A 56,847-nucleotide genomic window follows, 5' to 3' on the forward strand; every position below is an offset into this window, starting at 1 on the left:
CAGGCGGCGGCAACCTGCGGGCGGCGCTGGTGGTGCTCGTCTTTGCCGTGGTGGCCCATGCAACGCTGAAGGGCGTGTTGGCACCGCTGCGCGTGGCGCTCGGCTCTGTCACCGTGAATATGGGAGAGAACGTGAGCCTCGCCGCCCTGCCCGGCGGTGCGCTGCTCTGGGCTGGTGTGATCGCCGTGGCCGCGCTGGCCTATGCGCTGCGCTCGGGCAACCGTCCGGGGCAACTGGCGATGGCAGCGCTGATCGGTCTTTTGGTCCCCGCCGCATGGGTGGGCACCGGGTTCATCCTGCTCGATGAATTCGACCCGATCGCGATGGAAAGCCTCAGCTTCACCTCCCCCTCCGCCGATACGCTGTTCTGGACCATCGCCAGCAGTTCGATCCCCGCAGGCTTTGGCACTGGGCTATTGGGCGGCGTTTTTGTCGGTGCGCTGATCGCCAGCCTCTTCGCGCGGGAGTTCCGGTGGCAGAGCTTTGACGCCCCCCGCCAGACCGGGCGCTACCTGACCGGGGCTGCCATGATGGGCGTGGGCGGCGTGTTGGCCGGGGGCTGCACATTGGGCGCAGGGCTTTCCGGCGTGCCGACCCTTTCGGTCGCGGCCATCGAAGCCATTGTGATGATCGCTTTGGGCGGCCTGGCCATGCAGGCTCTGCTCAGCCGATCTTCCGCCGCAGACGGCGCAGCGTCCACCACACGCCAAGCACAACCGGCAGAGTGACGGCGGCGGTCAGCAGCCCCTTGCTGACCCCCAATGGCGCGGCAAGAGGGTAGATCAGATAGCCCGCCAGCGACACCGCGTAATAGCTGATCGCCACGACCGACAGCCCCTCTACGGTGTGTTGCAGGCGCAGTTGCAGATCGGCGCGGCGGTCCATACTGGCAAGGATCGCTTGGTTCTGGGCCGAGCGTTCCACATCCACCCGCGTCCGCAAAAGATCCGCTGCCCGCAGTGCCCGCGCGGCGAGGGTCTGCAAGCGCGTCTCGGTCGATTTCACCGTGCGCATCGCGGGCGCATAGCGGCGCATCATGAACTCGCCAAAGCCCTGCCGCCCCAGAAAACGCGCCTCACGCAGGGCCGAGATACGTTCATAGACGATGGCCTCATAGGCCCCCGTGGCGGCGAAACGATAGGCGGTTTCCGCGGTCAGGGCCTCCAGTGCAACCGACACGTCCAAGAGCGCGTGCAGCGTTTCCTCAGCCGCCGTGCCCGCCCCGCTGCGCATCGCCCCCATGAGCGTCGATAGCTGCCCGTCCAGATCGTTCAACGCCCCGGCCATGTCGCGCGCCTGCATGAACCCCAGCATCGACATCGCCTTATAGGTCTCGATCTCGCAGAGCCGCTGCACGATGCGCCCGATCCGCCGCTGGCCGGTCGTCGCATCGGTGAAGAGCGCGAGGCGCAGATGGCCTGCGGGATCAATGCGAAAGTCGCTGGCCACCACCGCCGCTCCGTCCAGCACCTCCGCCACGGCGAGGCTTTCGGGCACGAACCAGTCCTGCAAATGCGCCGCGATCTCATCGTCGGCTTCCGGCTTCGGCAGCACCGCAAGCAGGGCTGAGGTGATCCGCTCCCCCTGCACCTCGGCCAGCCAATCCTCTGGAAAAGCGTCGAAATCCGTGGCGGCGAAGGGCAGGCTCCGGCCCGTGGGGGCGATAACCGTATAGGTGACGAACTCGGTATGCTGCTCCCATTTCAGGGTGAAGCGGCCCATCTCTCCGTAATAATGCGTGGCCGCCGCATCGGCGCGCGGGGCGCCGTAATGGGCCAGCAGCGCGTTCAACTCGGCCTGCGGCACGGCATCGGGCGCGGGTTTCACCGCGAGAAAGGCAACCCGAGAGGGCGCGGCAAGCTGCGGAAACGGGCGCGCGTGCATTTCGCCGGTAAGGGCAAGCCGCTGCGGGTGGTCTTTGATCGGGGCCATGACGGGGTCCGCTGTTGGGTGTATTCCACCAAGAATAGCGTCATTGCCGCCGATGAACAGTGAAAAATCACGCTTTTTCAAAGGGTTAATGCATACCGAGGTATACAGAAAGGCCATAACGGAAAACGCCCCACCGTTTCCGGCGGGGCGCTCATGGGGTGGGCTGGGAATTTTTCAAAAATTCCCAGCCGTTTTCTTTAAAAGAAAACGTTAGTCGATCAGCGGCAGCAGCTTGTCGAGGCTGGCCTTCGCGTCACCGTAGAACATGCGCGTATTCTCCTTAAAGAACAGCGGGTTCTCAATGCCCGAATAGCCCGTGCCCTGCCCGCGCTTGGAGACGATCACCGTCTTGGCCTTCCAGCATTCCAGCACCGGCATGCCGGCGATGGGGCTGTTGGGATCGTCCTGTGCGGCGGGGTTCACGATGTCGTTGGAGCCGATGACGATGGCGACGTCGGTCTCGGGGAAGTCGTCGTTAATCTCCTCCATCTCCATCACGATGTCATAGGGCACCTTGGCCTCGGCCAGAAGCACGTTCATATGCCCAGGCAGACGGCCCGCCACCGGGTGGATAGCGAAACGCACGTTTTTGCCCTTGGCGCGCAGCTTCTTGACCAGATCGCTGACAGCACCCTGCGCCTGCGCCACCGCCATGCCGTAGCCGGGGATGATGATGACGCTGTCGGCCTCGTTAAGCGCCTGTGCCACACCGTCGGCCTCAATCGCCACCTGCTCACCCTCGACCTCCATCGCGGGGCCCGAGGTACCGCCGAAGCCGCCGAGGATCACGGAGATGAACGAGCGGTTCATCGCCTTGCACATGATGTAGCTGAGGATCGCACCCGAGGAGCCGACCAGTGCGCCGACCACGATCAGAAGATCGTTGCCGAGCGAGAAGCCAATCGCCGCTGCGGCCCAGCCGGAGTAGCTGTTCAGCATGGAGACAACCACCGGCATATCCGCGCCGCCGATGCCCATGATCAGGTGATAGCCAATAAAGAGCGCCGCCAGCGTCATGATGAACAGCGGCAGGAAGCCCCCGGTGTTGAAGTACCAGACCAGGCAGAGCAGCGAGATCACCGCCGCGCCCGCGTTGAGCAGGTGACCACCCGGCAGCTTGGTGGCCGCAGAGCTGACGCGGCCCGCGAGCTTGCCATAGGCGATGACAGAGCCGGTGAAGGTCACCGCACCGATGAAGACGCCGAGAAACAGCTCAACCCGCAGGATCGCGATCTCGACGCTGTCCTTCTTGGCCAGAAGTGCTGCGAAACCCTCGGTCGCCTTGCGCGCCACCTCGTCCATCGCCAGCACGTTGCCCAGTTCGATATGGGCGTTGTAGCCAACGAAAACCGCCGCGAGGCCCACAAGGCTGTGCATCGCCGCGACCAGTTCGGGCATCTGCGTCATCTGCACGCGGGTGGCCAATTGGTAGCCGATCGCGCCACCGGCGGCGATCAGAATCAGCGAGAGGAGCCAGAACCCCGCCCCCGGCCCGATCAGCGTGGCGACAACCGCCAGCGCCATGCCTGCAATGCCGTACCATACCGCGCGTTTCGCGCTTTCCTGCCCCGACAGACCGCCGAGCGACAGGATGAAGAGAACCGCTGCGACCACATAGGCCGCTGTCGTAAATCCGTATTCCATGATGCTCGCTCCTTCAGGATTTCTGGAACATGGCGAGCATGCGCCGTGTTACGAGGAAGCCGCCGAAAATGTTGATCCCACACATAAAGACCGACAGGGCAGCAAGAAGGATCACCAGCCACGAGCCAGAGCCGATCTGCATCAGCGCGCCCAGAATGATGATCGAGGAGATCGCATTGGTCACCGCCATCAGCGGGGTGTGCAGGCTGTGCGCCACGCCCCAGATGACTTGGAAACCAACAAAGACCGCCAGAACGAAGACGATGAAGTGCTGCATGAAGCTGGCAGGGGCGACGAGGCCGACACCGAGCAGCAGCGCGGCGCCTACGGCCAAGAGCGTGACTTGGTTCTTGGTCTGCGCTTTGAAAGCAGCCAATTCGTCAGCACGCTTCTCTTCGGGGGTCTTTTCCTTGACCTTTTCCTTTTTCGGCGCAGCCGCGATGGCTGCGACCTTGGGCGGTGGCGGCGGGAAGGTCACTTCTTTTTCGTGGGTGATGGTCGCGCCCCGGATCACGTCATCTTCCATGTCGTGGTTGATGACACCGTCCTTCTCGGGCGTCAGATCCGTCATCAGGTGGCGGATGTTGGTGGCATAAAGCGTCGAAGCCTGCGTCGCCATGCGAGAGGGGAAATCGGTGTAACCGATGATCGTGACACCGTTGTCGGTGACGATCTTCTCGTCCATTTTGGTGAGCTTGCAGTTGCCGCCCTTCTCTGCCGCGAGATCGACGATCACGGAGCCGGGCTTCATCGCCTGCACCATATCCTCGGTCCAAAGCTCCGGCGCCTCGCGATTGGGGATCAGCGCCGTGGTGATCACGATGTCCACATCGGGCGCCAACTCGCGGAACTTGGCCAGCTGCGCTTCGCGGAATTCGGGAGAGGAAACAGAGGCATAGCCGCCGGAGGCGGAGCCATCCTGCTGCTCTTCCTCGAAGTCGAGATAGACGAATTCAGCGCCCATCGATTCGACCTGTTCGGCCACTTCGGGGCGCACGTCAAAGGCCAGCGTGATCGCGCCGAGCGAGGTCGAGGTGCCGATGGCGGCAAGCCCCGCGACACCCGCGCCGACGACCAGCACCTTGGCCGGGGGCACCTTGCCCGCCGCGGTGATCTGACCGGTGAAGAAACGTCCGAAGTTGTTGCCCGCTTCGATCACCGCGCGGTAGCCCGCGATGTTGGCCATGGACGAAAGCGCGTCCATCTTCTGTGCACGGCTGATGCGCGGGACCATGTCCATCGCCATGACGGTCGCGCCCTTCGCGGCCGCGGCCTCCATCAACTCGGTGTTGCCGGCGGGGTTGAACATGGAGATCAGCGTCTGGCCTGCGCGCAGGTGCTTGACCTCATCCTCAGATGGCGGGCGCACCTTGGCGACCACATCGGCGGCCTCGTAAAGCGCGGCGGCGGATTGCACCACCTCGACATCCGCGGCTTCATAGGCGGCATCGTCAAAGCCCGCAGCCGCCCCGGCGCCCGTCTCGATGACGCAGCTATGCCCGAGCTTTTGCAGTTGCAGCGCGCTTTCCGGGGTCATCGCGACCCGGTTCTCGCCCTCAAATATTTCTTTTGGTGTCCCGATCTTCAAACCAAGAGTCCCCCTTTGCTGGCCCGTCGCGCCGCTCTGGCGCAACTTTGTTAGTCAGAGCGATAGCGCGCGCGCAGCAATAGTACAAGCAAACCGCGGGGTGAAACGGTGCAAAATTGCTGCACCGCGACATCGGAAGAACGGTTTGCTGTTTTCGGCGCAGAGATAGAACAGCCGTTCCACCCCGCGCCAGTAGCATGGCCCGAGGGCCATGCCGAAGTGTCAAACGACGGCTAAGTCGCGATCAAAGACCGGGGATCAGACGCGCCAAGCCGCGCTGGTCGAAGGTGGTGCCACGATCCGCGCCGAAGTTGATCTCACCGCCCAGACCGACGAAGGGCTCGGACTCGCTGATGCTGCCCACGTCCACCTTGGCAGACCCGACTTCCAAGAACAGATTGGTGGTCGGGGAAACCTCACGATCGAGCCGCATGGCAAAACGCGACAGGTCGTCTCCATCGCTGCCTAGCCGATCATAGGAGCCGCTGATGCCAAAGCCTTCCGCCAGCGCATAACGCGCCTTGATACCGCCAAGCGTGCCGTCGCCTGCATCGGTATCGACATGGGCCAGATAGCCTTCGAAGTCCCAATCCAGCATTTCATAGCCTGCTTCGAAACCCAAGATATCCGCATCTCCGCCCAAGGCTTCCTCCCGGGTGTAGAAGGCCCCGAAAGAGGTTGCTTCATCCCAGTGGTAAATGCCATGCAGGCCCAGCAAATGGCTGTCTTCGTCGACAAAGTCGAAGTCGCTGTAACCGGCGTCGAACTGCAAGCTAAGGTTGCGGTTAAAGCCAAGCTCTACCGACCCATCAACGCCAAGCCGGCTGAAATCGGTGTCGTCCGCGAATGCGGAATAGGAAAGGCCGACCGATCCACCCGTCACTTCGACCGCCTGCGCTGTGGTTGCCCCAAAAGCGAGGGCTGCGGAAAGGGCGAGAACTGAAAATTCTATGTGTTTCATTTTACTGCTCCAATGGTTCTGGCAAGGCCCTGTCATCAGGTTACCCATCCGACCAGTGCGCTAAGGCGGCGAGCGCTGCAATAGTCAGGCGTAAGGCTTCCGCAAATGTGATCGGCGGGCGGCAAGATTTGGCCTATCGCCGTGCCAGCCGCCCCGCACATAACGCCCCGTCATCACAAGCTGCCTATTGTACTGCCGCCCCCTCCGCGCCACCCTGCCCGCAAAGGGGAGGCTTTATGACACTGAAAGACAAACACGCATTCATCACCGGCGGCGGCACAGGCATCGGCCTTGCCATCGCGCAGGACTTGGCCGCCAAGGGCGCGAAGGTCACCATTACCGGGCGGCGTCAGGAGGTGCTCGACGCCGTGTCAGGCAATGGCATCAGCGGCATGACGATGGACGTGCGCGACGAGGCCCAGGTCACCGAGACCATCGCCCGCGCGGTTGAGGCCAATGGCCCGGTGCAAATCTGCGTGGCCAATGCGGGCGTGGCAGAAGGCCGGTCCCTGCATAAAACCGACCTCGATTTCTGGCGTGACATGATGGCGACCAATCTCGACGGGGCCTTTCTCACCATCCGCGAGAGCCTGAAATCCATGCGCCAGACCGATTGGGGCCGGGTCATCGCCGTCTCCTCCATGGCCGGGCTGCGCGGCCTGCCGGGGGCGGCCTGCTACTCGGCCTCCAAACACGGGATGATCGGGCTGATCCGCTCGCTCAGCGAAGATTACATGGGCCAGCCGTTTACCTTCAATGCGCTCTGCCCCGGTTACGTCGATACCGAGATCATCGCGCGCAACACGCAGGCGATCTCCAAACGCGCCGGGCTGTCCGAGGAAAAGGCCCGCGATGTCATGGTTAATGCCAACCGCCACAAACGCCTGATCGCGCCCTCGGAAGTGGCCGCCGCGGCGGCATGGCTGGTCGGCGAAGGCTCCGAAAGCGTCAACGGCCAGTCGATCGAAATCGCTGGCGGGCAAATGTAGCGGCGTTAAGGTTGCTTTAACCAAGCTGCGCCAAGCTCAGGGCCATGAGAGACAGCCCTTCATCCCATGGCCCGAACAGCTATTTCTTTACCCTGCGCCTCGCGCGGCGCGATGATGATGCGCTGCTACGGCATATCACGGCCCTGCGCCAAGCGATGCGTGAGACTTTGGCGCGCAAACCCTTCCGGATTGATGCCATCGCCATCTTGCCGGATGTGCTCCATACGGTCTGGACCCTGCCGCCGAACGATACCGATTACGGCAATCGGATCGGCATGTGGAAGGGGCGGTTTTCCCGCCATCTCCCTCCGGCCCCGCATCGCAGTCTGCGGCAGATCAAACGGGGTGAGAAAGGGATTTGGCAGCGTCGATTCTGGGAGCATCGGATCCGTGACCCCGCGGATTTCGAACGGCATTGCAGTTTGGTGCACCTCAGCCCCGTGCATGCAGGCTATTGTGACCGTCCTGAGGCTTGGCCCTACAGCTCCTATCGCCACGCCTGCTCAGGTCCGGCAGCACCTCAGGACGCGAAAGCGGGGCCACTAGAGGAAGACGCGGTCTTGGATGAAGATGTGACGCCGCTGAATCACGCGGCCCAAGCTGTTGCGCCATTGAGCGGGCAGCACAGTTGAGAGGCGTTGAGGCTAGGCATCCGTTGGCGGCGCGATTGGGGTCGCGGGGGATTGACAGAACGACTGCGTCGCGATGCAGGCTGCCGCGGCTTGAGCAGCGCGGCGCGCGGTCATAGAGAGTGCAACGTGCGCGCCCCGGCGCCGCGTCCTACTGCGCGGCGGTCATCACCGGCATGGCCGATCCATCCGCCGCCCAAGCCCGCACCGCCGCGCCGAAATGTTCGAACAACGGGCGCGATACGGGGTCATTGGCCGCGTTCCACTCGGGATGCCACTGCACGGCGAGGGTAAAGCCCGGCGCGTCTTTGATATAGATCGCCTCGGGCGTGCCATCATCCGCGCGGCCGTCGATCACCACGCGCGGGCCGGGTTCCTTGATCCCCTGCCCGTGCAGCGTGTTGGTCAGCACTTTGGACGCGCCCATCACACGGTGGAACACGCCGCCTTCGGTAAAGCTCACGTCATGGCGCAGTTCAAATTTCTCTTCGATGGTGCCATCGGGGGGCATCCGGTGGTTCATTCGCCCCGGCAGATCGCGAATCTCAGGATAGAGCGACCCACCCATGGCGACGTTCACCTCCTGAAATCCGCGGCAAAGGCCGAGGAAGGGTTGGCCCCGCGCAACACAGGCCCGTACCAGCGCCAGCGCCACCGCGTCGCGCGCGCGGTCAAAGGCACCATGGGCCTCCGTCTCAGGCTCACCATATTCTTCGGGATGCACATTGGGGCGCCCGCCGGTCAGCAGGAAACCGTCGCAGACCTCCAGCAATTCCTCGACCGAGACAAAGCGCGGATCGCTCGGCACGATAAGCGGCAGACAGCCCGAAACCTCGGCAATCGCTTCGGTGTTCATCTGCCCGCCCGCGTGGACAGGGTATTGATCGTTCAGCAGGTAGGAATTGCCAATGATACCAACGACGGGTCGGGCCATGAGTTACCTCTTATTCACCATGGCCCGAACATAGGCGCTTCGCGCCGCGGTCTCAACCTCAGCTCTGCGCCTTCAGCTCCAACCGTCGCGCGTGCAGCACCGGTTCGGTATAGCCCGATGGCTGTTCGCGCCCCTTCAGCACCAGATCGCAGGCCGCCTGAAAGGCCACCCCGTCAAAGCCCGGTGCCATGGGGCGATAGCTGGGATCGTCGGCGTTTTGACGGTCCACCACGGCTGCCATTTTTTTAAGCGCGGCCTCGACTTCCTCTCGGCTGATGACGCCGTGATGCAGCCAATTCGCCAGCGCTTGGGCCGAGATGCGGCAGGTCGCGCGGTCTTCCATCAGGCCCACATCGTTGATGTCCGGCACTTTGGAACAGCCGACGCCCTGATCGATCCAGCGGACGACATAGCCCAGAATGCCCTGTGCGTTGTTCTCGATCTCGCGGGTGATTTCCTCACTGCTGAGGTTGCGGCCTTCCATCACCGGGATGGTCAGCAGCGCGTCGAGCGTGGCGCGTGCGCCGCCCTCTTTGATCTCTTCCTGCCGCGCCAAGACGTTAACCTTGTGGTAATGTGTAGCGTGCAGGGTAGCCGCGGTGGGCGATGGCACCCAGGCGCAATTGGCCCCGGATTGGGGGTGGCCGATCTTGGCCTCCAGCATCTCGGCCATACGGTCGGGCATGGCCCACATGCCCTTGCCGATCTGCGCCCGGCCCTGCAAGCCGCAGGCGAGGCCGATATCGACGTTGCGGTCCTCATAGGCGGCGATCCAAGCGCTGTTCTTCATCTCGCCCTTGGGCACCATCGGCCCGGCTTCCATACTGGTATGGATCTCGTCCCCCGTGCGGTCGAGGAAACCGGTATTGATAAAGGCCACGCGGTGTTTCGCGGCGCGGATACATTCCATGAGGTTGGCGCTGGTGCGGCGCTCTTCATCCATGATGCCGAGCTTCACGGTATACTGCGGCAGGCCGAGCGTCTTTTCCACATGGGTGAAAATCTCATCGGCAAAGGCCACTTCCTCGGGCCCGTGCATCTTGGGTTTCACCACATAGACGCTGCCGGTGACCGAGTTGCCGCCCGCGCGTTTGAGGTCATGAATGGCGATCAGCGTGGTCACCATGGCATCCATCAGCCCTTCGCCAATCTCGCGCCCCTCACGGTCGAGCACGGCGGGATTGGTCATCAGATGGCCGACATTGCGCACCAGCATCAGAGAGCGGCCCTTCAGCGTGACCTCCCCCTCCCCATGGGGCGCGGTATAGCGACGGTCCTCGGCCATGCGGCGGGTGACGGTCTGGCCGCCTTTTTCAAAGGTCTCGGCAAGGTCCCCTTTCATCAGGCCCAGCCAATTGCCATAGGCCAGCACCTTGTCTTCGGCATCCACCGCCGCCACACTGTCTTCGCAATCCATGATGGTCGAAAGCGCGGATTCGATGATCACATCCGCAACGCTGGCGGGGTCGTCCTTGCCAATGGCATGCTCGGGGTCGATCTTGATCTCGATATGCAACCCGTTGTTGCGCAAGAGGACCGCGTCGGGCGCCTCCGCCGCGCCTTGGTAGCCCGCGAACTGCGCCGGGTCGGCTAAGCCGCAGGGCGCGGCATCCTGCGCCATTACAGCTTCAAGCTGCCCGTCCACAACGCGGTAACCTGCCAAATCCGCATGGCTACCCGCCGAAAGCGGCACGGCGTCATCCAAAAAGGCTTTTGCCCGCGCCACCACCCGTGCACCGCGCTCCGCGTCATAGCCCTTGCCCACCGGCAGATCGCCCAGCGCATCGGTGCCATAGAATGCATCATAAAGGCTGCCCCAGCGCGCATTTGCGGCGTTGAGCGCGAAGCGTGCGTTGGTGATCGGGACGACAAGCTGCGGCCCGGGCACCTGCGCGATTTCGGGGTCTACATTCTGCGTTTCGATCTGGAACGCCGGCCCTTCGGGCAGAAGATAGCCAATCTCGCGCAGGAAGGCGGTGTAGCTTTCCGCGTCATGGGGCTGGCCTGCGCGCGCGCGGTGCCAGTCGTCGATCTTGGCCTGAATTTCGGCCCGTTTTTCAAGCAGCGCACGGTTCTTCGGCCCGAGGTCATGCACTAGGTCCGACAGCCCCGCCCAGAAGACATCCGCGTCCACACCGGTGCCCGGCAGCGCCGATCCTTCGATGAAGTCGACCAGCGCGGGCTCTACCTGCAAACCGTTCTTGTCAATTCTACCCGTCATTCTCCGCCCTCTCCCGCGCTGGATACCTTTGTGAAAGGTCTAGCAGAAAGGCAAAGCGGCGCAAGCGCGGGCAGGCAGGCGGTAGTGGCGCTAGTCGGCCACCGGCTCCGGGGTGGCGATCACCGGCTCGGCGTCCGCCGGGCCATCGACGGGCAGCACCTCACCTTCCGGCGAGGGGTCGGTGGTCTGCAACACCGCGTAGACGATACCGGCAATCATCAAGAGCGCCCCTGCGATGATCGCGGTTTTGATACCGATCAAAGCGGGGCGATGACGTTTCTTCTGCGTTTCGGTATCGGTGTCGGGGGCGGACATGGATACACCTCATTGCTCGAAGTTGGGGCAGCTCGGCTTGCAGGCCGCCTTCTGGAGACATAACATTTCCCAGACCAATTACGTTCCCGCGACTGGAGGCCCAATGCGCGACGCCACCCCCCAAACGATCTATCTCAGTGACTACCAGCCCTTCGGCTTTCTGGTGGATGAGGTGGCCCTGACCTTTGACCTCGATCCCCATAAGACGCGGGTCAAAAGCCGCATCGCCTTTCGCCCCAACCCGGCAGCGCAGGAGGCAGAGTTTTTCCTGCATGGCGAGCAACTCAAGCTTATCTCCGCGCAGATTGACGGCAAGCCGGTCACTCCGAAGGTGACAGAACGCGGTCTGACCTGCGATGTGCCCGACGGCCCCTTCATCTGGGAGGCCGAGGTTGAGATTGACCCCAAAGGCAACACCGCCCTCGAAGGGCTTTATATGTCGGGCGGCATGTATTGCACCCAATGCGAGGCAGAAGGCTTTCGCAAAATCACCTATTACCCCGACCGCCCCGATGTGATGAGCGTCTTCACCGTGACCATCAACGGTCCGCATCCCGTTCTGTTGTCCAACGGCAATCCCGTGGCGCAGGGGCAGAACCATGCCGAGTGGCATGACCCATGGCCCAAGCCTGCCTATCTTTTCGCGCTGGTGGCGGGCGATCTGGTCGCCCATTCCGACCGTTTCACCACCATGTCGGGCCGCGAGGTCGATCTGAACCTCTATGTGCGCCCCGGCGACGAAGGCAAATGCGCCTTTGGGATGGAGGCGCTCAAAGCCTCGATGAAATGGGACGAAGAGGTTTACGGTCGTGAATACGACCTCGACATCTTCAACATCGTCGCGGTGGATGATTTCAACATGGGGGCGATGGAGAACAAGGGGCTGAACATCTTCAACTCCGCCGCCGTTCTCGCCTCGCCCGAAACCTCGACGGATGATAATTTCGAGCGGATCGAAGCGATTATCGCCCATGAGTATTTCCACAATTGGACCGGCAACCGCATCACCTGTCGCGATTGGTTTCAACTCTGTCTCAAGGAAGGGCTGACCGTCTACCGCGACAGCCAGTTCACCTCCGACATGCGCTCTCCGGCAGTGAAACGCATCGGCGATGTGATCGACCTGCGCGCACGCCAATTCGCCGAGGATCAAGGCCCGTTGGCCCATCCGGTGCGGCCCGAAAGCTTTCAGGAGATCAACAACTTCTACACCGCCACCGTCTATGAGAAGGGCGCCGAGGTGATCGGCATGCTCAAGACCTTGGTGGGCGATGACGCCTATGCCAAGGCGCTGAACCTTTATTTCGAGCGTCACGACGGCGATGCGGCGACGATCGAAGATTGGCTGAAGGTGTTTGAAGACACCACGGGCCGGGATCTGACCCAGTTCAAACGCTGGTATTCGCAGGCGGGCACGCCGCGCCTTTCGGTGGTGGAGGCTTGGGATGCGGGCAAAGGCATCTTCACGCTGACCTTCACCCAGCACACCCCGCCCAGCACTGCCACGCCTGAGCCGAAACCGCAGGTTCTGCCCATCACCGTGGGGCTGATCGGCACAGATGGGGCCGAAGTGGCCCCCTCTCGCGTGTTGGAGATGACCGAATCCGAACAGAGCTTTACCTTCGACGGGCTGGATGCACGCCCCGTGGCCTCGGTGCTGCGCGGCTTCTCCGCCCCCGTGGTGCTTGCACATGACCTCTCAAAAGAAGAGCGGCTGCTTCTGCTGGCCCATGACAGCGATCCCTTCAACCGCTGGGAGGCCGGGCGCACTTTGGCGCGGCAGTCTTTGCTGGCGACGATCACCGAAGGCAGCGCACCGGATGCTGAATGGCTTGCCGCACTTCAAGCTGTACTCGGGGATGAGACGCTTGAGCCCGCCTACCGTGCCTTGATGCTGGGCCTGCCCAGCCATGCGGATTTGGCCAACACCCTCTATGACACGGGCACAACCCCGGACCCGGCCGCGATCCATCAGGCGGTGGAGGCCACGCGTGACGCCATGGCGCAGGCTTTTGCCTCAACCCTGAGTGAGCTTTACGACCAGCACATCGTCGACGCCCCCTACCAGCCGAATGCCGAGCAATCCGGAAAACGCGCATTGACCAATGCGGCCCTCGCCCTGCTCACCCGCGTGCAGGGCCCTGAGCGTGCGCAGGCGCAATACGATCAGGCGGACAATATGACCCAACAACTCAGCGCCCTCGCTGCTCTGCTGCGCGCGGGCCAAGGCGACAAGGCGCTGGCCGCCTTTGAGGCGCAGTGGCGGGATGACCGTCTGGTGATGGACAAATGGTTCGGGCTGCAAGTCAGCCAAGCCGCGCCGGAAGAGACGGCCGAAGTGGCGCGCAGGCTTACCGAGCATGCCGATTTCAATTGGAAGAACCCCAACCGTTTCCGCGCAGTCTTTGGCAGTCTTGCCATGCATCACGCCGGGTTCCACCATGAAAGCGGCAAGGGCTACGCCCTGCTGGCCGATTGGCTGATTAAGCTCGACCCCGTAAACCCGCAGACCACGGCGCGGATGTGCTCGGCCTTCCAGACATGGCGGCGCTACGACATGGCGCGGCAAGAGATGATCGAGACCCAACTCGACCGCATCCTCGCCAGCCCCGATCTCAGCCGGGACACCTCCGAGATGCTCAGCCGCATTCGCGGTGCCTGACACGCCTATTCAGACAGAGGGCATGGCGGCCTATACCTACCGCCGCCATGCCCGCAGCCGATCGGCCCTGTTGCTGTTGCCCGTGATCTGGCTGGCCCTCGCGGCGGCGTGGATCTGGCTTGACGCCTCGGGCTGGATCATCGGGCTGCTGGGGCTTTTTACCCTGCCCGCGCTATGGGAGGTCTTCAGCAACCCCGCGAGCGGCCTGACGCTCGACCAGAACAGCCTGTCGTGGTTCACCGGCAAACGGGATGCGAAAATCGCGCTGGCGCAGGTCGACCGGGTTCGGCTCGATACGCGCCTGGATATGTCCGTGCGCGCCACGGTCATTCTCCGCACCGGGCGCAAGATCAAACTGCCCTTTGAGGCCACCCCGCCGCACCGCGCATTGGAAGCCGCGCTTCAGGCGCGCGGCATCACGACGGAACGGCATCACTTCACGCTGATCCAGTAATCTAGGGACGGCTGCGGGGTCGAGTCGCGTTCAACGGTTTGCAATAGGACTGCCGCCGGAGCCAGCGAGACATATCCGCCCGTTTGGACGCGCTGCGCATCGGCCCCCAATCGGCCCCGACGCCGCGCCGCCCGTTTCCGGCGATCACCCCGTCGCGCGGCACGGTCGTGGCCATGATCCGTACCGCGCAACTCAGGTTCGCGGCCCCGTTCTTAAGCGCATCCCCACTGCCGACGTTACATTTATAGCCCCGCGCGGTGCCCGGCAGGATTTGCAACAACCCATACCAGCGGCCCCCGCCACCCACGGCCCAAGACCGATAGGTGCTTTCATGTTTGGCCAGCGCCGACATGAAGCCGACCCAAAAGGCCCTGCGCTGGCTGTCGGATGCCGTGGGATAGGCCGGGCACCACTCCGCCACATCACCGGGCACCATATCCACCAAGGGCTTGCCGTGGGACTTCAGCGCCGAGATCGCCGCGCGGGTCCAAAGCGAATGCCCCCGCATATGCTGCCAGCGCGTGCGCGGCAGGTTGCCCGGACGCGCGGGCGGGCGCAGCGTTGTGGTGAAGGGTGCGGTTTCAAGCGCGGGCGGTTCGTCCTCGGCCTCGACCTCGTCGGGGAAGGACAATGACGTGGCGGCGGTCTGCACCACGTTATCCACCTCCACCACCGGGGCGGGCTGTTTGGGCAATTCGGCCCAAATCATGGTGGGGCCGGCGCAGAGCAATAGGGCAATCATAGCAGGTTTCATGGCGCGCATAAGACCGCCCCAAAACGCGCTTGGCAAGCGCGGCAGGGGCGCGGGATCGGCAGATTTCCTCTGATCGGGAAACAGCGCCCGCCGCGCCGCCGGATTGTCGCGAAGGATTGCCCCCGCCTGCCCGACTGCGCTGCAGAATTTTCCCGAAAGCTCCGCACGCCGGACACGGTTCCGCCCCATTGCCCGGTCAAACCTAAATCATCGACAAACAGCAGGCAGGACCGGCCCCAGATGAAGAAACTCTCGCATATGATCCCGTCCGCCTTGCAAGGGTTCTTTGCCAAGCCCGCACCGCAAGCGCCCGAGTTCGAGCCCCTGGAAATGCCGCTCCTGCGCCGCCGTGCACCGCGCGACGCACTGCTGCGCATTTCCTGCCCCGACCCCACTGCCGAAGAGATGCAGCGCGACCGTCACCAGTACCGCGCGCAATGGCTGGTCCGCCAAGAACGCTGGGAGGAGATGGCAGAGCTTTTGCAGGAAGCCGACGATCACCGCGAGATGACACCGGGTGCGATGCCGGTGGCCGAGCTGATGGCCTTTGGCGCACGGGCGGATGTGATTCTCGCCGCGGAACACGCGCTTTACGACGGCAAACCGGCCAGTGACGCGCCCCTGATGGCTGGGATCGAAGCGCTGGAACATGTGCTGGAAGATCACGCCGGGAGCGCCATGATCGCCGCCATCGTGGCGCAGGCGCATATGGACATCGGCTGGGCGTGGCGCGGCACGGGCTGGGACAGCGACGTGCCCGCCCGCAACCATGCGGCCTTCGCCGCGCATTTTGAACGCGCGGAGCAAATCCTCGCACCATTCGACAAGGACATGGCTGCCTCGCCCCTGCTCGCGGCGACGCACTGTGCCCTGCTTGGGGGAACCGGCGGTGACGCCCGCGCCGTGGCGGACCGCTACGCGCGGCTCATCGACCTGAACCCCGCAAACCCGCGCCCCATGCGGGCCATGGGCAACCACCTTCTGCCAAGGTGGCATGGCTCATATGACCAACTCGAACTCGAAGCCCGTCGCACTGCCGCGCGGACCGAAGAGACATGGGGCGCGGGCGGCTATACTTGGGTGCAATTCGACGCGATCAGCTGCGATGCGCGGGCCTGTGCCAATCTTGACGTGCCGTTTTTCATCGAAGGGCTGCACGACATCCTCGCCCGCCGCCCCGATCCGCATACCGCCAACCTGCTGGCCGCCTATTGCGCCAGCGCCATCGGTCAGGCGGCAGAGACAGCGGATGCCGCCGGGGCCGTCCGGGCCGAGATCGCCGATTGCGCGCGTTGGATCGTGCGCGACCACATGACGGAACTGCACCCGATGCTCTGGGCCCATGCCGCGCGCGGCTTTGACAACAACCTGCGCGTCCGCTCTGCCCGGCGTTTCGCCGCCTCGGGCCGGGACGAGGCCATGCGCATCATCACCGGCCTGTTCCAACGTGAGATCGAAGCGGGCAAACGGGTCATTTTCACCGAAGGCCGCCGCCAGATTGCCGTGCCGGGCTAAGCCTGCCTCTTGAAGCGCGTGGTGCGCTCCAGTATGACCGGCCAAGTTCCAATTGACCGAAGGCGGCCGCGATGCTTGATCTGAGTTACGACACCCCGAAACCGCGCGTGATTGCCGGTGCCAAACATGACTGGGAACTGGTCATCGGGATGGAGGTGCACGCGCAGGTCGCGTCGAACGCGAAACTCTTCTCTGGCGCCTCCACCAAATTCGGCGCCGAGCCCAACAGCAACGTGGCCTTCGTCGATGCCGCGATGCCCGGCATGTTGCCGGTGATCAACGAATATTGCGTCGAACAGGCGGTGCGCACGGGGCTGGGCCTCAAGGCCGAGATCAACCTGAAGTCCGCCTTCGACCGCAAAAACTACTTCTACCCCGACCTGCCGCAGGGCTACCAGATCAGCCAGCTTTACGAGCCCATCGTGGGCGAAGGCGAAGTGCTGGTGGAACTGGGCGACGGCACCGCGCGCTTGGTCCGGATCGAGCGCATCCACATGGAACAGGACGCGGGCAAGTCGATCCACGACATGGACCCCAACATGTCCTTCGTCGACCTCAACCGCACCGGCGTCTGCCTGATGGAGATCGTCTCCCGCCCCGACATCCGCGGACCCGAGGAGGCCGCTGCTTATCTCGCCAAGCTGCGCCAGATCATGCGCTATCTTGGCACCTGCAACGGCGACATGCAGTCGGGCGCGATGCGCGCCGACGTCAACGTCTCGGTCTGTCGTGTTGGGCAATACGAGAAGTATCAGGAAACGCAGGACTTCTCGCATCTCGGCACCCGCTGCGAGATCAAGAACATGAACTCCATGCGCTTCATCCAGCAGGCCATCGAAGTCGAAGCCAAACGCCAGATCGCGATTGTCGAAGCCGGTGGCGAGGTGGTGCAGGAAACCCGCCTTTTCGACCCCGACAAGCAGGAAACACGCTCCATGCGCTCTAAGGAAGAGGCGCATGACTACCGCTATTTCCCCGATCCCGACCTGCTGCCGCTGGAAATCGAACAGGCATGGGTGGACGATATCAAAGCCAACCTGCCGGAACTGCCGGACGAGAAGAAATCCCGCTTCATCAAAGACTTCGGCCTGTCGGATTATGACGCCTCCGTGCTGACCGCCGATCTCGACAGCGCGGATTTCTTTGAGAAAGCTGTTTTAGCCGGAGTTCCTGAAGACGCAAAAAGTTCAATTCCATCGAATGCCATAGGTGTAGCGACCACCCTTAGTTCAAAACCATCAATTTCGGCATCAGAACTCGTTAAGAGAGGGAAAGCTGCGGCGAACTGGGTCATCAACGAACTCTTCGGGCGTCTGAAGAAAGACGACAAGGGCATCACCGAAAGCCCCGTCACCCCGGCGCAATTGGGCAGCATTGTTGACCTCATCGCCTCGGATGCGATCTCTGGCAAGATCGCAAAGGAAGTCTTTGAAATCACGTATACAACAGGACGCGAGCCGGAAGAGATCGTAGAGACTGAGGGCCTCAAGCAGGTGACCGACACGGGCGCCATTGAGACGGCAGTGGACGAGATCATCGCCGCCAACCCCGCGCAGGTCGAAAAGGCCCAGCAGAACCCGAAGCTGGCGGGCTGGTTCGTCGGTCAGGTGATGAAGGCCACGGGCGGCAAGGCCAACCCCAAGGCCGTCAACGAAATCGTGTCGCGCAAGCTCGCCCAGCAATGAGCGACACCCCGGCCCCCTTCCGTTCGGGCGAGATGACGGTTCTCCCCGAATGGATCGATTTTAACGGCCATTTGAACATGGCCTATTACAACGTCCTGTTCGATCAGGGCGTTGACCAAGCCTATGGCGAAATCGGTCTGGGGCCGGAGTATCAACGCACGGGTTGCACCACCTATGTGGCTGAATTCCACGTCCGCTACCTGCGCGAACTGCATGAGGGTGACCGCGTCTATACCACCTTCCAATTGCTCAACCATGACGAGAAGCGGTTTCACAGCTTTCAGGAACTGTGGCACGTCGACGGCTGGCTTGCCGCCACCGCCGAGGGGCTGACGCTGCATGTGGACCAGTCCGGCCCGCGTGTGGCCCCCATGCCGGACCATATCCTGACCCGTCTTGACGCGATGCGCCGCAGCCATGCCAAACTGCCCAAACCGGCGCAGGCCGGTCGCAGCATCGGCATCCGCCGCAAATCCGCCTGAAACTCACCTGACGCGGCTTATGTCGCCAACCCAGCCGAGGCCCCTATGCGCTACGAATACAAGATCCTTCCCGCCCCCAGCAAAGGGCAGAAAGCCAAAGGTCTGAAAGCCCCCGAAGCGCGTTTCGCCAAAACCTTGGAAGAATGCCTGAACGAACAGGCCGCCGAGGGCTGGGAATACCAGCGGGCCGAGACCTTGCCTTCGCAAGAGCGGTCGGGTCTGACCTCGACCACCACGGAATGGCGGAATGTGCTGGTGTTCCGCCGCTTGGCGACCGCCGCGGGCCAGCAAGAGGATGGCGATCTGCTGCCGCCCGCCACTGCTACCGCAACGCCTGCCTTGGCCGCCACGATCGAAGGCGAAGACACCGCGCTTCAGGCCGATGCGCCCGCCTCCATCACGCCCGAGGATGACGCGCCCGCGAAAGAGGAACCCGCCAAAGCGGCGACGCCGCCTGCGTTTCTGTCCGGCCCCTCGGCGGATGAAGCTTCGCCGCAGGGCAGCGACGAAGACGACGATAAAACAAAGCCCTGAACGCGGCGCTTATTCGTCCAGATCAAGCGCCAGCGCATGAATGCGCCCCATCAGGTCCGGCCCCAAGGCGCTGTGCACCGCCCGGTGCCGCGCCAGCCGGTTCTGGCCCTTGAAACGCTCTGACCGGATGCGCACGTTAAAGTGGCTTTCGCCCCCCTCCTGAAATCCGGCATGACCGCGATGGCTTTCGCTGTCATCCACCACCTCCAGTTCACGCGGCGCAAAAGCGGCTTCCAGCCGATCCGAAATCTCTTGTGTTGTGGACATGTTTTTACCCCCGGCCCCCTTCAATCCTGCGACGCAGGGTATATGGTGACCGGCCTGAGTCGGAAAGGTCTATCCACATGCCAAAACCTGATCCCTTCGGATTCGACATGTCCGTGTCGTCCTCCAAAAAGAAAAACCCCCGCGGCCGCCGCGGCATGTCCGGTGCGTCGGAAACCTCGACCCGGATTTGCGACCACGAAGGCTGCGACGAGCCGGGCAAGTTCCGCGCGCCCAAAGCGCCTGATGTGCTGGATGACTACTTCTGGTTCTGCCAAAAACATGTGCGCGAATATAACGCGAAGTGGAGTTTCTTCGACGGCACCACCGAGGCCGAGATGAACGCGCAGATGTCCAAGGACAAGGTCTGGGAGCGCACCACCAAACCACTGGGCGACCCCGAGCAGCGCGCATGGGCCCGTCTTGGCATCGAAGACCCGCATCAGGTCTTGGGCAAGAACGCGACCCAGAACCCCGGCAAAGGTCAGCAAGCGGGCCGCCGCCTGCCGCCCACCGAACGCCGCGCGATCGAGATTCTCGAGGCCAAGGACACTTGGACAAAGCCCGAGGTCCGCAAAGCCTACAAAGCGCTGATCAAGGTGCTGCACCCCGATATGAACGGCGGTGACCGCAGTCAGGAAGAGCAGTTGCAACTGGTCGTCTGGGCATGGGACCAGATCAAAGGCAGCCGCAACTTCAAGGACTGATCCCGCGACCGGACCAGCGGCCGGTTGCGGATAATGCCAGTTGCCCCCTTCCCCTTGCGGATATGCACGATATGTTGCACCAGATACGCGCGCGGCCCCGACCGCGCGCCTAAGGAAAAGGATGACGAGCGATGGCCGACGGTGCACTGGAACATGACATGAAACCCACCGAAGAGGTCTCGGTGCGCGATGTCTTTGGCATCGACACCGATATGGTCGTCAAGGGTTTCCCGCAGCGCACCTCTCGCGTGCCGGACATCGACAGCACCTATAAGTTCGATCCCGACACCACGCTGGCGATCCTCGCAGGCTTTAGCCACAACCGCCGCGTCATGATCCAAGGCTATCACGGCACGGGCAAATCGACCCATATCGAACAGGTCGCCGCCCTGCTGAACTGGCCCACCGTGCGCGTCAACCTCGACAGCCACATCAGCCGGATCGACCTGATCGGCAAAGACGCGATCAAACTGCGCGACGGCAAACAGGTCACCGAATTCCGCGAGGGTATCCTGCCTTGGGCCCTGCGCAACCCGACCGCGATTGTCTTTGATGAATACGACGCAGGCCGCGCCGATGTGATGTTCGTAATCCAGCGCGTGCTGGAGCATGACGGCAAGCTCACGCTGATGGATCAGAACGAGATCATCACCCCGCACCCCTATTTCCGCCTCTTCGCCACGGCCAACACCGTGGGCTTGGGCGACACCACCGGCCTTTACCACGGCACCCAACAGATTAACCAAGCGCAGATGGACCGTTGGAGCCTTGTCGCCACGTTGAACTACCTCAGCATCGACGCCGAGACCGCGATCGTGCTGGCGAAAAACCCGCATTACAACACCGAGAAGGGCCGCAAGACCCTCAAGCAGATGGTGACCGTGGCCGACCTCACCCGCACCGCCTTCATGAATGGCGAGCTTTCGACCGTGATGAGCCCGCGCACCGTGATCGCATGGGCGCAGAACGCCGAGATTTTCCGCAACGTAGGCTATGCCTTCCGGCTGTCCTTCCTCAACAAATGCGATGAGCTTGAGCGCCAGACCGTGGCCGAGTTCTATCAGCGTTTGTTCGATGAGGAACTGCCCGAAAGCGCGGCCAGCCTGAGCTTGGGCTAAGCCGCCCCGGCGGGTTCGCCCGCCGCCCTGCAGGACGCGTTTCGGCACGCAAAGGCGCCCTGCCCTTCCCAGACGCGCGCCTGCCTGACAGACAAGGGGACCGGCATGAGTAAACAAAGCGACAACCCCGCTGACGCGTTCAAAAAGGCGCTGGCCGAGGCGACCAAGGTCATGGCCGACGACGCCGAGCTGACGGTCAGCTACTCGGTCGACCCCTCAGGGCTTTCGGGCGACGCGATGCGCCTGCCGCAAGTGAGCCGCCGGATGACCCGCGAAGAGGTGCTGCTGGCGCGCGGCACAGCCGATGCGCTGGCGCTGAACCGCCGCTACCATGATGCCGCTACCCACGCCCGCTATGCGCCGCAAGGCGACATGGCGCGCGAGCTTTATGAGGCGATGGAGACCGCGCGTTGCGAGGCCATGGGCGCGCGCGACATGCCCGGCACCGCCGGCAACATCGACGTCAAGATCAAGCACGAGGCCCTGCGCCGTGGCTACGATCAGGCCAAACAGGCCAGCGACGTGCCACTCTCGGTCGCGGCGGGTTATATGGTGCGCCATATGGCCACCGGTCGCCCCCTGCCCGCAGGGGCCGAGAACGCCATGGAACTCTGGCGCGGCTTTATCGAAGATCAGGCCGGCGGCACCCTTGAGGGGATCGACGGCAGCCTTGCCGATCAGGCGGATTTCGCGCGGCTGGCGCGCAAGATGATCTCGGACCTCGGCTATGGCGATCAGTTGGGCGACGATCCCGACAGCCAAGACGAGGATCAAGAGGATCAGGCCGAAGAGGGCACCGAAGAAGAGCAGGATCCCGACAGCACCGGCCAAGACGATCAGGACGAGGAAGAGGCCGAAGGCACGCCCGAAAACAGCCAAGAGCAGCAGCAGGACGAAAGTCAGGCGCAGGTCTCGATGGACGACGAGGCCGATCAGGAGCTGGGCGACGAAGCGGATATGCCCGAGGGCGACGCCCCCATGGACCCGCCGCCGCCGCCGCCCGTCTCAGACGCCGACCCGGAATACCGTGTCTATCAGGGCGAGCATGACGAGGTGATCGGGGCCGAGGAATTGGCCGAACCCATCGAATTGGAACGCCTGCGCGCCTATCTGGACCAGCAGCTCGAGCCGCTGAAAGGCGCTGTGGGCCGTCTGGCGAATAAGTTGCAACGCCGCTTGCAAGCGCAGCAAAACCGCTCGTGGGAATTCGACCTTGAAGAGGGCACGTTGGACGCGGGCCGTCTGGCGCGGGTGGTGGCCAACCCCACGACGCCGCTCAGCTTCAAGATCGAAAAGGACACCGAGTTCCGCGACACTGTTGTGACGCTGCTCTTGGACAACTCCGGCTCGATGCGAGGCCGCCCGATTTCCATCGCCGCGATCTGCGCCGACGTGCTCGCCCGCACGCTGGAGCGCTGCAACGTCAAGGTCGAGATCCTCGGCTTTACCACCCGCGCCTGGAAGGGCGGGCAGGCCCGCGAGGCTTGGCTGAACGATGGCCGCCCCGCCCAGCCCGGACGGCTGAACGACCTGCGCCACATCATCTACAAAAGCGCCGACGCCCCGTGGCGCCGGACGCGCGACCACTTGGGTCTGATGATGAAAGAGGGTCTGCTGAAAGAGAACATTGACGGTGAGGCGCTGGAATGGGCCCACCGGCGGATGCTGGCCCGGCATGAGGCGCGCAAGATCCTTATGGTGATTTCCGACGGCGCGCCGGTGGATGACAGCACCCTGTCGGTGAACCCGGCCAACTATCTGGAAAAACACCTGCGCGACGTGATCGCCATGGTCGAGAAACGCCGCGCGGTGGAGTTGTTGGCGATTGGCATCGGCCATGATGTGACGCGCTACTACGACCGCGCCGTCACGATCACGGATGTGGATCAGCTTGCCGGGGCGATGACGGAACAGCTTGCAGCGCTGTTTGACAGCGATCCGCGGAAACGGGCGCGTGTCATGGGCATGCGCCGCGTGGGCTGAACCGTCGGATCGGTATTTGAAAAAGGATGAAGGAGGGGCCGCGTGTTCCAGAGTTTCGAGGTCACCGCGCGTCCGGAACAGGGTCCCCCGCGTTTGGCGGCGCTGCGGGCGGAGTTGCAGGCGGCGGGCTTGGACGGGTTTCTCGTGCCGCGCGCCGATGCGCATCAGGGTGAGTATGTCGCTCCGCGGGATGATCGGCTGGCTTGGCTGACGGGGTTCACCGGCTCTGCCGGGTTCTGTGCGACGCTGCGCGATGTGGCGGGGGTTTTCATCGACGGGCGCTATCGGACGCAGGTCAAAGCGCAGGTTGCGGATGTCTTTACCCCGGTGCCTTGGCCCGAGGTGTCTTTGGCCGATTGGCTGAAGGATCAATTGTCCGAGGGCGGTGTGGTTGGTTTCGATCCGATGTTGCATACGCCCGCGCAGATGGATCTTTTGTTCGAGGCCTTGGCGGGGTCCGGGATCGAGATGCGGCGCGTCTCGAATATGGTGGACCGTATTTGGGAAGACCAACCCGATGCCTCAATGGGCAAGGTGGCGGCGCATCCTGAGCGTTTTGCCGGGGAAAGCCATGAGGCCAAGCGCCGGCGTTTGGCCGCGGATTTGCGCGCGGCGGGGCAGAAGGCGGCGTTGATCACCCTGCCCGACAGCCACAACTGGTTGCTGAACATTCGCGGACAAGACATTCCGCGCAACCCGGTGGCGCATGGGTTTGCCGTGTTGCATGACGATGCGCGGGTCGATCTGTTCATGGCGGCTGAGAAACTGGTGGATGTGGAGGACCATCTGGGGCCAGAGGTGGTGCAGCGGGATCCTGAGGGGCTGCCCGATTACCTGCGCGCAATCGACGGGCCGGTGCGGCTTGATCGGCAGTCGGCCCCGCTGTTGTTCGCGGATTTGCTGGGGGATCGGGCGCAGGCTGGTGAAGACCCCTGCGCCTTGCCCAAAGCCTGTAAGAATGACGCCGAGATTGCCGGGGCGGCTGAGGCGCATTTGCGCGATGGTGCCGCGATGGTCGAGCTGCTCGCTTGGCTGGATGCGCAGACGCCCGGCACGGTTACCGAGACGCAGGTTGTACAGCAGTTGGAAGCGCTGCGCCGCCGGGATCCTGCCCTGCGTGACATCAGTTTCGAGACGATTTCGGGCACCGGGCCAAACGGGGCGATCATCCATTACCGGGTGAATGAAGAGACCGACAGCGTGTTGCAGGACGGGCATCTTCTGGTGCTCGACAGTGGTGGTCAGTATCTGGACGGCACTACCGATATCACCCGCACCATCGCCATCGGCTGTCCCGATCAGGAGGCGCGCGCGGCTTTCACGCGGGTGCTTTCAGGGATGATCGCCATGAGCCGCCTGCGCTGGCCGCGCGGGCTCGCAGGGCGGGATATCGAGATGCTGGGCCGTTTGCCGCTTTGGATGGCGGGGCAGGATTTCGATCACGGTTTGGGCCATGGGGTGGGCGCCTATCTGTCGGTTCATGAGGGGCCGCAGCGGTTGAGCCGGATGAGCCATGTGCCGCTGGAACCGGGTATGATCCTCAGCAATGAGCCGGGTTATTACCGCGAGGGGGCTTTTGGCATTCGGATCGAGAACCTGTTGGTGGTGCAAGAAGCCCCCGCCCTGCCCGGCGGGGACGCGCATCGCAAGATGCTTGATTGGCGCACGCTGACGCTGGTGCCGATTGATCGGCGTCTGATTGCTGTGGCGGCGCTCAGCCCCGAGGCGCGGGACTGGCTCAACGCCTATCACCGCGACGTGGCGGAAAAGATCGGGCCGCGGGTATCACCTGTTACAAAACTGTGGTTGGATGTGGCAACGGCGCCCCTGTGAGCGTCCGATTTAAGTAAAGGGGGGTACGGCATGGCCGACCATATCAAGATTACTCCGGCTGAGGGCACATGGGTTGTTCGCGCTGGCGGGGCCGTATTGGGCGAGTCCACGGGCGCGCTGGAACTGCGCGAGGGGGACTATCCGCCGGTGATCTATTTCCCGCGTGGCGACATCGCCATGGCTTTCCTCGATGGCACTGAGAAGACCAGCCATTGCCCGCATAAGGGCGATGCGACCTATTTCTCGGTGGTGACCAAGAGCCGGACCTTGCAAGACGCCGTCTGGTCTTATGAAGACCCGAAGGCGGATGTGGCCGAGATCAAGGGCTATCTGGCCTTCACCCCGATGGAGGAAATCGCCATCGAACGGATCTGAGCGCGGCTCAGGAATGCTCCTCAGCTGCCGTGGCGGCGAGGGCGCGGTTATAGGCTTTCAGCGCATCGACATGGAACAGCGCGCCCAGCAATTCGGGCGGCGCATCCGCGCTGAGGGTGACCACCGGGATAAAGTTGGAATGGGTCTGATCGAACAGCGGCAAGGCGGCCTCTAGCGTGGCGCTGCCGTCGATATAGGTGCCCTTGTCGATCAAGTCCCAACAGGCGTCTTCCGAAGCCGCGTCTTCATCATCGGGGCGGCGCATGATGCGGCCCACCATGAACATCGAGAGCAGATAGGCCTGCGGACCGGCGGCCAGATGAATGCCGCGCCGCTCCATCTGGGTGAGGAAGAAGGACCGGTCGACCAGCCGGGAAGCCAGCGCGGTCGACATGCTGACGGCGACCATCACGGCCAGACCGGTCTGCCAGTCGCCCGTCATCTCAAATACGATGAGTGTGGTCGAAATCGGCGCGCCCAGCACGGCGGCGGCCACCGCGCCCATCCCCGCCAGAGCATAGAGCGAGGACGAGCCCGAAATCTCAGGGAAGACACCGGTGGCGATGATCCCGAAGCCAAGCCCGGTCAAGGCGCCAAGCATCAGCGAGGGCGAGAACACCCCGCCGCCCATGCGCCCGCCGAGCGTGATCGCCACGGCGGCGACCTTGAGCACGGCAAAGATGATCGCCTCGTGCAGCACCAGCTCGCCGACCAGCGCGCGGGAGGTCGTCTCATAGCCCACGCCGATGATATGCGGGAACCAGAGCGCGATGACCCCAAGGATCGCCCCCGCCACCGCTGGGCGCAGCCAGCGGGCAAGGCCGGTGCGGGCTTGCAGATAGTTGCCGAAATCCTCGGCCCAGAAGATCGCGCGCATCAGCACGACCGACACCAGACCGCAGGTCAGCCCCAAAAGCAGGAAGGCGGGCAGTTCGACGTAGAATTGCACGTCGCCAAGGCCGGGCAGGACGAATTCCGTGAGCCCGCCGAACTCCAGCCGGTTGATGACCGTGCCCGCGGCGGAGGCGATGACGATGGGGGCGAAGGCGTGGACTGCAAAGTGGCGCAGCACGACTTCGAGCGCGAAGAGCGCGCCAGCGATGGGGGCGTTGAAGCTGGCAGAGACCGCCGCCGCCACGGCGCAGCCCAGCAGGTCCCTCCCGGTGATCCCATCGGCCTTGATGAAGCGGCTGACCTTGGTCGAGATCACGGCGGCGAGATGCACCACCGGCCCTTCGCGCCCCGATGAGCCGCCTGTCGACAGGGTGATGAGCGAGGCCAGGGCCGAGGCCACCCCGGCACGGGTCTCGACCCGGCCGTCGTGCATGGCGGCGCCGAGGATCACATCGCCCACGCTGCGCGCGCGCCCGTCGCGGGTGAAACGGTGCAAGATCAACCCCACAAGCAACCCGCCCAAGGTCGGGATCAGCACCACCCAATACCACGGCAGCCCGGCAAGGAAACTGTGCAGGAATTGCACATCGTCCGTACCGTAAAGCGTGGCCTGCAACCAGTTGATCCCCTTGCGAAAGAACAGGGCGGCAAAGCCCGCGGCGATGCCCACCAGCAGCGCGATAAACCAGAATGTGACCTTCCCCGGCCCGCGGGTGCGCAGCACCGTCCAGCCCTGTTTGCAGCCGCCGAGCGCCTGCTGAAGTTGTTGGGAAAAGAAAGCGTTATCTTGCGAAGGCATGGGACTAAGACCAGTTGAACCCTTTCTGTCTAGGGCAAGCTGACCTTGGGTAAAACCGCCATTTAAGAAGTCGTCGCGCCCTGTTGCCCGTTGAGCAATGCCTCCGCCGCCGCACGGGCCGCATCTGTAATCGTATCGCCCGCGAGCATTCGGGCGACTTCATCAACGCGCTCTTCGGCGGCAAGGGGGGTGACGGTGGAGGTGGTCATGCCCTTGGTCACCGATTTCGCCACACGCCAGTGATGCGCGCCAAGGGCTGCGACCTGCGGCGAATGGGTGACGACCAAGACCTGCCCCTCGGCGGCCAATGCCTTCAGGCGGCGGCCCACGGCATCGGCGGTGGCGCCCCCTACCCCACGGTCGATCTCGTCAAAGATTAGGGTGAGGCCGGATTGGGTCTGGGTCAGACAAACCTTCAGCGCCAAGAGGAACCGGCTGAGTTCCCCGCCCGAGGCGATCTTGCCCAAGGGCCCGGCAGGCGCGCCGGGGTTCGTGGCGACGGTAAAGGAGACCGCATCGCGCCCTTCGGGGCCTGCGGGTTCTTCGGTCAACTGCGTCTGGAAAACCGCGCGCTCCATCTTGAGCGGGGCAAGCTCTGCCGCCACGGATTTGTCGAGCTTGGCTGCGGCCTTGCGGCGCTTCTCGGTCAGCGCGGTGGCCCGTTCGTCGTAAAGCACCTGCGCATCGCGAACGGCTTTCTCCAGCCCCTGCTGCGCCGCTTCGCCTGCATCGAGCGCGTCGAGCTTGGCGCGCAGCGTGTCGGCGAAACCGGCCAGTTCATCGGGCTGCACGTCATGTTTGCGCGCCAAGCCGCGGATTGCAAAAAGCCGCTCTTCGCAGGCTTCCAACTCATAGGGGTCAAACGACATGCCGTCGATCGCATCGGCCACGCCGGACATCGCCTCGTCCAATTCCACCATGGCGCGGTTGAGCGCGGCGAGCGGGCCCTCCAGCGCGCCTTCGGCCTTGTCGGCCACCCCGTCGAGCCAGCGCAGCGCGTCGCCCATGGCCGTCTCTGCCCCGCCTTGGCCCAACAACTCATAAGCGTTGACCACATCACGGCGGATTTTCTCGGCCCCCTGCATCTGGCGGCGGCGGGTGTCGAGGGTGGCCTCCTCTCCCGCTTCGGGGTCAAGCTTGTCCAACTCAGCCACGGCGTGGCGCAGGAACTCTTCCTCAGCGGCGATGGCCTCGCGTTCGGCGGCAGCGGCGGCGGCGGCTTTGCGGGCGGCGCCGAGGGCGTTCCACGCCTCGCGCAGCTTGGCAATCGCCCGGGCATTCCCGGCGTAGTCGTCGAGGATTGCACGGTGGCCGCGTGGGTTCAGCAGGCCGCGGTCATCATGTTGGCCGTGCAGTTCCACCAATGTCTCCGACAGGCGGCGCAGCACCTCACCCGAACAGCGACGGTCATTGACCCAAGCGGTCTTGCGCCCGTCGGAGGTGTTGATGCGGCGCAGGATCAATTCGTCTCCGGCAGGCAGTCCCGCCTCTTCCAGCACCGCATGGGCCGGGTGGCCGGGCGGCAGATCGAACCAAGCGGTCACCTCACCCTGTTCTGCCCCTTGGCGCACCAGATCGGCACGCCCGCGCCAGCCCAGAACGAAGCCGAGCGAATCCAATAGGATCGACTTGCCCGCGCCCGTCTCACCGGTCAGCACGTTCAGCCCCGGCTGGAAGCCAAGCTCCAGCCGGTCGATGATCAGCATGTCTGAAATATCAAGTCCGCGCAGCATCTAGAACCGTCGGGTGGGCGATCCCACCCCCCTTAAAGCCACTCGCCCTTGATGGTCTGGCGATAGGCTGCACCCAGCCAATTGTCTTTGTAGAAGGCAGGCTCAAGGCCGCGCCCGGTCAGCAGTTTGTAGCTGTCCTCATACCATTCAGAGCCACGGTAGTTGTGGCCGAGGATGGCCCCCGCCGTCTGCGCCTCATGGTTCAGACCCAGCGAGAGATAGGATTCCACGAGACGGTGCAGCGCTTCGGCAGTGTGTGTCGTTGTCTGGAAATCCTCGACCACCACGCGGAAGCGGTTGATCGCGGCGGTGTAGTGATCGCGGCGCAGATAGTAACGGCCGATCTCCATCTCCTTGCCCGCCAGATGGTCGAAGGCGAGATCAAATTTCAGGATCGCGGAACGGGCATATTCGCTGTCCGGGTAGCCTTCGATCACGGCGCGCAGGGATTGCAACGCTTGGAAGGTCAGCCCCTGATCGCGGCCCACTTCGTCGATCTGATCGTAATAGCTCAGCGCCAAGAGGTACTGCGCATAGGCGGCATCGTCATCGGCGGGGTAGAAATCAATGAACCGCTGCGCGGCGGAGCGGCTGTTGGGATAGTCCTGATCCTTGTGATAGGCGAAAGCCTGCATGATCAGGGCGCGTTTGGCCCATTCGGAATAGGGATAGAGACGCTCGATCTCGGCGAAATAGAATGCCGCTTCGCCGGGGTTGTTGTTGGTCAGCTCATATTCGCCGCGCTCGAAAATCTGCTCGGCCGAATAGGTTTCAAGCGGGATTTCCTGCGGGTTGAAGAAGTTCCCGTCAGAGCGTCCGTCACCACCGCCGCAGGCTGCCAATGTCGCGACCAGAAGCACCGCACTGATCGTCCGCTTGCGCGATCCCGCTACCGTCATGCCCGCACCCCTTGCATCGTCCAACCCATGGTCTTTGACCCTCTTGCGCATGTGACTAGCACAATAAACTGCGTTGCAAAACGCCCATTCCGCCCCCGTCCGCAGGCGGCTGCGCGGTGGCGCATCGCTGGGTCAGGCTTGTCACTTCGGCTTAGTGAATACAAGGCATTGGCAGGGCGTTCAATGGCACTTCGCCGCCTAAGCGCCCTGCGCTTTGCGGTACTGCTCCCCTGCCCCGGGATCAGGCAACCTGCGGGATTTCGTCCCAAATCAGACCGGAGCCGGGCAGCCGCGCCGTTTGCGCCGCATCGCAGGCCACCAGACGCACGGCGTCCGGCGTGGCAAAGAGCGCGCGCAGCAGCGTGTTGGTCAGCGAATGGCCCGCGCGTTTGCCTTCGTAATGGCCCAAGAGCGGTGCCCCGGCCAACGCCAGATCGCCGAGCGCATCGAGCATCTTGTGGCGCACAGGCTCATCCGCGTGGCGCAGGCCGCCGGGGCTGACCACGGCATCGCCGTCGAAAACCACCGCGTTCTCACCCGCTTCGCCACCAAGCGCCAGACCATTGGCCTGCATCGCCTCGACATCTGCCTGACGGCAGAAGGTGCGGCTGTCGCAGAGTTCGCGCGCGAAAGAGCCGTTGTTCATCACCAGCGACTTGCGCTGCTGGCCGATGGCGGCATCGGCAAAGTCGATCTCAAAGTCGATGCGCAGCGTATCGGCGGGCGAGATCGTCGCGACCGCGTCGCCATCCTGCACGGTGATGGTTTTCAGCACTTCGAAGGCCATCACGGGGGCTGCAAGCTGGCGCAGACCGCGCTGCATGATGCCGCGCACGAAAGGCACGGAGGAACCATCGAGGATCGGCACTTCGGGGCCGTCGATCTCAATCAAAAGGTTGTGGATGCCGCAGCCCGCCACGGCGGCCATCAGATGCTCGACGGTCGAGATCGACAGGCCGGTGGGGTTTTCCAGCTTGGTGCAGAGCGGCGAGCGGTTCACCGCGTCCCAGCGGGCGGGGATCAGACGGTCACCGACCGCCACATCGCTGCGCGAGAACCAGATGCCGTGATGGGCCGACGCCGGGCGCAGTGTCACCGTCGCAGGCAGACCGGAGTGCAGGCCTGTGCCAGTAAAACTTACCGCTGATTTGATCGTTGTCTGCACCGGGTCATCCTCAAGCTTCGAACATCTTCTTGTGTGTTGAACTCTGGATTAAGGGGCGGGTTCGTTTTGCTCAACTCAATCTTTGCAACGGTCTGAAACATCACTGCAACATTTGAGCGCGGCTGCGCTTACCCGGAGGCAAGGCGTTGTTCTAAAAAGAAAAAGGGCCGCCCTAAGGCAGCCCTTTCGTCATCTATCGTGATCAGTTCAGTTGGCCTGACGGCGCAAGAACGCGGGGATTTCGATGCGTTCTTGATCGGGATCGTTGTTTTCCTGCGGCTGCGGCGCGGCGGCAGAGGCGCGGGTTTGCACCGGCGGCTGCTGACGCGCGGGGCGGGCTTGCGCCTCGCCTTCGGCGTGGCCGGTCATCCGGTTGATCAGGGAGTTGATGCCGAAACGGCCCTTGTCGCCCTGCTCACCCTGCTGCTGCTGGGCCTGACGGTGCTGCTCGGGCGCGGCCTTCTGTGCGGCGGCGCGCAGGCGGGCCAGCGCTTCGGGGGACGGTGTACCGGGGGTCGGCGCGCGCGGGGCGACGAAGGCTTCGGGCTCGGCTTCGATGTTCTCTTCCTGACGTGGCTCGAATGCGGCGACCTCAGGCTGGTAGGCCGGTGCGGGCAGACCGTCGTCGTCTTCGACAACGTTCTCGTCCTCATACTGGTCCTGCTCACGCTGTGTCGGCTGAAGGTCTTGGAACAGGGCAGCCTGCTCAACTTCCTGCGGCGCTTCGGCAGCCACGGAGGCAGCGACCGGCGCCTGCGCGGCGGACACCTGCGCCACATCGTCAACCGATACGTTCTGACGCAAAGGCTGGCTCATGGAGCGGCGCGGGACCGGGATTTCGGTGTTCACATCGGTGGCGTCGATGCCGGTGGCGACAACGCTGACGCGCATCAGGCCACCAAGGCTTTCGTCCAGCGTGGAGCCGACGATGATGTTCGCTTCGGGGTCCACTTCCTCGCGAATGCGGTTGGCCGCTTCGTCGAGTTCGAACAGGGTAAGGTCCTGACCGCCGGTGATGTTGATGAGCACGCCCTTGGCACCGCGCAGGCTGATTTCGTCCAGCAGCGGGTTGGCGATGGCTTTCTCGGCGGCTTGGATGGCGCGATCTTCGCCCTCGGCCTCGCCTGTTCCCATCATCGCCTTGCCCATCTCGTCCATCACGGCGCGGACATCGGCGAAGTCGAGGTTGATGAGACCCGGACGGACCATCAGGTCGGTCACGCCCTTCACACCTTGGTACAGCACGTCATCGGCAAGCGAGAAGGCTTCGGTGAAGGTGGTCTTTTCGTTCGCCAGACGGAAGAGGTTCTGGTTTGGAATGATGATCAGCGTGTCGACGACCTTTTGCAGCGTCTCAACGCCGTCTTCGGCCTGACGCATGCGCTTGGCGCCTTCGAATTGGAAGGGCTTGGTCACGACGCCGACGGTCAGCACGCCCAGTTCACGCGCGGCCTGCGCGATGATCGGGGCCGCACCGGTGCCGGTGCCGCCGCCCATGCCGGCGGTGATGAAGCACATATGCGCGCCGGCAAGGTGGTCGACGATCTGCTCGATGCTCTCTTCGGCAGCGGCAGCGCCGACAGAGGCACGCGCGCCCGCGCCCAGACCTTCGGTCACTTTGATGCCCAGCTGCACGCGGTTTTCGGCCTGTGCCTGCTGCAGCGCCTGTGCGTCGGTGTTGGCCACGACGAAATCAACACCGTCAAGTTGCTTTTCGATCATGTTGTTGACCGCGTTGCCGCCTGCCCCGCCAACACCGAAGACGGTGATACGGGGTTTCAGATCATCATGTCCTGGCATTGAAAGGTTGAGTGTCATGTGCTGTCCGCCTGTCCAGTTATCCGCGTTCTGCGGGAGTTTTTCGACCAAATTTACCCGACCCTACCGGGCTAGGGCCGCATCGTCACCTAAAAAACATCGTTTTGACGCTAAATATGGGCAGAAACTTGCCAGTTTCCGCCTTATCTCGGGCTTCTCACCCGATATTGGGGTCACCAGTTGTCTCTAAACCATTTCACCGCGCGTTTGAGCGAGCGGGACGGGTAGCGATCGGCGGGAATGTCGAAATCCCACCATTCGTCCTGCGGATGCGCCGCGAAAAGCGCAAGCCCCACGGCAGAGGCGAAGCCCGGCCCCGTCGCGGCCTGCGGCAGCCCATGCACGCGCAGCGGGCGTCCCAGACGAACCTGCTGGCCAAGGATCTTGCTGGCCAGCCCATCCAGACCCGGTATCTGACTGCCCGCCCCGGTAAGCACAATCTGTTGGCTTGGCAAGTGGTCGAAACCGGCGGCATCCAGCCGAACGCGGACCTCTTCGAGGATCTCTTCGACACGCGGGCGCATGATGCCGATCAACTCCGCCCGGCTGGCGGTGCGGCGGTCGTGTTCGTAATCACCAGTCTCGCCGCCGATCTCGATCATGTCGCGGTCGTCCATGCCGGTGGCATGCACCCCGCCGTAGAAGGTCTTGATCCGCTCGGCATTGGCCATCGGCACTTGCAGACCCATCGAGATGTCGGAGGTGACGTGATCCCCGCCCATCCGCACCGTATCGGCATAGATCATATGTTTCTTGATAAAGATCGACAGGCCGGTGGTGCCACCGCCAAAGTCGATACAGGCGGCACCGAGCTCCTGCTCATCCTCGACCAGCGCCGAGATTCCCGAAGCGTAGGAGGAGGAGGCGATCCCGGCCAGTTCCAGATCACAGCGTTTGATGCAATGGGCCAGATGCTGCACGGTATCGGCGTCGACGGTCAGCATATGCATGTCCACCGACAGGCTGTTGCCCAACTGGCCGCGCGGGTCGGCCAGACCGCTGCGGTGATCCAGCGCGAAGTTCACCGGCTGGGCGTGCAGCACCTCACGGCCCTCGCCATACTCCGGCACGTCGCAGCCGGCCAGCACCCGCGCCACGTCTTGCTCCGAGACCGATTGCCCCTCCAACTCGACCGAGGCGTCGAGCCCATAGCTGCGCGGCTCCCCGCCCGAGAAACAGGCGATGACGTGATCGACGCGGATACCAGCCATCTTCTGCGCGGCCTGAAGGGCGGTGCGGATCGCGCGCTCGGTCTCGCCCATGGCGCAAATCTCACCAAAGCGGACCCCGCGCGAGCGGGTGGTCGCCGCCCCGATGACCCGGAACCCCGACTGTCCGGCCAAAGACCCGATATCGCCGCCATCACCATCAAGCCCCGCCCCATCAAAGCGCAGCACCAGACAGGCGATCTTGGAACTGCCCACGTCCAAAATGGCGACCACTCCGCGTTGGATCGCCAATTTGCGCATGTGCCGCATCGAACGCTGACTGTCGTATAGGTCCATCATTTCGTTACTGTCCCGATTCCAATGGCCATCTTACTGGCCGGAAAGCTGCCTGATGTGCCACCATTCGCGGGTGGCATCTTCGTTCATTCTAAGGGTCGGTCTTGCCGCCAACCGCATGTCCACACGCGCCACATCCCGCGTAAGAACCTCTTGCGCGCCTTCCAGCGCGATCACCCGTTCCAGCGCTTGCAGCGCGTTTTCTTCGGGCAACATGATCGTTTGATCGCGGTCCAGCACCACGTCCCAGCGGCGCTGGCCGACGCGGACCAAACCGCGCAGCCGGTCGCCCAAGACATTCGCGGCTCCGATCAGCTTGAGCGCTTCGGGCACCGCTTTGTCGGCCCCTGCCCCGGCGATCAGCGGCAGATTGGCATGATCGCGCCGCGCCTCGATCCGTGCCACATGGGCACCGGTATTGTCCACCAGTGCCAGTCCCGTTTCGCTGCGCCAAACGGCCACGGGAACGCGGGGGGTCACGTCGATCTGCAGCACGCCGCCGGGGCGGATGCGCACATTGGCCTGTTTCACCCCGTCGATATCGGTGATCTTCTCGCGGATCTGCGGCAGGTCGAGATCGAAGGAGGACAGCGGAAATTCCAGCGGCAGCGCGGTGCGGATTTCGGTCGAGAGCATGTCGCTCGCCCCGTCGATGGCCATGAGTTTGACCATGAACTCGGGCCGCTCTTCGATGCTGGCGCGCACGTCGGCGATGGCCTGCACCACGGTGCCGCGCCGCTCTTCGTCCGCCATATAGATCGTGCCCGCCAGCAGGCTCAGCGTGAAGGGCAGCCCCACGCGCAGGGCAAAACGGAACCCCGGTGTCAGCATCAACCGCTGCATCCGCCATGACCACCGCGACGGGGCGGGATCGGCCTTGACCGTTTCCGGGCGGCGGCGGATCAGCGATCGCATGTAGCGTCCTCCACCATCCAAGCGCAAAGCTCAGGGAATGAAATGCCGCAGGCCGCGGCCTGCTCGGGCGAGAGCGAAGTGGCGGTCATGCCGGGCTGGGTGTTGGTCTCCAACAGGATCAGCCCCTCGGGGCCGCGCGCCTCGTCCCAGCGAAAATCGGTGCGGCTAATGCCCTTGCAGCCAAGCGCCGCATGGGCGCGGCGGGCATAGTCGAAACACAGATCGGTGATCTCTTGCGGCAGATCGGCGGGCACCACGTGGCGCGAGCCGCCGGGCTTGTATTTCGCGTCATAGTCATACCAGCCGGTGGTGATGATATCCGTCACCGCCAACGCCCGGTCGCCCATCACGGTAGTGGTCAGCTCACGCCCCGGTGCGAAAGTCTCGACCATTACCTCGGCGGGCATGTCTTCGGACAATTGCGGCGGGCCGTTGTTTTCCTCGGCCACGAGATACACCCCGACCGAAGAGCCTTCGTTATTGGGCTTGACCACATAGGGCGGCGCCATGACATGGGCGGCCATCACATCGGCCTTGGGCGCGATCACGCTTTCCAACACCGGCAGCCCCGCGTGGCGGAACACGTCTTTGGAGCGCTGTTTGTCCATCGCCAGCGCCGAGGCCAGCACGCCGGAATGAGTGTAGGGCAGCTTGAGCCACTCTAGCAGCCCCTGCACACAGCCATCTTCGCCCCAACGGCCATGCAGACAATTCAGAACGGCATAGGGTTTGAGATCTGTCAGAACGGCTGCAAGATCGCGATCGGCTTCGACCTCGATCACGTTATATCCGCCATGTTCCCGCAAGGCAGCGGCGCATGCACGCCCACTGGACAGGGACACCTCACGCTCGGCCGAGGGGCCACCCATCAATACCGCCACTGTCGGGGTCTGTCCGCTCGACTTACCCACCAAAGTGCCTCTTCGCCTCGGACCGTTTGCGGCCCCTATCGTTGTTTTCTTTGCTTCTGCCGTGGCTTAGCTGCTGCGCCGCGGCTTAGCTTTGCGACGCCGGATCGCCCAATTTCTCACCGACGCGCTTAATTTCCCATTCTAGCCTTATACCGCTTGAAGCGTAAACCTTTTTTCGCACCTCTTCGCCCAATGTCTCAAGATCATGGGCCGTGGCGCCGCCGGTGTTGATCAGGAAGTTTGAGTGTTTCGGGCTTATCTGCGCGCCGCCTACGGTGGCCCCGCGCATCCCGGCGTCGTCGATCACTTTCCACGCCTTCAGATCATGCACATCATCCGCCTTCCCGGTCGAAGAGAAGCCCGCCGGGTTGCGGAAAGTGGAGCCGGCACTGCGGTCTTTCGTGGGCTGGCTCTCATCCCGTTTGGCAAGCTGCTGCTCCATCCGGGCGTGCAGCTCCTCCGGCACGCCTTTGGGCGGCGCAAAGGTCGCCCCGATCAGCACCGCGCCCGGGGACAGATCGCTCTGCCGGTAGCGGAAGTTGAGGTCATCCGCCGTCAGGGTCACCACCTCGCCCGCGCGGGTCACAGCCTGAGCCGAGACGAAGTGATCCGCCGTGTAGCTGCCGTAACAGCCCGCATTCATGCGCAACGCGCCGCCGATGCTGCCGGGAATGGTGCGCAGAAAGGTCAGATCCAGCCCCGCATCCGCCGCCTTGCGTGCCACATGGGCATCGAGCGCTGCGGCCCCCGCCGTCACCTGATCGCCGTCGACCTCGATCCCGTTGAAACCGCGGCCCAGCCGGATCACCACCGCCCGCAGCCCGCCATCGCGCACGATGAGATTGCTGCCCACCCCCATGGGGAAAACCGTCACCCCTTGCGGCAAACGCCGCATGAAAAGGCACAGGTCCTCCACATCGGCGGGTTGGAACAGGTAATCCGCAGGGCCGCCGACGCGGAGCCATGTCAGGTCGCTCAGGGCGCGATTTGGGGTCAGCCTGCCGCGCAGGTCAGGGATATTGAGCTTAATCATGGCGCCCGACTTAGCGCATTTATAAGGCGGGGCAAACCATCAAGAAGACGGCGGATCGACGCGGCTCTCGCGCCAGCGTTTGGCCACCCGCCCCGCAAGCCAGCCCAGCCCGAAACCGCCCACCGCATAGAATAGGACGGAAAGCTGCGCCAAAAGCGCATGCGGCTCGAACACCCGCGCATCCAGCCCGAAAACCATCCATGTGGCATTGAGGGCAAAGCCTGTCGCCAGCACGAGAAAGAACCACAGCACGCGGGCGCGAAAACCGGTCCAGATACAGGCGATCATCCAGACCGCAAAGACCGACAGCAGCGCCACAAGGGTCGGCGTCAGGGTCATTCCGCCGGGCCTTTGACCCGGCCCGCGCCGCGGCGCAGCCAGCGCGCGAAATAGACCACGGGCCAGCGCAGCACCGAACAGCCCCCCGCCAGCACCAGCAGGCCCAGCCACGGCCCATGCTGCGCGGTGACGAAACCAACGATTGGGATGCCCACGGCGATCAGCAGATAGGCGCTGCGCCAGTGGGAATCCTTGCTCGGCGTCATGGCAAGGATGTTCGCGATCACGAACCAGAAGCAGGCGAGGATGAGAGAGAGGCTCATTTCGGCAGCTCCGGCTTTTGGCCCCGCAGCCGCGCCAAGAGATAGCGCAGCGGGTTGCGGGACATCGACAGGAACGCCAGCAGCGCCAAAAGCGCATAGGCCCAAGACTGGGTCACACCGATGGCGATGATCAGCAAGGGCGCGGCAATCAGCAGAACCACCCCCGGCAGGTATTGAGAGCGCAGCGGCAGCATGGCCACGGTCACGGCGGCGAAGACCCAGAGGATCGACAGCCAGACGAGGGTCACGCAGCTGCCCCCTTGGCCGCGCGTAGCGCCTCGGGCAGGTCATTGGCCCAGCCGCTGATCGTACCCGCCCCGAGGCAGACCACCATATCGCCCGGGCGCGCCTCGCGCAGGACCAGTTGCGTCAGCGCCTCGGCATCCTCGACCGCATAGGCATGGCGATGGCCATGCTGGATCAACCCCGCGACCAGCCCGTCGCGGTCGGCACCGGGGATCGGCTCTTCGCCCGCGGCATAGACATCGGCGATGCCCACGACATCGGCATCGTTGAAACAGGCGCAGAACTCGTCAAAGTGATGCGACAGGCGGGAATAGCGGTGCGGCTGGTGCACGGCGATCACGCGGCCTGCGCTGGCCTGCCGCGCGGCTTTCAGCACGGCGGCAATCTCGACCGGGTGGTGGCCGTAGTCGTCGATGATGGTCACGCCGTCCACCTCGCCCACGCGGGTAAAGCGGCGGTTCACCCCGCCAAAGCTGCCCAAAGCGTCGCGGATTTGCTCAAGCTTCATCCCAAGGTGCCGCGCCACGGTCACCGCCGCCAGCGCGTTCGAGACGTTGTGATCCCCGGGCATCGGCAGGGCGCAGTTTTCGATGACCATGTCTTCGGACTGAAGATGCACGTCAAAATGCGCGACGCCGTCTTTGTAGTGCAGCCCCACGGCGCGTACATCGGCCTGCGCGTTGAACCCATAGGTCATCACGCGGCGGTCAGTGAGCTTGCCCACAAGCGACTGCACCTCCGGGTGATCGGTGCAACAGACCGCCAGCCCGTAGAAAGGGATGTTTGAGACGAAGTTCAAAAACCCCTGCCGCAGCGTGTCGAAGTCGCCCCAATGCTCCATATGCTCGGGGTCGATATTGGTGACGATGGCGATGGTGGCGGGCAAGCGGTTAAAGCTGCCATCGCTTTCATCCGCCTCGACCACCATCCAGTCGCCCTGCCCCATCCGCGCGTTGGAGCCGTAAGCGTGGATGATGCCGCCGTTGACAACGGTGGGGTCAATGCCGCCCGCAACCAGCAGTTCTGCGACCAGCGTGGTGGTCGTCGTCTTGCCATGCGTTCCCGCCACGGCGATGTTGGACTTAAGCCGCATAAGCTCGGCCAGCATCTCGGCCCGGCGGACGACGGGCAAGCCACGGCGACGGGCCTCGTCTAACTCAGCATTGCCCGGCTTGATCGCCGAAGAGATCACGACCACCGCCGCGCCTTCGATATTCTCAGCCGCCTGCCCCTCGAAGATGCGCCCGCCCAATTCGGCCAGCCGCACGGTGATTTTGGTGGTTTTGAGGTCCGAGCCCTGCACCTTGTAGCCGTGGTTCAAAAGCACTTCGGCGATGCCGGACATGCCGATGCCGCCGATGCCGACGAAATGGATCGGGCCGACATCGGTCGGCAGTTTGGTGGCGGCGGCGTTCATTGCGGGTGTTCCTCTTCTGCGGGGGTGAGCGTGCCTTGGGCGGCAAGCTGCTCAACCATATCGGCCAAGGTCTCGGCCGCATCGGGTTTGCCGACCGAAAGCGCGGCGCGCGCCATCTGCATTGCCCCTTCGGGCATCTCAAGCACGGCGAGGATCTGGTCGGTCATGATATCTGGATTGGCTTTGCGTTCGGGCACCATGATCGCGGCCCCGGCCTCAACCAAGCCGCGGGCATTGGCGCTTTGGTGATCCCCCGCCGCGGCGGCAAAGGGGATCAGGATCGACGGACGCCCGATGACCGACAGGTCGGCCACGCTGGAGGCACCGGAGCGGCTGATCACCAGCTGCGCCTCGGACATGCGGCGGGGCACATCGTCAAAGAAGGGGCGCACATCGGCGCTGATGCCGGATTCGGCGTAGTAGTCCGCCACCCGCTGGCCGTCTTCGTCGCGGGCCTGATGGCTGACGCGGATGTTGCGGATCATGTTCATCGGCATGGCCGCAAGCGCCGGGGGCACCACGTCCGAAAGGATGCGCGCGCCTTGGCTGCCGCCCATGACCAATACCTCCATCGGGTAGTCACCCGGCGGGATATAGGCGGCACCGGCGCGGTCCAGAACGGCGGCGCGGACCGGATTGCCCACATGCCAGCCCTGCACGCCCTCGGGTAGCTTGGTGGGCCAGATGCCGCAGGCCACGGCGTGAACCCGTTTGGCAAAAATCTCATTCACGCGGCCCAAAATGCCATTCTGCTCGTGGATCATCCGGGGCATGCGCAGCGCCCAAGCAGCACCGAGCGCCGGGATCGACGGATAGCCCCCAAAGCCCACCACGACCGATGGCCGGTCGCGCAGCATGTTGAGGCCCGAGCGGACCACACCGGCGGCGATGCGGAAGGGCACCAGCGCCTTGGCCACCACCCCGCCGCGGGCAAATGTGGCGCTGCTGATCTGGGTGATCTCGACCGCTTCGGGAAAGCCGCCGGTATAGCGCGCGCCGCGCGCATCGGTGCTGAGCTTCACCCGCCAGCCGCGCTTCAACATCACCTCGGCCAAAGCCTGCGCAGGAAACATATGCCCACCGGTCCCCCCGGCGGCGATGATCAACAGTGGGGCGGCCATCAGCGGCGGCCCCGGCCCAGAATATCGCTGATCTCACCCTGCGGGCGGGTCCGGGTAAAGGCCAACAGCATGCCCACTGCGATGCCGCTTGCGATCACCGAAGAGCCGCCGTAGCTCACGAAAGGCAGGGTCATGCCCTTGGCAGGCAAAAGCCGCACTGCCACACCCATGTTGATCATTGCCTGTACTCCAAATGTGCAGGCCAGCCCGGTTCCGGCCAGCCGGATGAAGGGGTCACGCTCGCGCACCAGACGCAGCAGCGACCGGACGACCACCACAGTATATAGGGCGATAATGCAGACGACCATGATCAGGCCATATTCCTCGGCGGCGACGGCGATGATGAAGTCGGTATGCGCATCGGGCAGCGACCATTTCACCTCGCCCTCGCCCACGCCTACGCCGAAAAGCCCGCCCTCGCGGATGGCGTTTGTGGCATAGCCAAGCTGGGTGGTCGGATCGACATCGACGCTGAGAAAGCCATCGATCCGCCGCGCGAAGTGCTCGGAATTGGAATAGGCGAAGGTCCCCGCCAGAACCACCAGCCCCGCCATGCCGACCAGCAGCACCATCGGCGCGCCGGCGACGAAATACATCACGCCCCAGCCGAACAGGACGAGACAAGCCTGCCCGAAGTCGGGCTGCATCGCCAGCATCAGCACGATGGAGATACAAAGCGCGAAGGACCACGATTTGCCCGGAGGTCCGTTGATCTCGGTCGCGGCGGCCATCATCCATGCGGCGGCGACCATGAAACCGGGTTTCAGAAATTCAGAGGGCTGGAACGAGGCGAAGCCCAGCGAATACCAGCGCGTCGCCCCCTTGCCGAAATCGGTGCCGAAGAAAGGCAACAGCGCCAGTGCCACAAAGGCCACCACAAAGCCCAACACCGCCAGACGCCGCACCAGCACCGGGGACATCATCGAGGTCAGCAACATCGCGATCAGCGCCAATCCGCCGAAGAACGCCTGCCGCTGCACATAGTGGAAAGCATCAAAGCCGTTCTTCGCGGCCAAGGGCGGGGATGCGGCCAGCCCCAAAAGCATGCCGACGGCAAAAAGGATCAACACGCAGGACAAAGCCCAACGGTCGACCGTGCGCCACCATTTTGGAAGGATCGGTTCACCATCCCGCACCGGGACCGCGCCATAGACCATCTCTGTCATGGGTATCTGCCTTAACTGCCTCAACGGCCCCTTTGCGGGGTCTCTTCCAGGCAGAATAGCCCGAATTGTCATATGAAGCTAGTGCATTTCACCCCGCTAAAGCGGGCGGGGTCAGCGGGGCTTTGCCAAGCCCCGCCGCCGGGCGATCAGCTCGCCCCTTCAACGCGCGCGATCAGGCGGCCTTATGGGTGCCGCGCACCGGGTAGCCCTTGTCGCGGACGAATTTGAGGCCGTTCAGCAGACCCTCCAACTCGGGCCGCGCGAAGGGCGCGTTGGAAATGTCGATGATCTGCACCTTGCCTTCGTCGTTGATGACGAAGGTCGCAGGTTCGGCGAAGGGCCGATCGGTCTCCTGCGGGCTGCGCGGGTCAGAAATGTAGAGCCCCAGTTCCGCCATCTGGTCGAGGCTGAGGTCATAGCCGATGGGCAGGGTCAGGCTGTCTTCCTCGGCCATGGCCTTGGCCTTCTCTTCGGGGTCGCCGGAGACGGCGATCACATCGACGCCAATCTCATGGAACTGGCTTTGCAGCTTTTCCAATTGCGCGAGATACTTTTTGCAAATCGGGCAGTGCAGGCCGCGGTAGACCACCACCAACTGCCAATCGCGCCCCTCTTGTGGCTGGCCCAAGGTCAGCGTGCCGCCGCCGAGCTTGCTCACGTCCATCTTCGGAAAATTCTGTTCTGCGGTCAGTTTGGTCATTTTCTGCTCCTTTCGTCAGTTGCGTTGCACCCCAGCTATGGCGCCTTGGCAAAGCGGCAACCGGTCTCACGTCTTCTTGACCGGGGCGGCACATTGAGGCAGAGCGCGCCTATGCAAGTCGATACAGCCATTATCGGAGCCGGTGCCGCAGGCATGATGTGCGCTGCCCATGCGGGCGGGCGGGTGCTGGTGGTGGACCATGCCAAAGCCCCGGGCGAGAAGATCCGCATCTCGGGCGGCGGGCGCTGCAACTTCACCAATATGTATTGCGAACCGCAGGCCTTTCTCAGCCAGAACCCGCATTTCGCCAAATCCGCTTTGGCCCGCTACACACAGTGGGATTTCATTGAGTTGGTCGACCGTCATGGCATCGCGTGGCATGAGAAAACCCTCGGCCAGCTTTTCTGCGACACCAGCGCGAAAGAGATCATCGCCATGCTGCGCGGTTTGATGCAGCAGGCCGGGGTCGAACTGCAGTTGAAAAGCAGCGCGAGCAATTTCGCAAAGGTCGATGGTCAGTTCAGCTTTGATCTGCAAACCCCTGATAAGACGGTGAAAGTCACCGCCCGCAACCTCGTGATCGCCACTGGGGGCAAGTCGATCCCCAAGATGGGCGCAACCGGGGTGGCCTATGACATCGCGCGGCGGTTTGGCCTAAATGTCACCGAAACGCGGGCCGGGCTGGTGCCCTTCACCTTTGCCGAAGGGCGCTTTGCCCCGCTGGCCGGTGTCGCCACCCCTGCCCGTGTCACCGCTGGCGATACGGGCTTTGACGAGGCGCTGCTCTTCACCCACCGCGGCCTTTCTGGGCCCGCCGTTTTGCAGGCGTCGTCCTACTGGTGCGAGGGGGAGCCGATCACCGTGAACCTCGCCCCCGAAGGCACCCTTTTGGACGCGCTGCGCGACCAGCGGCAACGCGCGGGGCGGCGGAACTTTACCACCGTTCTCGCGCAGCACCTGCCCGGGCGGCTGGTGGAACATCTGGGGCAAGAGTTCGATGTTTCGGGCAATCTGGCGGATTGGTCGGATGCGCGGCTCTCCGCATTCATCGCAGGCATCGAGAACTGGCAGCTACACCCCGGCAGCACCGAAGGGTATCGCACGGCAGAGGTCACTCTGGGCGGCGTCGACACCGACGGGCTATCGTCCAAGACCATGGCCGCGAGAGAGGTGCCGGGGCTCTATTTCATCGGCGAAGCCGTGGATGTGACCGGTTGGCTCGGCGGCTATAACTTTCAGTGGGCGTGGTCTTCGGGCATGGCGGCGGCACGGGCGATTGCGGGCTAGGCACCGCCCTACTCCGCCAGCACCTTCTGCACCTGCGCCACGAAATCCTCACCGCGGCGCTCGAAACTGTCGTATTGATCGAAACTCGCCGCCGCCGGGGCCAGCAGGACAACATCGCCCTCTTCGGCCTCTGCCGCCGCCCGTGCCACGGCCTGCTCCATCGTGCCGCAGACTTCGGTCTCAGCCGTGAGTTGCATGGCGAAATGCGCGGCTTCGCGCCCGATCACATAGGCTTTGCGGACCGATCCTTGCGCCTCTGCCAACCCTTTCAGGCCGCCCTCTTTCTCAAGCCCGCCGCAGATCCAGCGGATGTTCTTGAACGCCGCCAGCGCCTTGGCCGCGCTGTCGACATTGGTGGCCTTGCTGTCATTGACGTAGCGGACGCCATGCGCCTCGGCCACGGTCTGGCTGCGGTGCGGCAGGCCACCGAAACTGTGAAACGCCGCCTCGATCACCCGTGGGGCAAGGCCGAGCGCCCGGCAGGCGGCATAGGCGGCGCAGGCGTTCTGGTGGTTATGCGCGCCCGGCAGCCCTTGGATGCCGCGCAGGTCGATCGCGCCGACCTGCTTGCCGCGCCGATATTCGCTCAAGAACCCTTTGCGGGCAAAGACATGCCAGCCGGGGCCGGAAAGCTTGGTCTCGGCGCTGATGCGGATCACACGGTCGTCGCTCGGCCCCTCGCTGAGTTGCCCGGCAAGGAAGCGGCCCTCGGCCTCATCCACGCCGATCACCGCGCGGTCGGGGCCACCTTCGGCAAAGAGGCGACGCTTCGCGGCATAGTAGCCCCCCATCCCCGCATGGCGGTCCAGATGGTCGGGGCTGAGATTGGTGAAGACCGCCACATCCGGCGTCAGCGCGCGCGCCAGTTCGGTCTGGTAGCTGCTAAGCTCCAGCACCACGACCTCCCCATCCACGGCGGGATCGAGGTCCAGCACACCGCGCCCAATGTTGCCCGCCAATTGGCAAGGCCGCCCGACATGCTCAAGGATGTGGTGAATAAGCGCCGAAGTCGTCGATTTCCCGTTCGAGCCGGTCACCGCCACCACCCGCGGGGCCACGTCGTAGTGATCCCATGCCAGCGTGGCGAAGCTTTGGAAGAAGAGGCCAATGTCATTGTCCACCGGCACCCCTGCGGCAAGCGCTGCCGCCACCACCGGGTTCGGCGCGGGGTAGAGATGCGGGATGCCGGGGCTGACGATCAGCCGGGCGATCTTGTCCAAGGCACCGGGGGCGTTGAGATCGACACAGGCGAAGCCTTCCCGCTCGGCCCGCGCCCGTGCGGCGGGGTTGTCGTCCCAGCAGCTGACCTTGGCCCCGCCCGCTTGCAACGCGCGCGCCGCACTCAGGCCCGAGCGGCCCAATCCCAGCACCGCCACGCGTGCGCCTTCCAAGCCCTGTACTGGAATCATCTGCAATCCCCTGCTACCCGTTGACCCCAGAATGGGGGCATGATGCGCCCATCACAAGCCAGAGGCCGCCGAAGATGTCCAGCCCCGCCAAACCTGACCTTGACGATGTGTTGCCGCGCCTCAATGCCATGATGCGCGAGGATGACCACTGGGGTGACGTGGCGGCCTATATCCCGCAACTGGCCAAGGTGGACCCGGCGCAGTTCGGCATCGCTGTGGTGACGGCGGATGGCAAATGTCATGTGGCGGGCGATACGCAGGTGCCCTTTTCGGTCCAGTCCATCACCAAGGTCTTTACGCTGGCCATCGCGCTTGGCCGATCGGGCGACCAACTATGGCACCGCGTGGGGCGGGAGCCTTCGGGCCGGGCCTTCAACTCCATCGTGCAGTTGGAGCAGGAACAGGGCCGCCCGCGCAATCCCTTCATCAACGCGGGTGCGATCGTGACGACGGATGAGGTCTTGGGCAACCGCGAGCCGCGCGAGGCGCTGGCCGAGATCCTGCGTTTCGTGCGCGAAGCGGCGGGGACGGACGACATCCACATCAATGACACCGTCGCCGCCTCGGAGACCGATTTTGGCCACCGCAACTTTGCGCTGGCGCATTTTCTGGCGAGCTACGGCAACCTCATCAACGCGCCGGAACGCACGCTCGGCACCTATTTCCACCATTGCGCGATGGAGATGACGGTGGAACAGCTTGCCATGGCGGGCCGCTTCCTGATCGAAGCCCCCGATGTGCCGCGGCTGGTGGCCCCCAGCCGCATCCGACGGCTCAACGCGCTGATGCTGACCTGCGGGCATTACGACGGCTCAGGCGATTTCGCCTATCGCGTGGGCCTGCCGGGCAAGTCGGGTGTGGGCGGCGGCATCCTGGCCATCGTGCCGGGGCGGGCCAGCATCGCGGTCTGGTCGCCGGGGCTCAACCGCTATGGCAACAGCCAAAAGGGCACCGAAGCACTGGCCCTTTTGGCACGTCACATGGATTGGTCGATCTTCTAAGGGCTTAGCGCACCTTCAGCGTCGCCAGACCCAGCAGGGCGAGGATAAGTGAAATGATCCAGAAACGGATCACGATCTGCGGCTCGGCCCAGCCCTTTTTCTCGTAATGGTGGTGGATCGGCGCCATCAGAAAGACGCGCTTGCCGGTGCGCTTGAAGTAGAGCACCTGCACGATCACCGATAGCGCCTCGACCACGAAGAGCCCGCCGACGACCGCCAGCACCAACTCGTGTTTCGTCGCCACAGCAATGGCACCCAAGGCCCCACCAAGCGCCAGCGACCCGGTGTCGCCCATGAAGACGGCGGCGGGCGGCGCGTTGTACCACAGGAACCCGAGGCCGCCACCGAAGAGACCGGCGGTAAAGATCAGGATTTCGCCCGTACCCGGAACATAATGCACGTCAAGATAGTCGGTGAAGTCGACCCGGCCCACGGCATAGGCAATGACGCCAAGCGCTCCGGCGGCGATCATCACCGGCATGATGGCCAGACCATCAAGCCCGTCAGTCAGGTTCACCGCATTGGCCGAGCCGACGATCACGATGATGGCAAAGGGCACGAAAAGCACCCCGAGGTTGATCAGCGTGTCTTTGAACACCGGCAGCGCAAGCTGGTACTGCAACTCTGCCGGATGGTATTGCGCGGCCCAATAGCCCGCGATGCCCGCGATCAGAAAACCTAGCAAAAGCCGCAACTTACCCGGCACGCCATCGGTGTTTTGCTTACTGACCTTGGCGTGGTCGTCGGCATAGCCGATGGCGGCGAAACTCATGGTGACGAAAAGCACCAGCCAGACGAAAGGATTGTCGAGCCGCGCCCAAAGCAGGGTCGAGGTCAGCAAGGCCCCCACGATCAGCAGCCCGCCCATGGTGGGCGTGCCCGCCTTGGCGAAATGCCCCTCTGGGCCGTCATCGCGGATCGGCTGGCCCTTGCCCTGCCGCTTGCGCAGCACTTCGATCAGCGGTTTGCCGAAGATAAAGCCGAACACCAATGCCGTCAGAAACGCCCCGCCCGCGCGGAAGGTGATATAGCGAAACAGGTTAAAAAAATCGCCGCCATCCGACAGCAGCGTCAACCAATAGAGCATATATCGCGTCCTAACTCATCATGTGGGGTGAATCGCCGATCAGGCGGTCGGGACCGGATGGCCCATTTTGCGGATGGCGTCAACAATACCGCCCAGCTTCATCGAAAGCGACCCTTTGATCAGCACGACATCGCCGGAATCGAGCCTTGCGCGGAGTCCTTGCAACATCTCTTCGGCGGTTTCCGTCCAATCGCCGCGCTGATGTTCGGGCAGATTGTCGTAAAAGGCTTTCATCAACGGGCCGACGCAATGCACCACGTCGAGCGCTTGGGTGGCTTCGAGATCGGCGAGACCGGCGTGCAGCGCCACAGATTCGGGGCCGAGTTCTTTCATATCGCCGACAAAGGCGATCCGCCGCCCCTTGCTGACGCGCCCGATGTCATGGGTGACTTCCGAGGCGGCCAGCACCTCAAGCGCGGCGGCCATGGAGGTTGGGTTGGCGTTATAGCTGTCGTCGATCAATTCCAGCGCCAGATAGGTGTCTATGGGGTCGAGCTGGATGCGCTCACGCACCCCGCGCCCGGCATAGGGCGACCAGCGGCCCAGCGATTGCACAGCCAGCGCCCGATCCGCGCCAAGCGCCTCGGCCACTGCCAGCGCGCCAAGCGCGTTCATCGCGAAATGCCGCCCCGGCGTGGCGATCTTGAAGATCACCGGCGCGCCTTCAACCTCGGCCTGTGCCACGGTGGCATCGCCCTGAACCTTGACCTCGCCCAGCTTGTAGTGATGCCCTGCCTGACCAAAGGTCGTCTCGCGCAGGCCGCGCTCTAGCGCTTTGGCCAAGACGATATCGCTGTGCGCGTGGTCGGCGTTGATCACCGCCCCGCCGCCCGGCTCCATCCCGTCAAAGATGCTGGCCTTTTCCACCGCGATGGCGGCGACATCCTTGAAGGCTTCGAGGTGGACGGCGGCGACATTGGTCACCATCGCCGCATCGGGCCGCGCCTGTTTGGCGAGGGGGGCAATCTCTCCGGGGTGGTTCATGCCGATCTCGATGACCGCGTAATCGGTATCGCGCGGCATCCGCGCCAGTGTCAGCGGCACGCCCCAGTGGTTGTTGTAGCTGTCGACGCTGGCATGGGCCCGGCCTTGATCGCCAAAGATCGCCAGCAGCATCTCCTTGGTCGAGGTCTTGCCGACGCTGCCGGTCACCGCCGCCACCTTTGCCTGTGGGCCGAGGCGGGCGCGCCCTGCCCTGCCAAGCGCTTCGAGCGCCTGCTGCACATCCTCAACGATCAGCAGCGGCGCGTCCGTGGCCACGCCTTCGGGGATATGGGTCACGAGCGCGGCAGCGGCCCCTTTGCTGAGCGCTTGGGCCACAAATTCATGCCCGTCCCGCGCGGCCTTGAGTGCGACGAAGAGATCGCCGGCCTGCAAGGTCCGTGTGTCGATGGAGACACCGTTGCAAGCCCAATCGCCCTGCGCCTGCCCGCCCGTGGCCTCCGCCGCTTCGCTCGCTGTCCAAAGGCTCATGCCAATCTCCCGTCCAGTGCCGCCACGGCCACGCTGGCCTGTTCCACATCGTCGAAAGGCAGCACGTCGTCGCCCACGGTCTGCCCGGTCTCATGCCCCTTGCCCGCGATGAGCAGCGCGTCGCCCGGCTCTAGCGCTTCCACCCCGCGCAGGATGGCTTCGGCCCGGTCGCCGACTTCCCAAGCCTCGGGTGCGCCGCCCAGCACGGCGGCACGGATGCTGGCCGGGTCTTCGCTGCGCGGGTTGTCGTCGGTGACGATGACCATATCCGCATGTTGCGCCGCCGCCTGCCCCATCAAGGGGCGCTTGGCACGATCCCTATCACCCCCCGCGCCGACGATGGCGACGAGGCGGCCCAGCACATGCGGGCGCATGGCGGCAAGTGCCGTGGCCACCGCATCGGGCGTATGGGCGTAATCGACAAACACCGCCGCGCCGTTGTCGCGGGTGGCGGCAAGCTGCATCCGGCCCCGCACGGTGGTGAGATGCGGCAGCGTGTCGAAGACCTCCTGCGGATCGCCGCCGCAGGCGATGACCAGCCCGGCGGCGAGCAATACGTTGTCGCCCTGAAAGCCGCCGATCAGGTTGAGCCGCTTTTGATAGGTCTTGCCGCGCCAGCTAAAGCGCAGGTCTTGGCCCGTGGCATCGAACCGCTGGCCTTGCAGATGCAGATCGCCCCCGTCGCGGCCCACGGTGATCACCTCACAGCCCCGCGCGCGGGCGATGGCCGCGATGTCGACGCCTTTTTCATCGTCGATATTGACCACCGCCGTGCCGTCTTCGGGCAGGACACGGGCGAAAAGCGCGGCTTTGGCGGCGAAATAGGCCTCGAATGTCTCGTGATAGTCCAGATGGTCTTGGGTGAAGTTGGTAAAGCCCGCCGCCTTGAGCGTCACCCCATCCAGCCGCCGCTGGTCGAGCCCATGGCTCGACGCTTCCATCGCGGCATGGGTGATGCTATTCGCCGCCGCCTCGGCCAGCGTGCGGTGCAGGGTGATCGGCTCGGGCGTGGTATGGGCCAAGGGGGCGGCCCATGCACCCTCTACCCCCGTTGTGCCGAGGTTCACGGCAGGCAATCCCATTTCAACCCAAATCTGGCGCACGAAGGTCGAGACGGAAGTTTTCCCATTGGTGCCGGTGACCGCGATCATCGTGGCGGGCTGGCCGCCGAACCAAAGCGCCGCCGTGCGCGCCAGCGCCTCCCGCGGGAGGTCGGAGACCACCAGCGCGACATCCGAGCCCGCCAATTCCTCGGCGGCGAGTTTGGCGCCCGCCGCATCGGTCAGCACCGCCGCCGCGCCCATGCGCAGGGCGTATTGAATGAAACCTGCCCCATGCACACGGCTGCCGGGCAGAGCCGCGAAAAGCGTGCCCTCGCGCACTTCGCGGCTGTCGACCGCGATGCCGGTGATCATAGGGTTGGCCCCCGCCCGCGCGGTCAGCCCGAGAGAGGAAAGGGGTACGGCCCGGTCGGTCATAGAGATGTCTTTTCAGTTGCTGCTGGTCAGCGTTAGCACAGCGTCGTTGATCGGTTCAACAGCGGGGCGCAGCCCCAGCAAAGGCGCGATGCGGCGGACCATCTCAGCGGCTACGGGCACGGCTGTCCAACCCGCCGTGCGGCGCGGTTTCGGGCCCGAGGTTTCCACCGGTTCGTCCAAGGTGACGATCAGCACATATTTCGGGTCATCGATGGGAAAGATGCTGGCGAAAGTGTTGATCACCTTGTCGTCGTAATAGCCGCCCGTGGGCTTGGGCTTGTCGGCGGTGCCGGTCTTGCCCGCGATCTGATAGCCCGGCACCTCGGCAAAGCTGGCCGTGCCATCGGTCACCACCTTGCGCAGCATCATCCGCGCCTGCGCGGCGGTCTCTTCGGACATGACGCGGGGGCCGAGTTGGGGGGCGGATTGCTTCAGCAACGTGGGTTTTACCGCGCGCCCGCCATTGGCGATGGCGGCATAGCCCGCCGCAAGGTGCATCGGCGTGCTCGACAACCCGTGGCCGTAGGAGATCGTCACGCTCGACAGCTCGGTCCAGCGGCTTGGCAAGAGCGGCTTGCCGCCCGAAGCTTCAACGATCTCAAAGGGGGTCGGCTCAAAGAAACCGAGGCTTTTGAGGAACTCCTGCTGCCGTTCGATACCGATTTCCAGCGCCATCCGGCCCGTGCCCCGGTTCGAGGAATGCACGATGATGTCGGCAACGCTCAGCTTGCCGTAGTTCTTGTTGCGGAATTCACCGATGCGGAAGCCACCAACCTTCATCGGGCCGGAGGTGTCGATGATCGTGTCGGCGTTGAACAGCCCCAGTTCCACCGCCTGTGCCGCTGCGAAAATCTTGAAGGTCGAGCCCAGTTCATAGACCCCCTGCACCGCGCGGTTGAACAGCGGGCTGTCCGAGGCATCGCCTTGGGTCAAAGGCCGGGGCCGGTTGTTGGGGTCGAAGTCCGGCAGGGAGGCGACCGAGATCACCTCGCCCGTGTGCACGTCCATCAGAATGCTTGTGGCGCCCTTGGCGTTCATCAGCTTCATGCCGCCATAAAGCACCCGCTCCGCCGCGGCCTGCACGGTGAGGTCGAGCGACAGCTCTAGCGGTTTGTTGCCATTGGCCGGGTCGCGCAGATAGTCGTCGAAATACTTCTCGGCCCCCGCCACGCCGATCACCTCGGCGGCATGGACGCCTTCCTTGCCATAGCTCGCCCCGCCCAGCACATGGGCTGCAAGCGAGCCGTTGGGGTAAAGACGCATGTCGCGCGGCGCGAACAAGAGCCCCGGATCGCCGATATCATGCACGGCCTGCATCTGTTCGGGGCTTATTTTCTTCTTGATCCACAGGAACTTGCGCTTGCCTGTGAAATCCTTAATCAGGCGTTCTTCTTTCAGATCGGGAAAAATTTTGACCAGCTTTTTCGCGGCTATCTCCGGGTCGATCATGTGGCGCGGCTGCGCATAGAGCGCATGGGTCTCGAAATTGGTGGCCAGAAGGTTGCCGTTCCGGTCCGTGATATCCGCACGCGAGGCCGAGATCACGGCCCCCGGCGCATGGCCGCGCGGCTCAGACGGTTCCGACATGGCCAGCAGCCCCATGCGTCCGCCGATCACGGTGAAAGCACAAAGAAAACAGACCCCCAGCACCAGAAGCCGCCCCTCGGCGCGCATCCGCGCCTTGTCGCGCATCTGCTCGTGGCGGATGCGCTTGTTCTCACGTTCGATCGCGTCGGGGTTTTCCCCCTTCTCGCGGGCCTCGAGGATGCGGGCCAGCGGGCGCAGCGGGGTGCGGATCATTCAACCTTCTCCTCGAAAAGACCGTTCAGCGCCTCGTAATTCATCGTCGAGACATCCACAGGATCGGTGATCGGCAGCAAGGGCTGGGGCGGATAGGCGACTTGATCGACCTGACCAAACTGGCCGGGATGCAGCGGCAACAGGCCCAGACGGTCAAAGTTCAGATCCGCCAGATCGCGCAGCCGGTCCGGGCGGTTCTGAAAGGCCCATTCGGCGCGCAGCACGGCCAGACGGGCGTGGGCGGCGCGGATATTGGCATGCAGCCTGTCGGCATCGCTCAGCGCCTGCTGGGTCGCGTAGTTCTCGCGGTAGGCCCAGAAGGCCAATCCAACCACGGCAATGGTGGTGAGGATATACATCACCGTGCGCATCACTCAGATCCCCCTGACCATCGGCATGCCGATGGTTTTCGCGTCAATCTCACCACTGGGCGCGTCGGTGCGCGTGGCGACCCGCAGCTTGGCCGACCGGCTGCGCGGGTTCTCTTTCAATTCCTGCGCGTCGGGGCCAATCGCCTTGCGGGATTTCAGCGTGAACTGCGGCGGCGCCTGCTCAAGCGCGGGGGCGAAACGGTTGGCATTGCCCCCGGCCCCGGCACGCGCGGTGAGGAAGCGTTTGACCATGCGGTCCTCGACCGAATGAAAGGTCACCACCGCCAGTTTCCCGCCCGCCTTCAACGCCCGCTCGGCGGCCATAAGACCTTGAAAGAGTTCGCCATATTCATTGTTCACCGCGATCCTCAGGGCTTGGAAACTGCGGGTTGCGGGGTGGCTCTGGCCGGGCTTGGACCGTGGCAGGCAGCCTTCGACGAGTTTGGCCAATTCCAGCGTGGTGGTGATCGGCGCTTCTTCGCGGGCACGGACAATCGCCTTGGCGATCCGGCGCGAGGCGCGCTCTTCACCGTATTGAAAAAGGATATTGGCGATCACCGCTTCCTCGGCCTCGTTGACCAGATCGGCAGCCGAGGGGCCATCCTGGCTCATCCGCATGTCGAGCGGGCCATCTTTCATGAAAGAAAAGCCACGCTCCGCCTGATCGAGCTGCATGGAGGAAACCCCAAGATCCAGCACCACACCATCGAGGTCTTGGGCATATTCATCCATGCGCGAAAAGACGCCCTGCTGCATGGTGATCCGATCGCCATAGTCCCCGGCCCATGCCGCCGCCATCTCAAAGGCCAGCGGATCGCGGTCGACGGCCACCACACGCGCGGCCCCGGCCTCAAGCAAGCCACGGGTGTAGCCGCCCGCGCCAAAGGTGCCATCCAGCCAGACCCCCTCTACGGGCGCCACGGCAGATAGGATCGGGCGCAGCAGAACAGGGGTGTGAGGGGCGGAAGGGTCAGAGGCAGCAACCATTCCCTCAGATCTCCATATCACCATCAAGGAACGAGAGCGGATCGACATCGTCGGGCAGTTCCTGCTGCCACGCCTCTTCCTCGGTCTCATAGGTTTCGGGCTTCCAGATTTGGAAGGTGTCACCGGCGGCGATAAAGAACGCCTCGCCGTTGAGTTCGATCTTGTTGCGCAGCTTGGCGGGCAGCACCAAACGGCCTGTCTCATCTACCGTCGTGGGGAAAGACTGACCGTGGAACAGACGCTGAAGCGCCTTGCGCTGCATGGAGCCGCGCGGCATGCGGTCGATCTTGGCGTCGACCTCTTCGATGGCTTCCATGGTATAGCATTCAAGGTAGTTGCGGCGGTGATCGCCATAGACGATGACCAGCTCGGGATTGTCGCCGTTCTTCCAGTTCGGGTCGCCAGCCTCCAACACACGCCGAAAAGAGGCTGGGATAGACACCCGCCCCTTCGTATCGACTTTGTGGTGGCTTTCGCCTCTGAACCTGCGGCTCACTTGTTGTCCCTGCCTCTTGCGCCTTTGCGCTTAAACTCTTTATTCGCCTCAATCCCCTGCCCCGGAAATGGAAACGGCGGGTTGATCTGCTGCCACTGATCAACCCGCCGCCCACGTCCCGCAGCTTGGCGGGGGAAGTCCGACTGCGCGCGCCACCTGGGGGGATGTCTGCTCGCTCGCGCGCCGGATCTCTTTGGTCTGATGAAAGCGAGGTGCCTGTATGAAACCTGCTAGGTTTTGATTTATTTTGGGGTCGTTTGCTGCCCCGTGTCCCGTTCTCATCCGATGCATAAGGGATGCCATGGGAATTGATGGGCGTCTAGATATTTTTTGGATTTCCGCCCAATATTTTGTTTTGCACAGGCTGTGAGAACAACATCTGGTATAACTTTTCGGGCGCGGCGTGGCTTAATTTGGGATCATCTAAGTCCAGAACACTATATCTTGTTAACGAATTGCGACCTGCACAATATCCCACAGTTTCCCACTAAAATTTGCTCACATAGTTATCCACAGGGCATGTTCGTTGCCTGTTCCGCAGAATGCGCGCAGAGCATTCGAATTGCACGCCAATTCCCGTGGCTGCGAATCGGGCAAGACCCCCAATGAAGCAAGGGGCGCCCATGATTTCCCAGACTTCCCATGCATTCCCGCGACTTTTCCCATGACCTCCCAGCGGCCCATGCTTTCCCAGCCGCGCAGCTCCTCCCGACAGCGGTATCTTGTCCTTTCGGCCCACGCACGGCATGTAATGGCGCGAAACGGAGGGAGTGCATCATGATCCAAGCCACGGCTCTATTTACCCACGCGCTGAACATGCTGTTTCACGCGCCCTCAACCACGCTGCGGGTGATCCTGCCTGCGGTGCTTTGGGTGATGGGGGCCGCCGCTGCAGCGGGCTTGCTGGCGGGGGATGCGCTTGGGGCCATGGATCAGGTGATCGAGAACGCCGCCCCGCCGCCTGCGGGTCAACTTCTGATCCTGATCGCCTGCGGGCTGGCGGGCATCCTTGGCTATGCGCTGATGGCCATCCTCTGGCACCGCTATGTCTTGCTTGATCACGAGGGAAGCGCCCTGCGCCCGGGCATGGGGCTGTTCTGGGCCTATGTCTGGCGGGCCATCGTTTTGGGTTTCGTGCAGTTTCTCGCGGCCATCCCCATCGGCCTTGCCATGCTACTCTTGGGCGGGCTGACCGGATCGAGCCCGGCGGCACTGCTGTTGATCGGGCTGGTGGCGGGGGTGGCCTTTCTTTGGCTGGCGCTGCGGCTCAGCCTCGTGCTGCCCGCCGCCGCTCTGGGCCACGTCATGTCGGTCCGCGACAGCTGGCGCGCGACCGAGCCTTTGGCCGGCACGCTTTGGGCGCTGGCCGTATTGCTGGCGGTGGTGAACACGCTACTCGGCGTGATCGCCAGCATGTTGCTGCCCGCCGACCCCGGCCTGCGGCTGATGCTAGATTCCCTGCTCTACCTTATAGAGGGGCTGGTTTTCGTCTCGATGCTGACCACACTTTACGGCCACCTGATCGAAGGGCGCGAGCTGGGCTAACCGCCCGCGCCGCCCCCGTCAGGCCATACCACCGTCGATCAAGCCCTTCGCGAGCCGGGCATAGGCATCGGCCATCGGCCCCTCGCCCGCGGCGACCGGTGTGCCGCTGTCCCCGGCCAAACGGGTATCGAGATCAATCGGCAGGCTGCCCAAAAGCGGCACGCCCATCTTCTCGGCCTCCGCCGCCACACCGCCTTGGCCAAAGATCTCATGCTGAGAGCCACAATCGGGGCAGACGAATGTCGACATATTCTCGATCAATCCTAGCACCGGGGTTTTCAACGTGGCGAACATGTCGAGCGCCTTGCGCGCGTCGATCAGCGCCACGTCCTGAGGCGTGCTGACCACGATGGCGCCCGAAAGCTCGGACTTGGTGCAAAGCGTCAGCTGCACATCGCCGGTGCCGGGTGGCAGATCGACAAGCAGCACGTCCAGTTCACCCCATTCCACTTGCCCGAGCATCTGCTGCAGCGCGCCCATCAGCATCGGCCCACGCCAGACAACGGCCTTGCCCTCTTCCAACATGAAGCCGATCGACATCATGGTGACGCCATGGGCCTGCAAGGGAATGATCGTCTTGCCGTCGGGGCTGGCGGGGCGCTTGTTGACCCCCATCATGCGCGGCTGGCTGGGACCATAGATATCGGCATCCAGAAGCCCCACCTTGCGCCCGGCCCGCGCCAGCGCCACGGCGAGGTTGGAACTGACGGTAGATTTGCCCACACCGCCCTTGCCAGAGCCGATGGCGAGGATGCGCTTCACGCCGCTGGGTTTCATCGGCCCCTCTTGCGGTTTGGGATGCCCGCCGACCTTAAGACTGGGCGCTTTCGGTGCGGGGCCATGCGCGGTCAGCGCGACCGATACATCACCCACCCCCGGCAGATCGCGGACCACCTGCTCTGCCGCGTCGCGCAACGGTGCCATCTGCCGCGCCACATCGGCATTGGGCGCTTCGATGACGAATCGCACCTTATCGCCTTCGACCACCAGCGCGCGGACCAGATCATGGGACAGCAGGCTCTTGCCGTCGGGCAGTTGCACCCGCGCGAGCGCCGCTTCGACTTCTGCTTTGGTCACAGACATGCGCAAATTCTCCTCTATTACGGCTTCTGAAATGGCAGGTTCTGCGCCAAGCGCAAGGGGACGGCCCTTTTTGCATAGGGAAGAGGCGCAATGCCCAAGGATTACGCAGGGGTACCATGTTTTTGCCGCATAGCAGCATTGCAAAAAGAAATATTGTGCACGCGCAGCAATTAGCGCTAACTTAGGTCCATAGGCAGGGCCAAGCGCCCCGCTTTCGGAAAGACCAGACACATTCTTCCTCCTCCCGAATGTGTCTGATTTTACCAAGACTTGGATGCATCCACTCCTCCTCCCGGATGCAGGCAAGTTTGGAAAGACCAGACGCGT

General features: G+C 63.7%; 51 protein-coding genes (1 of these 51 only partly in view). 17 read left to right on the forward strand and 34 right to left on the reverse strand.

Translation table 11 applies throughout. The annotated features are described in order from the left end of the window. Positions 1–728, forward strand: partial view of a YeeE/YedE family protein gene (locus HKX24_RS12135; protein ID WP_271693411.1) — the 3' portion only. 346 nt of this gene lie to the left of the window's left edge; 728 of the gene's 1,074 nt are visible here — the last part of the coding sequence; its start codon lies beyond the left edge, outside the window; the stop codon is at positions 726–728. On the opposite strand, the gene HKX24_RS12140 is transcribed toward HKX24_RS12135, so the two are convergent. The 4 genes from HKX24_RS12140 to HKX24_RS12155 form a co-directional block, all read right to left on the reverse strand. Beyond that, a complete protein-coding gene (locus tag HKX24_RS12140; protein WP_271693410.1) occupies positions 664–1,932 on the reverse strand; it encodes a DUF3422 domain-containing protein in 1,269 nt (422 codons plus the stop codon). The two genes, HKX24_RS12135 and HKX24_RS12140, sit on opposite strands and share 65 nt — an antisense overlap. Positions 1,933–2,142: 210 nt before the next feature. Next, positions 2,143–3,576, reverse strand: a complete 1,434-nt coding sequence (locus HKX24_RS12145; protein WP_271693408.1) for an NAD(P)(+) transhydrogenase (Re/Si-specific) subunit beta — start codon at positions 3,574–3,576, stop codon at positions 2,143–2,145. Between the two features lie 13 nt (positions 3,577–3,589). Continuing rightward, positions 3,590–5,164, reverse strand: coding sequence for a Re/Si-specific NAD(P)(+) transhydrogenase subunit alpha (locus HKX24_RS12150; protein ID WP_271693407.1), 1,575 nt, complete (start codon positions 5,162–5,164; stop codon positions 3,590–3,592). A 244-nt stretch (positions 5,165–5,408) separates the two neighbouring features. Beyond that, positions 5,409–6,125, reverse strand: a complete 717-nt coding sequence (locus HKX24_RS12155) for a hypothetical protein (RefSeq protein WP_271693406.1) — start codon at positions 6,123–6,125, stop codon at positions 5,409–5,411. 236 nt (positions 6,126–6,361) lie between these two features. On the opposite strand from HKX24_RS12155, the gene HKX24_RS12160 reads away from it, so the two are divergent. Continuing rightward, positions 6,362–7,114 (forward strand): SDR family oxidoreductase, encoded by a 753-nt coding sequence (locus HKX24_RS12160; protein WP_271693405.1) that lies wholly within the window; start codon positions 6,362–6,364, stop codon positions 7,112–7,114. A gap of 44 nt (positions 7,115–7,158) precedes the next feature. Next, entirely contained in the window at positions 7,159–7,746 is a 588-nt protein-coding gene (locus tag HKX24_RS12165; protein WP_276154031.1) for a transposase, read from the forward strand. A 148-nt stretch (positions 7,747–7,894) separates the two neighbouring features. Here the strand turns inward: HKX24_RS12165 and HKX24_RS12170 are convergent, their stop codons facing one another. From HKX24_RS12170 to HKX24_RS12180, 3 genes are all read right to left on the reverse strand, one after another. Further along, positions 7,895–8,677, reverse strand: a complete 783-nt coding sequence (locus tag HKX24_RS12170; RefSeq protein ID WP_271693402.1) for a gamma-glutamyl-gamma-aminobutyrate hydrolase family protein — start codon at positions 8,675–8,677, stop codon at positions 7,895–7,897. A gap of 58 nt (positions 8,678–8,735) precedes the next feature. After that, a complete protein-coding gene (locus tag HKX24_RS12175) occupies positions 8,736–10,898 on the reverse strand; it encodes a malate synthase G (protein ID WP_271693401.1) in 2,163 nt (720 codons plus the stop codon). A gap of 90 nt (positions 10,899–10,988) precedes the next feature. Next, complete coding sequence (locus tag HKX24_RS12180; RefSeq protein ID WP_271693400.1) at positions 10,989–11,213, reverse strand: hypothetical protein; 225 nt, start codon at positions 11,211–11,213, stop codon at positions 10,989–10,991. A 103-nt stretch (positions 11,214–11,316) separates the two neighbouring features. Between HKX24_RS12180 and pepN the strand changes: the two genes are divergently transcribed. Together pepN and HKX24_RS12190 are read left to right on the forward strand one after the other, a co-directional pair. After that, positions 11,317–13,875 (forward strand): aminopeptidase N, encoded by a 2,559-nt coding sequence (gene pepN / locus HKX24_RS12185; RefSeq protein ID WP_271693399.1) that lies wholly within the window; start codon positions 11,317–11,319, stop codon positions 13,873–13,875. Positions 13,876–13,897: 22 nt separating this feature from the next. Then, the gene (locus HKX24_RS12190; RefSeq protein ID WP_271693398.1) at positions 13,898–14,329 is read left to right on the forward strand and encodes a hypothetical protein; all 432 of its coding nucleotides are present in this window, start codon (positions 13,898–13,900) and stop codon (positions 14,327–14,329) included. Between the two features lies 1 nt (position 14,330). Here HKX24_RS12190 and HKX24_RS12195 read toward each other — a convergent pair whose 3' ends face one another. Continuing rightward, the gene (locus HKX24_RS12195; protein ID WP_276154032.1) at positions 14,331–15,071 is read right to left on the reverse strand and encodes a transglycosylase SLT domain-containing protein; all 741 of its coding nucleotides are present in this window, start codon (positions 15,069–15,071) and stop codon (positions 14,331–14,333) included. Between the two features lie 252 nt (positions 15,072–15,323). Here HKX24_RS12195 and HKX24_RS12200 point away from each other — a divergent pair, with 252 nt between their 5' ends. The 4 genes from HKX24_RS12200 to HKX24_RS12215 all read left to right on the forward strand — a co-directional run bounded on the left by HKX24_RS12200 (position 15,324) and on the right by HKX24_RS12215 (position 19,299). Continuing rightward, complete coding sequence (locus HKX24_RS12200) at positions 15,324–16,598, forward strand: hypothetical protein (protein ID WP_271693396.1); 1,275 nt, start codon at positions 15,324–15,326, stop codon at positions 16,596–16,598. A gap of 71 nt (positions 16,599–16,669) precedes the next feature. Beyond that, complete coding sequence (gene gatB, locus HKX24_RS12205; protein ID WP_271693395.1) at positions 16,670–18,283, forward strand: Asp-tRNA(Asn)/Glu-tRNA(Gln) amidotransferase subunit GatB; 1,614 nt, start codon at positions 16,670–16,672, stop codon at positions 18,281–18,283. Continuing rightward, positions 18,280–18,765 carry a thioesterase family protein gene (locus tag HKX24_RS12210; protein ID WP_271693394.1) on the forward strand — a complete coding sequence of 162 codons (486 nt, stop codon included), beginning with the start codon at positions 18,280–18,282 and terminating at the stop codon, positions 18,763–18,765. Before gatB ends, HKX24_RS12210 begins: the two co-directional genes overlap by 4 nt. 45 nt (positions 18,766–18,810) lie before the next feature. Further along, positions 18,811–19,299: a DUF4177 domain-containing protein gene (locus tag HKX24_RS12215; protein WP_271693393.1), complete on the forward strand. Its 489-nt coding sequence runs from the start codon at positions 18,811–18,813 to the stop codon at positions 19,297–19,299. Between the two features lie 9 nt (positions 19,300–19,308). On the opposite strand, the gene HKX24_RS12220 is transcribed toward HKX24_RS12215, so the two are convergent. Further along, positions 19,309–19,566: a BolA family protein gene (locus tag HKX24_RS12220; RefSeq protein WP_067263286.1), complete on the reverse strand. Its 258-nt coding sequence runs from the start codon at positions 19,564–19,566 to the stop codon at positions 19,309–19,311. 77 nt (positions 19,567–19,643) lie between these two features. Between HKX24_RS12220 and HKX24_RS12225 the strand changes: the two genes are divergently transcribed. The 5 genes from HKX24_RS12225 (at position 19,644) to HKX24_RS12245 (ending at position 25,579) form a co-directional block, all read left to right on the forward strand. After that, entirely contained in the window at positions 19,644–20,270 is a 627-nt protein-coding gene (locus tag HKX24_RS12225; protein ID WP_168612010.1) for a J domain-containing protein, read from the forward strand. Between the two features lie 131 nt (positions 20,271–20,401). Then, the gene (cobS, locus tag HKX24_RS12230) at positions 20,402–21,388 is read left to right on the forward strand and encodes a cobaltochelatase subunit CobS (protein ID WP_276154033.1); all 987 of its coding nucleotides are present in this window, start codon (positions 20,402–20,404) and stop codon (positions 21,386–21,388) included. A gap of 105 nt (positions 21,389–21,493) precedes the next feature. Continuing rightward, a complete protein-coding gene (gene cobT, locus HKX24_RS12235; RefSeq protein ID WP_271693392.1) occupies positions 21,494–23,371 on the forward strand; it encodes a cobaltochelatase subunit CobT in 1,878 nt (625 codons plus the stop codon). A 42-nt stretch (positions 23,372–23,413) separates the two neighbouring features. Beyond that, positions 23,414–25,204, forward strand: a complete 1,791-nt coding sequence (locus HKX24_RS12240) for an aminopeptidase P family protein (protein ID WP_271693391.1) — start codon at positions 23,414–23,416, stop codon at positions 25,202–25,204. 30 nt (positions 25,205–25,234) lie between these two features. Then, complete coding sequence (locus tag HKX24_RS12245) at positions 25,235–25,579, forward strand: DUF427 domain-containing protein (RefSeq protein WP_271687713.1); 345 nt, start codon at positions 25,235–25,237, stop codon at positions 25,577–25,579. A 7-nt stretch (positions 25,580–25,586) separates the two neighbouring features. Here HKX24_RS12245 and HKX24_RS12250 read toward each other — a convergent pair whose 3' ends face one another. The 16 genes from HKX24_RS12250 to HKX24_RS12325 form a co-directional block, all read right to left on the reverse strand. After that, positions 25,587–27,272, reverse strand: a complete 1,686-nt coding sequence (locus HKX24_RS12250) for a chloride channel protein (RefSeq protein ID WP_067263270.1) — start codon at positions 27,270–27,272, stop codon at positions 25,587–25,589. A gap of 62 nt (positions 27,273–27,334) precedes the next feature. Then, the gene (gene recN / locus HKX24_RS12255) at positions 27,335–29,005 is read right to left on the reverse strand and encodes a DNA repair protein RecN (protein WP_271693390.1); all 1,671 of its coding nucleotides are present in this window, start codon (positions 29,003–29,005) and stop codon (positions 27,335–27,337) included. Between the two features lie 32 nt (positions 29,006–29,037). Beyond that, a complete protein-coding gene (locus HKX24_RS12260; RefSeq protein ID WP_271693389.1) occupies positions 29,038–29,904 on the reverse strand; it encodes an outer membrane protein assembly factor BamD in 867 nt (288 codons plus the stop codon). A 241-nt stretch (positions 29,905–30,145) separates the two neighbouring features. Then, positions 30,146–31,069 (reverse strand): UDP-3-O-acyl-N-acetylglucosamine deacetylase, encoded by a 924-nt coding sequence (gene lpxC / locus HKX24_RS12265; RefSeq protein ID WP_168612003.1) that lies wholly within the window; start codon positions 31,067–31,069, stop codon positions 30,146–30,148. A 207-nt stretch (positions 31,070–31,276) separates the two neighbouring features. Then, complete coding sequence (ftsZ, locus tag HKX24_RS12270; RefSeq protein ID WP_067263259.1) at positions 31,277–32,887, reverse strand: cell division protein FtsZ; 1,611 nt, start codon at positions 32,885–32,887, stop codon at positions 31,277–31,279. A gap of 173 nt (positions 32,888–33,060) precedes the next feature. Continuing rightward, entirely contained in the window at positions 33,061–34,395 is a 1,335-nt protein-coding gene (ftsA, locus tag HKX24_RS12275) for a cell division protein FtsA (RefSeq protein WP_271693387.1), read from the reverse strand. A gap of 30 nt (positions 34,396–34,425) precedes the next feature. Continuing rightward, positions 34,426–35,307, reverse strand: a complete 882-nt coding sequence (locus HKX24_RS12280; RefSeq protein ID WP_271693386.1) for a cell division protein FtsQ/DivIB — start codon at positions 35,305–35,307, stop codon at positions 34,426–34,428. After that, positions 35,295–36,218, reverse strand: a complete 924-nt coding sequence (locus HKX24_RS12285) for a D-alanine--D-alanine ligase (RefSeq protein WP_271693384.1) — start codon at positions 36,216–36,218, stop codon at positions 35,295–35,297. The genes HKX24_RS12280 and HKX24_RS12285 overlap by 13 nt, the downstream gene beginning before the upstream one ends. Before the next feature lie 85 nt (positions 36,219–36,303). Then, positions 36,304–37,251: a UDP-N-acetylmuramate dehydrogenase gene (murB, locus tag HKX24_RS12290; protein WP_271693383.1), complete on the reverse strand. Its 948-nt coding sequence runs from the start codon at positions 37,249–37,251 to the stop codon at positions 36,304–36,306. Positions 37,252–37,290: 39 nt separating this feature from the next. Then, on the reverse strand, positions 37,291–37,590 hold the full coding sequence (locus HKX24_RS12295) for a hypothetical protein (RefSeq protein WP_271693382.1): 300 nt from the start codon (positions 37,588–37,590) through the stop codon (positions 37,291–37,293). Beyond that, on the reverse strand, positions 37,587–37,853 hold the full coding sequence (locus HKX24_RS12300; protein ID WP_271693381.1) for a DUF2484 family protein: 267 nt from the start codon (positions 37,851–37,853) through the stop codon (positions 37,587–37,589). Before HKX24_RS12300 ends, HKX24_RS12295 begins: the two co-directional genes overlap by 4 nt. Next, positions 37,850–38,101 (reverse strand): DUF2484 family protein, encoded by a 252-nt coding sequence (locus tag HKX24_RS12305; protein ID WP_276154034.1) that lies wholly within the window; start codon positions 38,099–38,101, stop codon positions 37,850–37,852. Before HKX24_RS12305 ends, HKX24_RS12300 begins: the two co-directional genes overlap by 4 nt. Further along, positions 38,098–39,516, reverse strand: coding sequence for a UDP-N-acetylmuramate--L-alanine ligase (murC, locus tag HKX24_RS12310; protein ID WP_271693379.1), 1,419 nt, complete (start codon positions 39,514–39,516; stop codon positions 38,098–38,100). The genes HKX24_RS12305 and murC overlap by 4 nt, the downstream gene beginning before the upstream one ends. Further along, complete coding sequence (locus HKX24_RS12315; RefSeq protein WP_271693378.1) at positions 39,513–40,637, reverse strand: UDP-N-acetylglucosamine--N-acetylmuramyl-(pentapeptide) pyrophosphoryl-undecaprenol N-acetylglucosamine transferase; 1,125 nt, start codon at positions 40,635–40,637, stop codon at positions 39,513–39,515. Before HKX24_RS12315 ends, murC begins: the two co-directional genes overlap by 4 nt. Beyond that, positions 40,637–41,803 (reverse strand): putative lipid II flippase FtsW, encoded by a 1,167-nt coding sequence (gene ftsW, locus HKX24_RS12320; protein WP_067261784.1) that lies wholly within the window; start codon positions 41,801–41,803, stop codon positions 40,637–40,639. Before ftsW ends, HKX24_RS12315 begins: the two co-directional genes overlap by 1 nt. A gap of 172 nt (positions 41,804–41,975) precedes the next feature. Further along, a complete protein-coding gene (locus HKX24_RS12325) occupies positions 41,976–42,503 on the reverse strand; it encodes a peroxiredoxin-like family protein (protein ID WP_271693377.1) in 528 nt (175 codons plus the stop codon). 111 nt (positions 42,504–42,614) lie between these two features. On the opposite strand from HKX24_RS12325, the gene HKX24_RS12330 reads away from it, so the two are divergent. Then, on the forward strand, positions 42,615–43,790 hold the full coding sequence (locus HKX24_RS12330) for an NAD(P)/FAD-dependent oxidoreductase (RefSeq protein ID WP_271693376.1): 1,176 nt from the start codon (positions 42,615–42,617) through the stop codon (positions 43,788–43,790). Between the two features lie 8 nt (positions 43,791–43,798). On the opposite strand, the gene murD is transcribed toward HKX24_RS12330, so the two are convergent. Next, a complete protein-coding gene (gene murD, locus HKX24_RS12335; protein ID WP_271693375.1) occupies positions 43,799–45,199 on the reverse strand; it encodes a UDP-N-acetylmuramoyl-L-alanine--D-glutamate ligase in 1,401 nt (466 codons plus the stop codon). 74 nt (positions 45,200–45,273) lie between these two features. Between murD and HKX24_RS12340 the strand changes: the two genes are divergently transcribed. Further along, positions 45,274–46,200, forward strand: coding sequence for a glutaminase (locus tag HKX24_RS12340; RefSeq protein ID WP_067261778.1), 927 nt, complete (start codon positions 45,274–45,276; stop codon positions 46,198–46,200). A 4-nt stretch (positions 46,201–46,204) separates the two neighbouring features. Here the strand turns inward: HKX24_RS12340 and mraY are convergent, their stop codons facing one another. From mraY to mraZ, 7 genes are read right to left on the reverse strand one after another with little or no spacing between them, the layout of a single operon-like run. After that, positions 46,205–47,287: a phospho-N-acetylmuramoyl-pentapeptide-transferase gene (gene mraY / locus HKX24_RS12345; RefSeq protein WP_168611989.1), complete on the reverse strand. Its 1,083-nt coding sequence runs from the start codon at positions 47,285–47,287 to the stop codon at positions 46,205–46,207. Between the two features lie 39 nt (positions 47,288–47,326). Further along, positions 47,327–48,760 carry a UDP-N-acetylmuramoyl-tripeptide--D-alanyl-D-alanine ligase gene (gene murF, locus HKX24_RS12350; protein ID WP_271693374.1) on the reverse strand — a complete coding sequence of 478 codons (1,434 nt, stop codon included), beginning with the start codon at positions 48,758–48,760 and terminating at the stop codon, positions 47,327–47,329. Next, entirely contained in the window at positions 48,757–50,238 is a 1,482-nt protein-coding gene (locus tag HKX24_RS12355; RefSeq protein ID WP_271693373.1) for a UDP-N-acetylmuramoyl-L-alanyl-D-glutamate--2,6-diaminopimelate ligase, read from the reverse strand. The genes murF and HKX24_RS12355 overlap by 4 nt, the downstream gene beginning before the upstream one ends. 12 nt (positions 50,239–50,250) lie before the next feature. Beyond that, a complete protein-coding gene (locus HKX24_RS12360; protein ID WP_271693372.1) occupies positions 50,251–52,038 on the reverse strand; it encodes a penicillin-binding protein 2 in 1,788 nt (595 codons plus the stop codon). Further along, a complete protein-coding gene (locus HKX24_RS12365; RefSeq protein WP_271693371.1) occupies positions 52,035–52,409 on the reverse strand; it encodes a cell division protein FtsL in 375 nt (124 codons plus the stop codon). Before HKX24_RS12365 ends, HKX24_RS12360 begins: the two co-directional genes overlap by 4 nt. 3 nt (positions 52,410–52,412) lie before the next feature. Further along, positions 52,413–53,396 (reverse strand): 16S rRNA (cytosine(1402)-N(4))-methyltransferase RsmH, encoded by a 984-nt coding sequence (gene rsmH / locus HKX24_RS12370; protein ID WP_271693370.1) that lies wholly within the window; start codon positions 53,394–53,396, stop codon positions 52,413–52,415. A gap of 4 nt (positions 53,397–53,400) precedes the next feature. Next, positions 53,401–53,892, reverse strand: coding sequence for a division/cell wall cluster transcriptional repressor MraZ (gene mraZ, locus HKX24_RS12375; RefSeq protein WP_082851962.1), 492 nt, complete (start codon positions 53,890–53,892; stop codon positions 53,401–53,403). Positions 53,893–54,669: 777 nt separating this feature from the next. Between mraZ and HKX24_RS12380 the strand changes: the two genes are divergently transcribed. Then, positions 54,670–55,437, forward strand: a complete 768-nt coding sequence (locus HKX24_RS12380; RefSeq protein WP_271693369.1) for a hypothetical protein — start codon at positions 54,670–54,672, stop codon at positions 55,435–55,437. 18 nt (positions 55,438–55,455) lie between these two features. Here HKX24_RS12380 and HKX24_RS12385 read toward each other — a convergent pair whose 3' ends face one another. Beyond that, entirely contained in the window at positions 55,456–56,520 is a 1,065-nt protein-coding gene (locus tag HKX24_RS12385) for an Mrp/NBP35 family ATP-binding protein (RefSeq protein ID WP_271693368.1), read from the reverse strand. Positions 56,521–56,847: the final 327 nt, after the last annotated feature.

The organism is Sulfitobacter sp. M85 (assembly GCF_029285915.1).
Lineage (GTDB): Bacteria > Pseudomonadota > Alphaproteobacteria > Rhodobacterales > Rhodobacteraceae > Sulfitobacter > Sulfitobacter faviae.

Bases quoted from the DNA above. Each gene is read 5' to 3' on its own strand.
- HKX24_RS12140 (WP_271693410.1), bottom strand. From the start codon at position 1,932: ATGGCCCCGATCAAAGACCACCCGCAGCGGCTTGCCCTTACCGGCGAA.
- HKX24_RS12145 (WP_271693408.1), bottom strand. From the start codon at position 3,576: ATGGAATACGGATTTACGACAGCGGCCTATGTGGTCGCAGCGGTTCTC.
- HKX24_RS12155 (WP_271693406.1), bottom strand. From the start codon at position 6,125: ATGAAACACATAGAATTTTCAGTTCTCGCCCTTTCCGCAGCCCTCGCT.
- HKX24_RS12160 (WP_271693405.1), top strand. From the start codon at position 6,362: ATGACACTGAAAGACAAACACGCATTCATCACCGGCGGCGGCACAGGC.
- HKX24_RS12165 (WP_276154031.1), top strand. From the start codon at position 7,159: ATGAGAGACAGCCCTTCATCCCATGGCCCGAACAGCTATTTCTTTACC.
- HKX24_RS12170 (WP_271693402.1), bottom strand. From the start codon at position 8,677: ATGGCCCGACCCGTCGTTGGTATCATTGGCAATTCCTACCTGCTGAAC.
- HKX24_RS12175 (WP_271693401.1), bottom strand. From the start codon at position 10,898: ATGACGGGTAGAATTGACAAGAACGGTTTGCAGGTAGAGCCCGCGCTG.
- HKX24_RS12180 (WP_271693400.1), bottom strand. From the start codon at position 11,213: ATGTCCGCCCCCGACACCGATACCGAAACGCAGAAGAAACGTCATCGC.
- pepN (WP_271693399.1), top strand. From the start codon at position 11,317: ATGCGCGACGCCACCCCCCAAACGATCTATCTCAGTGACTACCAGCCC.
- HKX24_RS12190 (WP_271693398.1), top strand. From the start codon at position 13,898: ATGGCGGCCTATACCTACCGCCGCCATGCCCGCAGCCGATCGGCCCTG.
- HKX24_RS12195 (WP_276154032.1), bottom strand. From the start codon at position 15,071: ATGATTGCCCTATTGCTCTGCGCCGGCCCCACCATGATTTGGGCCGAA.
- HKX24_RS12200 (WP_271693396.1), top strand. From the start codon at position 15,324: ATGAAGAAACTCTCGCATATGATCCCGTCCGCCTTGCAAGGGTTCTTT.
- gatB (WP_271693395.1), top strand. From the start codon at position 16,670: ATGCTTGATCTGAGTTACGACACCCCGAAACCGCGCGTGATTGCCGGT.
- HKX24_RS12210 (WP_271693394.1), top strand. From the start codon at position 18,280: ATGAGCGACACCCCGGCCCCCTTCCGTTCGGGCGAGATGACGGTTCTC.
- HKX24_RS12215 (WP_271693393.1), top strand. From the start codon at position 18,811: ATGCGCTACGAATACAAGATCCTTCCCGCCCCCAGCAAAGGGCAGAAA.
- HKX24_RS12220 (WP_067263286.1), bottom strand. From the start codon at position 19,566: ATGTCCACAACACAAGAGATTTCGGATCGGCTGGAAGCCGCTTTTGCG.
- HKX24_RS12225 (WP_168612010.1), top strand. From the start codon at position 19,644: ATGCCAAAACCTGATCCCTTCGGATTCGACATGTCCGTGTCGTCCTCC.
- cobS (WP_276154033.1), top strand. From the start codon at position 20,402: ATGGCCGACGGTGCACTGGAACATGACATGAAACCCACCGAAGAGGTC.
- cobT (WP_271693392.1), top strand. From the start codon at position 21,494: ATGAGTAAACAAAGCGACAACCCCGCTGACGCGTTCAAAAAGGCGCTG.
- HKX24_RS12245 (WP_271687713.1), top strand. From the start codon at position 25,235: ATGGCCGACCATATCAAGATTACTCCGGCTGAGGGCACATGGGTTGTT.
- HKX24_RS12250 (WP_067263270.1), bottom strand. From the start codon at position 27,272: ATGCCTTCGCAAGATAACGCTTTCTTTTCCCAACAACTTCAGCAGGCG.
- recN (WP_271693390.1), bottom strand. From the start codon at position 29,005: ATGCTGCGCGGACTTGATATTTCAGACATGCTGATCATCGACCGGCTG.
- HKX24_RS12260 (WP_271693389.1), bottom strand. From the start codon at position 29,904: ATGACGGTAGCGGGATCGCGCAAGCGGACGATCAGTGCGGTGCTTCTG.
- ftsZ (WP_067263259.1), bottom strand. From the start codon at position 32,887: ATGACACTCAACCTTTCAATGCCAGGACATGATGATCTGAAACCCCGT.
- ftsA (WP_271693387.1), bottom strand. From the start codon at position 34,395: ATGATGGACCTATACGACAGTCAGCGTTCGATGCGGCACATGCGCAAA.
- HKX24_RS12280 (WP_271693386.1), bottom strand. From the start codon at position 35,307: ATGCGATCGCTGATCCGCCGCCGCCCGGAAACGGTCAAGGCCGATCCC.
- murB (WP_271693383.1), bottom strand. From the start codon at position 37,251: ATGATTAAGCTCAATATCCCTGACCTGCGCGGCAGGCTGACCCCAAAT.
- HKX24_RS12295 (WP_271693382.1), bottom strand. From the start codon at position 37,590: ATGACCCTGACGCCGACCCTTGTGGCGCTGCTGTCGGTCTTTGCGGTC.
- HKX24_RS12300 (WP_271693381.1), bottom strand. From the start codon at position 37,853: ATGAGCCTCTCTCTCATCCTCGCCTGCTTCTGGTTCGTGATCGCGAAC.
- murC (WP_271693379.1), bottom strand. From the start codon at position 39,516: ATGAACGCCGCCGCCACCAAACTGCCGACCGATGTCGGCCCGATCCAT.
- HKX24_RS12315 (WP_271693378.1), bottom strand. From the start codon at position 40,637: ATGGCCGCCCCACTGTTGATCATCGCCGCCGGGGGGACCGGTGGGCAT.
- ftsW (WP_067261784.1), bottom strand. From the start codon at position 41,803: ATGACAGAGATGGTCTATGGCGCGGTCCCGGTGCGGGATGGTGAACCG.
- HKX24_RS12325 (WP_271693377.1), bottom strand. From the start codon at position 42,503: ATGACCAAACTGACCGCAGAACAGAATTTTCCGAAGATGGACGTGAGC.
- HKX24_RS12330 (WP_271693376.1), top strand. From the start codon at position 42,615: ATGCAAGTCGATACAGCCATTATCGGAGCCGGTGCCGCAGGCATGATG.
- murD (WP_271693375.1), bottom strand. From the start codon at position 45,199: ATGATTCCAGTACAGGGCTTGGAAGGCGCACGCGTGGCGGTGCTGGGA.
- HKX24_RS12340 (WP_067261778.1), top strand. From the start codon at position 45,274: ATGTCCAGCCCCGCCAAACCTGACCTTGACGATGTGTTGCCGCGCCTC.
- mraY (WP_168611989.1), bottom strand. From the start codon at position 47,287: ATGCTCTATTGGTTGACGCTGCTGTCGGATGGCGGCGATTTTTTTAAC.
- murF (WP_271693374.1), bottom strand. From the start codon at position 48,760: ATGAGCCTTTGGACAGCGAGCGAAGCGGCGGAGGCCACGGGCGGGCAG.
- HKX24_RS12355 (WP_271693373.1), bottom strand. From the start codon at position 50,238: ATGACCGACCGGGCCGTACCCCTTTCCTCTCTCGGGCTGACCGCGCGG.
- HKX24_RS12360 (WP_271693372.1), bottom strand. From the start codon at position 52,038: ATGATCCGCACCCCGCTGCGCCCGCTGGCCCGCATCCTCGAGGCCCGC.
- HKX24_RS12365 (WP_271693371.1), bottom strand. From the start codon at position 52,409: ATGCGCACGGTGATGTATATCCTCACCACCATTGCCGTGGTTGGATTG.
- rsmH (WP_271693370.1), bottom strand. From the start codon at position 53,396: ATGGTTGCTGCCTCTGACCCTTCCGCCCCTCACACCCCTGTTCTGCTG.
- HKX24_RS12380 (WP_271693369.1), top strand. From the start codon at position 54,670: ATGATCCAAGCCACGGCTCTATTTACCCACGCGCTGAACATGCTGTTT.
- HKX24_RS12385 (WP_271693368.1), bottom strand. From the start codon at position 56,520: ATGTCTGTGACCAAAGCAGAAGTCGAAGCGGCGCTCGCGCGGGTGCAA.